The organism is Hymenobacter cellulosivorans (genome assembly GCF_022919135.1).
GTDB classification, from domain to species: domain Bacteria; phylum Bacteroidota; class Bacteroidia; order Cytophagales; family Hymenobacteraceae; genus Hymenobacter; species Hymenobacter cellulosivorans.
The window spans coordinates 2,608,947-2,666,052 of the sequence record NZ_CP095049.1 but is presented as its reverse complement, the minus strand read 5'-3'; the positions used below and the strand labels follow the sequence as shown (position 1 = coordinate 2,666,052).

Annotated in this window: 53 protein-coding genes and 2 tRNA genes (2 of these 55 only partly in view); 39 read left to right on the top strand and 16 right to left on the bottom strand. The window is 57.0% G+C overall.

Annotated features, from left to right (window positions below; translation table 11 throughout):
• The 13 genes from MUN80_RS11260 to MUN80_RS11200 form a co-directional block, all read left to right on the top strand.
• Window positions 1–415: the 3' portion of a TetR/AcrR family transcriptional regulator gene (locus MUN80_RS11260; protein ID WP_244723812.1), read on the top strand. It extends 167 nt beyond the left edge of the window; only the last 415 of its 582 coding nucleotides appear in the window; its start codon lies beyond the left edge, outside the window; it ends in the stop codon at window positions 413–415.
• 144 nt (window positions 416–559) lie between these two features.
• Window positions 560–1,639: a 1,2-phenylacetyl-CoA epoxidase subunit PaaE gene (gene paaE, locus MUN80_RS11255; RefSeq protein ID WP_244723811.1), complete on the top strand. Its 1,080-nt coding sequence runs from the start codon at window positions 560–562 to the stop codon at window positions 1,637–1,639.
• A 329-nt stretch (window positions 1,640–1,968) separates the two neighbouring features.
• Window positions 1,969–2,922: a 1,2-phenylacetyl-CoA epoxidase subunit PaaA gene (paaA, locus tag MUN80_RS11250; RefSeq protein ID WP_244723810.1), complete on the top strand. Its 954-nt coding sequence runs from the start codon at window positions 1,969–1,971 to the stop codon at window positions 2,920–2,922.
• A gap of 115 nt (window positions 2,923–3,037) precedes the next feature.
• Complete coding sequence (gene paaB, locus MUN80_RS11245) at window positions 3,038–3,325, top strand: 1,2-phenylacetyl-CoA epoxidase subunit PaaB (protein WP_244723795.1); 288 nt, start codon at window positions 3,038–3,040, stop codon at window positions 3,323–3,325.
• A 50-nt stretch (window positions 3,326–3,375) separates the two neighbouring features.
• Window positions 3,376–4,179: a 1,2-phenylacetyl-CoA epoxidase subunit PaaC gene (gene paaC / locus MUN80_RS11240; RefSeq protein WP_244723790.1), complete on the top strand. Its 804-nt coding sequence runs from the start codon at window positions 3,376–3,378 to the stop codon at window positions 4,177–4,179.
• Window positions 4,173–4,679, top strand: a complete 507-nt coding sequence (gene paaD / locus MUN80_RS11235; RefSeq protein ID WP_244723787.1) for a 1,2-phenylacetyl-CoA epoxidase subunit PaaD — start codon at window positions 4,173–4,175, stop codon at window positions 4,677–4,679. The genes paaC and paaD overlap by 7 nt, the downstream gene beginning before the upstream one ends.
• 104 nt (window positions 4,680–4,783) lie before the next feature.
• Window positions 4,784–5,962, top strand: a complete 1,179-nt coding sequence (locus tag MUN80_RS11230) for a 3-hydroxyacyl-CoA dehydrogenase NAD-binding domain-containing protein (protein WP_244723785.1) — start codon at window positions 4,784–4,786, stop codon at window positions 5,960–5,962.
• Entirely contained in the window at window positions 5,940–6,383 is a 444-nt protein-coding gene (gene paaI / locus MUN80_RS11225; protein ID WP_244723782.1) for a hydroxyphenylacetyl-CoA thioesterase PaaI, read from the top strand. The genes MUN80_RS11230 and paaI overlap by 23 nt, the downstream gene beginning before the upstream one ends.
• Before the next feature lie 5 nt (window positions 6,384–6,388).
• Entirely contained in the window at window positions 6,389–7,594 is a 1,206-nt protein-coding gene (gene pcaF, locus MUN80_RS11220; protein ID WP_244723779.1) for a 3-oxoadipyl-CoA thiolase, read from the top strand.
• Window positions 7,591–8,190, top strand: coding sequence for an acyltransferase (locus tag MUN80_RS11215; RefSeq protein ID WP_244723777.1), 600 nt, complete (start codon window positions 7,591–7,593; stop codon window positions 8,188–8,190). Before pcaF ends, MUN80_RS11215 begins: the two co-directional genes overlap by 4 nt.
• A gap of 102 nt (window positions 8,191–8,292) precedes the next feature.
• Entirely contained in the window at window positions 8,293–8,868 is a 576-nt protein-coding gene (locus MUN80_RS11210) for an SMI1/KNR4 family protein (protein ID WP_244723774.1), read from the top strand.
• Between the two features lie 77 nt (window positions 8,869–8,945).
• The gene (gene paaZ, locus MUN80_RS11205) at window positions 8,946–10,997 is read left to right on the top strand and encodes a phenylacetic acid degradation bifunctional protein PaaZ (protein WP_244723771.1); all 2,052 of its coding nucleotides are present in this window, start codon (window positions 8,946–8,948) and stop codon (window positions 10,995–10,997) included.
• 121 nt (window positions 10,998–11,118) lie between these two features.
• Entirely contained in the window at window positions 11,119–11,898 is a 780-nt protein-coding gene (locus tag MUN80_RS11200; RefSeq protein WP_244723768.1) for an enoyl-CoA hydratase/isomerase family protein, read from the top strand.
• 81 nt (window positions 11,899–11,979) lie between these two features.
• Here MUN80_RS11200 and MUN80_RS11195 read toward each other — a convergent pair whose 3' ends face one another.
• The 6 genes from MUN80_RS11195 to mltG form a co-directional block, all read right to left on the bottom strand.
• Window positions 11,980–13,323 carry a DUF6138 family protein gene (locus tag MUN80_RS11195; RefSeq protein WP_244723765.1) on the bottom strand — a complete coding sequence of 448 codons (1,344 nt, stop codon included), beginning with the start codon at window positions 13,321–13,323 and terminating at the stop codon, window positions 11,980–11,982.
• Between the two features lie 97 nt (window positions 13,324–13,420).
• Window positions 13,421–13,505: transfer RNA gene (locus MUN80_RS11190), tRNA-Ser, on the bottom strand.
• A gap of 66 nt (window positions 13,506–13,571) precedes the next feature.
• A tRNA-Ser gene (locus tag MUN80_RS11185) sits at window positions 13,572–13,658 on the bottom strand.
• A 148-nt stretch (window positions 13,659–13,806) separates the two neighbouring features.
• Window positions 13,807–14,748 (bottom strand): YihY/virulence factor BrkB family protein, encoded by a 942-nt coding sequence (locus MUN80_RS11180; RefSeq protein ID WP_244723763.1) that lies wholly within the window; start codon window positions 14,746–14,748, stop codon window positions 13,807–13,809.
• Window positions 14,749–14,756: 8 nt separating this feature from the next.
• Window positions 14,757–15,272, bottom strand: a complete 516-nt coding sequence (locus MUN80_RS11175; protein ID WP_244723760.1) for an acyl-CoA thioesterase — start codon at window positions 15,270–15,272, stop codon at window positions 14,757–14,759.
• A 100-nt stretch (window positions 15,273–15,372) separates the two neighbouring features.
• Window positions 15,373–16,446, bottom strand: a complete 1,074-nt coding sequence (gene mltG / locus MUN80_RS11170) for an endolytic transglycosylase MltG (protein ID WP_244723757.1) — start codon at window positions 16,444–16,446, stop codon at window positions 15,373–15,375.
• Window positions 16,447–17,429: 983 nt separating this feature from the next.
• On the opposite strand from mltG, the gene MUN80_RS11165 reads away from it, so the two are divergent.
• Both MUN80_RS11165 and MUN80_RS11160 read left to right on the top strand, forming a co-directional pair.
• Window positions 17,430–17,831 carry a T9SS type A sorting domain-containing protein gene (locus MUN80_RS11165; RefSeq protein WP_244723754.1) on the top strand — a complete coding sequence of 134 codons (402 nt, stop codon included), beginning with the start codon at window positions 17,430–17,432 and terminating at the stop codon, window positions 17,829–17,831.
• A gap of 193 nt (window positions 17,832–18,024) precedes the next feature.
• Window positions 18,025–18,657 (top strand): L-threonylcarbamoyladenylate synthase, encoded by a 633-nt coding sequence (locus tag MUN80_RS11160; protein WP_244723751.1) that lies wholly within the window; start codon window positions 18,025–18,027, stop codon window positions 18,655–18,657.
• A gap of 236 nt (window positions 18,658–18,893) precedes the next feature.
• On the opposite strand, the gene MUN80_RS11155 is transcribed toward MUN80_RS11160, so the two are convergent.
• Together MUN80_RS11155 and MUN80_RS11150 are read right to left on the bottom strand one after the other, a co-directional pair.
• Window positions 18,894–19,820 (bottom strand): lysophospholipid acyltransferase family protein, encoded by a 927-nt coding sequence (locus MUN80_RS11155; RefSeq protein ID WP_244723749.1) that lies wholly within the window; start codon window positions 19,818–19,820, stop codon window positions 18,894–18,896.
• A complete protein-coding gene (locus tag MUN80_RS11150) occupies window positions 19,801–20,661 on the bottom strand; it encodes a hypothetical protein (RefSeq protein WP_244723747.1) in 861 nt (286 codons plus the stop codon). The genes MUN80_RS11155 and MUN80_RS11150 overlap by 20 nt, the downstream gene beginning before the upstream one ends.
• A 152-nt stretch (window positions 20,662–20,813) precedes the next feature.
• Between MUN80_RS11150 and MUN80_RS11145 the strand changes: the two genes are divergently transcribed.
• The 6 genes from MUN80_RS11145 (at window position 20,814) to MUN80_RS11120 (ending at window position 28,930) form a co-directional block, all read left to right on the top strand.
• Window positions 20,814–21,476, top strand: a complete 663-nt coding sequence (locus MUN80_RS11145; RefSeq protein WP_244723745.1) for a WbqC family protein — start codon at window positions 20,814–20,816, stop codon at window positions 21,474–21,476.
• 122 nt (window positions 21,477–21,598) lie between these two features.
• A complete protein-coding gene (locus MUN80_RS11140) occupies window positions 21,599–24,199 on the top strand; it encodes an ATP-dependent Clp protease ATP-binding subunit (protein WP_244723743.1) in 2,601 nt (866 codons plus the stop codon).
• Window positions 24,200–24,365: 166 nt separating this feature from the next.
• On the top strand, window positions 24,366–25,934 hold the full coding sequence (locus MUN80_RS11135; RefSeq protein WP_244723741.1) for an acyl-CoA carboxylase subunit beta: 1,569 nt from the start codon (window positions 24,366–24,368) through the stop codon (window positions 25,932–25,934).
• Window positions 25,935–26,067: 133 nt separating this feature from the next.
• Entirely contained in the window at window positions 26,068–27,138 is a 1,071-nt protein-coding gene (locus MUN80_RS11130) for a M42 family metallopeptidase (RefSeq protein WP_244723739.1), read from the top strand.
• 31 nt (window positions 27,139–27,169) lie between these two features.
• The gene (locus MUN80_RS11125; RefSeq protein WP_311136288.1) at window positions 27,170–28,114 is read left to right on the top strand and encodes a glycosyltransferase family protein; all 945 of its coding nucleotides are present in this window, start codon (window positions 27,170–27,172) and stop codon (window positions 28,112–28,114) included.
• 15 nt (window positions 28,115–28,129) lie between these two features.
• Entirely contained in the window at window positions 28,130–28,930 is an 801-nt protein-coding gene (locus MUN80_RS11120) for an ABC transporter substrate-binding protein (protein ID WP_311136287.1), read from the top strand.
• Window position 28,931: 1 nt separating this feature from the next.
• On the opposite strand, the gene MUN80_RS11115 is transcribed toward MUN80_RS11120, so the two are convergent.
• Window positions 28,932–30,194, bottom strand: a complete 1,263-nt coding sequence (locus MUN80_RS11115; protein ID WP_244723737.1) for a 3-phosphoshikimate 1-carboxyvinyltransferase — start codon at window positions 30,192–30,194, stop codon at window positions 28,932–28,934.
• Between the two features lie 42 nt (window positions 30,195–30,236).
• Window positions 30,237–31,283: a 3-dehydroquinate synthase gene (aroB, locus tag MUN80_RS11110; protein ID WP_244723734.1), complete on the bottom strand. Its 1,047-nt coding sequence runs from the start codon at window positions 31,281–31,283 to the stop codon at window positions 30,237–30,239.
• Between the two features lie 119 nt (window positions 31,284–31,402).
• Between aroB and MUN80_RS11105 the strand changes: the two genes are divergently transcribed.
• A complete protein-coding gene (locus MUN80_RS11105; protein WP_244723731.1) occupies window positions 31,403–31,840 on the top strand; it encodes a hypothetical protein in 438 nt (145 codons plus the stop codon).
• Between the two features lie 8 nt (window positions 31,841–31,848).
• Here MUN80_RS11105 and MUN80_RS11100 read toward each other — a convergent pair whose 3' ends face one another.
• The gene (locus MUN80_RS11100; protein WP_244723729.1) at window positions 31,849–32,946 is read right to left on the bottom strand and encodes a bifunctional 3-deoxy-7-phosphoheptulonate synthase/chorismate mutase type II; all 1,098 of its coding nucleotides are present in this window, start codon (window positions 32,944–32,946) and stop codon (window positions 31,849–31,851) included.
• 175 nt (window positions 32,947–33,121) lie between these two features.
• Between MUN80_RS11100 and MUN80_RS11095 the strand changes: the two genes are divergently transcribed.
• From MUN80_RS11095 to lysS, 6 genes are all read left to right on the top strand, one after another.
• Window positions 33,122–34,312, top strand: coding sequence for a proline dehydrogenase family protein (locus MUN80_RS11095; protein WP_244723726.1), 1,191 nt, complete (start codon window positions 33,122–33,124; stop codon window positions 34,310–34,312).
• A gap of 114 nt (window positions 34,313–34,426) precedes the next feature.
• Window positions 34,427–34,795, top strand: a complete 369-nt coding sequence (locus MUN80_RS11090; protein WP_244723723.1) for a hypothetical protein — start codon at window positions 34,427–34,429, stop codon at window positions 34,793–34,795.
• A gap of 196 nt (window positions 34,796–34,991) precedes the next feature.
• Window positions 34,992–35,813 carry a hypothetical protein gene (locus tag MUN80_RS26105; protein ID WP_311136286.1) on the top strand — a complete coding sequence of 274 codons (822 nt, stop codon included), beginning with the start codon at window positions 34,992–34,994 and terminating at the stop codon, window positions 35,811–35,813.
• Between the two features lie 354 nt (window positions 35,814–36,167).
• Window positions 36,168–38,309 (top strand): carboxy terminal-processing peptidase, encoded by a 2,142-nt coding sequence (locus MUN80_RS11080; protein WP_244723720.1) that lies wholly within the window; start codon window positions 36,168–36,170, stop codon window positions 38,307–38,309.
• Between the two features lie 244 nt (window positions 38,310–38,553).
• Window positions 38,554–39,594: a hypothetical protein gene (locus MUN80_RS11075; RefSeq protein ID WP_244723717.1), complete on the top strand. Its 1,041-nt coding sequence runs from the start codon at window positions 38,554–38,556 to the stop codon at window positions 39,592–39,594.
• Between the two features lie 278 nt (window positions 39,595–39,872).
• Entirely contained in the window at window positions 39,873–41,435 is a 1,563-nt protein-coding gene (gene lysS, locus MUN80_RS11070) for a lysine--tRNA ligase (RefSeq protein ID WP_244723714.1), read from the top strand.
• A 980-nt stretch (window positions 41,436–42,415) separates the two neighbouring features.
• Here the strand turns inward: lysS and MUN80_RS11065 are convergent.
• Window positions 42,416–42,799, bottom strand: a complete 384-nt coding sequence (locus tag MUN80_RS11065; RefSeq protein WP_244723712.1) for a YtxH domain-containing protein — start codon at window positions 42,797–42,799, stop codon at window positions 42,416–42,418.
• Window positions 42,800–42,967: 168 nt separating this feature from the next.
• A complete protein-coding gene (locus MUN80_RS26100; RefSeq protein ID WP_311136285.1) occupies window positions 42,968–43,402 on the bottom strand; it encodes a YtxH domain-containing protein in 435 nt (144 codons plus the stop codon).
• A gap of 253 nt (window positions 43,403–43,655) precedes the next feature.
• On the opposite strand from MUN80_RS26100, the gene MUN80_RS11050 reads away from it, so the two are divergent.
• The 4 genes from MUN80_RS11050 (at window position 43,656) to MUN80_RS11035 (ending at window position 45,636) form a co-directional block, all read left to right on the top strand.
• Window positions 43,656–43,901, top strand: coding sequence for a Kazal-type serine protease inhibitor domain-containing protein (locus tag MUN80_RS11050; RefSeq protein WP_244723709.1), 246 nt, complete (start codon window positions 43,656–43,658; stop codon window positions 43,899–43,901).
• Window positions 43,902–43,915: 14 nt separating this feature from the next.
• A complete protein-coding gene (locus MUN80_RS11045) occupies window positions 43,916–44,284 on the top strand; it encodes a cupin domain-containing protein (RefSeq protein WP_244723707.1) in 369 nt (122 codons plus the stop codon).
• An 82-nt stretch (window positions 44,285–44,366) separates the two neighbouring features.
• Window positions 44,367–44,636: a Kazal-type serine protease inhibitor family protein gene (locus MUN80_RS11040; RefSeq protein WP_244723704.1), complete on the top strand. Its 270-nt coding sequence runs from the start codon at window positions 44,367–44,369 to the stop codon at window positions 44,634–44,636.
• A gap of 142 nt (window positions 44,637–44,778) precedes the next feature.
• Window positions 44,779–45,636, top strand: coding sequence for a dienelactone hydrolase family protein (locus MUN80_RS11035; protein WP_244723701.1), 858 nt, complete (start codon window positions 44,779–44,781; stop codon window positions 45,634–45,636).
• 63 nt (window positions 45,637–45,699) lie between these two features.
• On the opposite strand, the gene MUN80_RS11030 is transcribed toward MUN80_RS11035, so the two are convergent.
• From MUN80_RS11030 to MUN80_RS11020, 3 genes are all read right to left on the bottom strand, one after another.
• Window positions 45,700–48,378, bottom strand: a complete 2,679-nt coding sequence (locus MUN80_RS11030; RefSeq protein ID WP_244723698.1) for an alpha-L-rhamnosidase-related protein — start codon at window positions 48,376–48,378, stop codon at window positions 45,700–45,702.
• 178 nt (window positions 48,379–48,556) lie between these two features.
• Window positions 48,557–50,110, bottom strand: coding sequence for a M28 family metallopeptidase (locus tag MUN80_RS11025; RefSeq protein WP_244723695.1), 1,554 nt, complete (start codon window positions 50,108–50,110; stop codon window positions 48,557–48,559).
• Between the two features lie 138 nt (window positions 50,111–50,248).
• Window positions 50,249–50,665, bottom strand: coding sequence for a response regulator (locus MUN80_RS11020; RefSeq protein ID WP_244723692.1), 417 nt, complete (start codon window positions 50,663–50,665; stop codon window positions 50,249–50,251).
• 319 nt (window positions 50,666–50,984) lie between these two features.
• On the opposite strand from MUN80_RS11020, the gene MUN80_RS11015 reads away from it, so the two are divergent.
• The 7 genes from MUN80_RS11015 to MUN80_RS10985 form a co-directional block, all read left to right on the top strand.
• Window positions 50,985–51,929: a DUF4279 domain-containing protein gene (locus MUN80_RS11015; protein ID WP_244723690.1), complete on the top strand. Its 945-nt coding sequence runs from the start codon at window positions 50,985–50,987 to the stop codon at window positions 51,927–51,929.
• A 150-nt stretch (window positions 51,930–52,079) separates the two neighbouring features.
• Complete coding sequence (locus MUN80_RS11010) at window positions 52,080–52,655, top strand: hypothetical protein (protein ID WP_244723688.1); 576 nt, start codon at window positions 52,080–52,082, stop codon at window positions 52,653–52,655.
• A 93-nt stretch (window positions 52,656–52,748) separates the two neighbouring features.
• On the top strand, window positions 52,749–53,039 hold the full coding sequence (locus MUN80_RS11005) for a putative quinol monooxygenase (protein ID WP_244723686.1): 291 nt from the start codon (window positions 52,749–52,751) through the stop codon (window positions 53,037–53,039).
• A 946-nt stretch (window positions 53,040–53,985) separates the two neighbouring features.
• Window positions 53,986–55,797, top strand: a complete 1,812-nt coding sequence (locus tag MUN80_RS11000; RefSeq protein ID WP_244723684.1) for an ABC transporter ATP-binding protein — start codon at window positions 53,986–53,988, stop codon at window positions 55,795–55,797.
• A 70-nt stretch (window positions 55,798–55,867) separates the two neighbouring features.
• Window positions 55,868–56,494 (top strand): hypothetical protein, encoded by a 627-nt coding sequence (locus MUN80_RS10995; RefSeq protein WP_244723681.1) that lies wholly within the window; start codon window positions 55,868–55,870, stop codon window positions 56,492–56,494.
• 213 nt (window positions 56,495–56,707) lie between these two features.
• The gene (locus tag MUN80_RS10990) at window positions 56,708–56,938 is read left to right on the top strand and encodes a DUF6364 family protein (protein WP_244723678.1); all 231 of its coding nucleotides are present in this window, start codon (window positions 56,708–56,710) and stop codon (window positions 56,936–56,938) included.
• A gap of 76 nt (window positions 56,939–57,014) precedes the next feature.
• Window positions 57,015–57,106 carry the 5' end (the start) of a PIN domain-containing protein gene (locus MUN80_RS10985; protein ID WP_244723675.1) on the top strand. Its footprint extends 334 nt past the window's final position, so 92 of the gene's 426 nt are visible here — the first part of the coding sequence; the start codon lies at window positions 57,015–57,017; the stop codon falls past the right edge of the window.

Below are 57,106 nucleotides of genomic sequence, written 5' to 3'. Positions count from 1 at the left end.
GGAAAGCATCTGCTTTCACGTCTCCAACACGTATATCTCCCAGCTTCACGAAATCGAGCAGCTGCCGGTGTCCTACGTGGGCAAGCTTCAGGCCCTGATCCGGCTCCACATCCGCCTCATGATTGAGGACGGCGCGGCTGTATCGGTAGCCAATAACGACTGGAAATACCTCAGCGACGATAAGCTGCAGCAGTTCAAGGACGCCCGCAAAAGCTACGAAAAGGGCTTCGCCGCGCTAATTGAGCAGGGTATTGAAGCCGGGGAGTTTCAGCCCATGAACGTGTCGGTGGCCTTGTTCACGATTCTGTCGGCTGTGCGCTGGGTAGAGCTCTGGTACCGCCCCGGCCGCGGCATTACGGCCGAAGAGCTCGAAGAAAACATCATGACCATCCTGCTCAACGGCCTGGCCAAGTAAAGGAGTTGTTGGTTGTCAGTTGGTAGAAGTTCGACGATAGTTGCAATTGGTCGTAGTGCGACCTTGACTGACAACTACCAACGAACAACTGACAACTACCAGAACCAACAACTGACAACGAGCAACTAACAACTAAAAACTCGAATGAGTCGATTTCACAAAGTCCGCATCAAGCGCATCGAAAAGGAAACGCCCGACAGCGTGGTGGTATCGTTGGACGTGCCCGAGGACCTGCGCGACACCTTCCGCTTTACCCAGGGCCAGTACCTGACTTTCCGGCGGGAGCACAACGGTGAAGAGCTGCGCCGCTCCTACTCGATTTGCAGCAGCCCCCTGGAAAATGAGTGGCAGGTGGCCATTAAGAAGGTGCCCGAGGGTCGGTTTTCCTCCTCGGCCGTGGACACGTTCAAGGTCGGCGAAGAGCTGGACGTAATGCCACCGGCGGGCCACTTCTACACCGAGCTCCACCCCGAGCAGGCCAAGCACTACGTCATGTTTGCGGCCGGCAGCGGCATTACCCCCGTCTTCAGCATCATCAAAACTGTGCTCCTGACCGAGCCCCAAAGCCGGGTCACGCTCATTTACGGCAACCGGGGCCGCAACTCCATCATCTTCAAGGAGGGCATCGAGGCGCTCAAAAACAAGTTTCTCAAGCGCCTGAGCGTGTACCACATCCTGAGCCGGGAGCAGGGCGACACCGACCTGCTCTTCGGCCGCATCGACCAGCCGAAAACCGAGCTGTTCCTGCAGAAAATTCTAACCCCGAGCCAGATTGACGAGTGCTTTATCTGTGGCCCTGAAGAAATGATTCTGGGCGTAAAAGCTGCCCTGACCAGTGCCGGCGTGGCCCCCGAGAAGATTCACTTCGAAATGTTCGGCACCACGGGCGGCGGCAAAACCCAGGCCGGCCCGGCCAAAGTGCGCCCCGCCGGCGAAGACGACAAGCACAGCCAGGTCACCGTGCAACTCGACGGCAACACCCGCATCCTGGAAATGTCGTACTACGGCAACACCATCCTGGATGCCCTGCTCGAAACCGGCGTAGACGCGCCCTACTCCTGCAAAAACGGCATGTGCAGCACCTGCCGCTGCCGGGTGGTGGAAGGCCAGGTGGAAATGGACGTCAACTACTCTCTCTCCGACACTGAAGTGGCCAAAGGCTACGTCCTCTCCTGCCAGGCTCGTCCGACGTCGGAAAAAGTGTTGGTGGATTTCGACCAGTAGCGGCTGTCGATATGACTACAAGTAAATTATGGACTGTTAAAAGTCTTGAAAATGGTATCCGCAGGGAGGATTATATCTTCTTTCAGAGCCGCTTAATTATGAAACGTTGGTATGTTAACGGTCAACGGATTCAAAGCCGCTTGTTTCATGAAAACGAAGGGCTAAGCCAGTTTACTCAGGATGTAAGAACCAGTTCAATAAACTCTTACACCCTCTTTAAGTCCTGATCATATCATAATTCGCTTGGACACAAGCAAAGCTTTGTATAGCAACCCGATATTTTTCTTACTTTTAACTAACGAATGTTAGTTAAACTTTGTTGAAAGCGCATGGAAACGGTAGAAATCAACCTCGAAGAGCAGTTTCAGGCCCGCATTGACGCGGACGTTCGTATTGAGCCTAAGGACTGGATGCCCGATGCGTACCGCAAGACGCTGATTCGGCAAATTTCCCAGCACGCCCACTCCGAGCTGGTCGGTATGCTGCCCGAAGGCAACTGGATTACCCGCGCCCCTTCGCTGAAGCGCAAATCCATTCTGCTGAGCAAAGTGCAGGACGAAGCCGGCCACGGCCTCTACCTCTACAGCGCGGCCGAAACCCTAGGTGCCTCCCGCGACCAGATGCTGGCCGACCTGCACTCGGGCAAAGCCAAGTATTCCAGCATTTTCAACTACCCCACCCTCTCCTGGGCCGATATGGGCACCGTGGGCTGGCTCGTAGATGGCGCCGCCATTCTAAACCAGGTGCCGCTCTGCCGCACGTCGTACGGTCCCTACGCCCGGGCCATGGTGCGGGTGTGCAAGGAGGAAAGCTTCCACCAGCGTCAGGGATTTGAAATCATGCAGACCCTGTGCGAAGGCGCGCCCGAGCAGAAAGCCATGGCTCAGGAAGCCCTAAACCGCTGGTGGTGGCCCACGCTGATGATGTTCGGCCCCAAAGACGCCGATTCGCCCAACACCGAGCAGAGCATGAAGTGGCGCATCAAGCGCTTCACCAACGACGAGCTGCGCCAGAAATTCGTGGACATGATGGTGCCCCAGGCCGAATTCCTGGGCCTGACCGTGCCCGACCCCGCGCTGAAGTGGAACGAGACCAAAAAGGGCTACGACTTCGGCGACGTAAACTGGGAGGAATTCTGGAACGTGGTAAAAGGCAACGGCATGTGCAACAAGGACCGCCTCGGGGCCCGGGTAAAAGCCCACGAGGAAGGTGCCTGGGTGCGCGAAGCCGCCTTGGCCCACGCCAAGAAACGAGCCGAGCGCGCCGAAATCCAAGCCGCATAAGCTGAACGATGTAGAGACGCATACTTGCGTCTCAGTGTTGAACGTCTTGATTTCAACGACGCCTAGTAAACAACGATTGAGACGCAAGTATGCGTCTCTACATTCCAGACCGAAGATGACACAATCCGAATGGCCGCTGTGGGAAGTTTTCATCCGCAGCAAGCAGGGCCTCGACCATAAGCACGTGGGCAGCCTGCACGCCGCCGACGCCACCATGGCCATCCAGAACGCCCGCGACGTGTACACCCGCCGCCTCGAAGGCATCAGCATCTGGGTCGTGGAAAGCCAGCACGTACACGCCTCCAACCCCGACGACGCCGAGGCCTTCTACGACCCGGCCAACGACAAAGTGTACCGGCACCCGACCTTCTACCAGGTTCCGGATTCCATCAAGCACATGTAAGCTGTCGGCTCCCTCAGCACCGACCTTTCCCGTCTTAACCCTCCGCCGCTATGCAAGTTGTCCCTTCCGAAACCTCGTCCCTGAACGCCTACGCGCCCGAGCTGCGCCAGCAGCTGTTTCAGTACGTGCTGCAGCTGGCCGATACCAGCCTGATTCTGGGCCACCGCCTCTCGGAATGGTGCGGGCACGGCCCGGTGCTGGAGCAGGATCTGGCTATGGCCAACATTGCCCTCGATTTGCTGGGGGAAACCCGCAGCCTCTACCAGTACGCCGCCGAGCTGGAAGGCCAGGGCCGCACCGAAGACGACCTCGCTTTTTTGCGCTTGGCCGTGGAGTACAAGAATCCGCTGCTGGTGGAACAGCCCAACGGCGACTTCGCCGACACCGTGACCCGGCAATTCCTGTTCGACAATTTCCACTACCACTTCCTGCGGGAGCTCAAAAACAGCCCCGATGAGCGCCTGGCCGCCGTTGCCGAAAAGGCCGTGAAGGAAGCCGCGTATCATTTGAAGTGGAGCTCGGAGTGGATGATTCGCCTGGGCGACGGTACGGAGGAAAGCCGCAAACGCCTCGACAAAGCCCTGGACAACCTCTGGCGCTACTCGGGTGAGCTGACCAAGGCTACGGCCACCGAACAGGCCTTGCAAGCTTCCGGTGTTATCCCCGACTACGCCGCTCTGCTGCCCGCTATGGAAGCCCACCTCAGCCATGTGTTCCAGGAAGCCACCGTGCCAGTGCCCCAGGGCGTGTTCATGATGACCGGCGGCAAAGAAGGCCGCCACACCGAGCACCTGGGTTATATTCTGGCCGAGCTGCAGTACATGCAACGCACTTATCCGGGCTTGCAATGGTAAGCACGGTGCCGACCGAGGAACGCATCTGGCAGCTACTGGAAGAAGTATCGGACCCCGAGGTGCCCGTGCTCAGCATTCTGGACCTGGGCATCGTGCGGGGCGTGACAATTCAAGGCGAGCAGGTTACGGTGAGCATCACGCCGACGTATTCCGGCTGCCCGGCCATGAACACCATTGCCACCGAAATCCGGCTGCGCCTGCTGGCCGAGGGCATCACCCAGGTAACCATTCACAACCAGCTCAGCCCGGCCTGGACCACCGACTGGATGAGCCAGGCCGGGCGTGAAAAGCTCGAAGCCTACGGCATTGCCCCGCCCGTGGATGGTACGGCCACCGGACACATGCTCAATCTTTTTGGTAAGGACACGGCCGTGCGCTGCCCGCTCTGCAAGTCCGAGCACACCCACCTCATCAGTCAGTTCGGCTCCACGGCTTGCAAAGCCCACTACCAGTGCGACGATTGCCACGAGCCCTTCGACTACTTCAAATGCCACGCATAGCGGTGAAATAGTGAGTTGTCGTACAATTTGCGCCTTATGCGCAATTGGCACCACCAGAACATCAAACTCACTAGTTCACCATTTCACCACCTCACTATTTCCCCATGATCATCGGAATTATCGGCAGCGGCGCCATGGGCGCGGGAATTGCGCAGGTGGTAGCCACCGCCGGCCACACGGTGCGGCTGCTTGACCAGAACCGCCAGGCCCTCGACCGCGCCGGTAAGTCGATTCAAGGCAGCCTGGATAAGCTGACTGAGAAAGGCAAGCTGACCGCCGAAAAGTCCGCCGACATCTTCGGCCGCCTCCACCTGACCCAGGACATTGGCGCCTTCAACGACTGCGAACTGGTGCTCGAAGCCATTGTGGAAGATTTGGCCGTAAAGCAGCAGCTGTTCCGGGAGGTGGAAATGCTGGTGCCCGACACCTGCATTCTGGCCTCCAACACGTCTTCGCTGTCTATTGCTTCCATTGCCGCTGCCTGCCAGAAGCCTGAGCGGTTTATCGGCATTCACTTCTTCAACCCCGCGCCCGTTATGCAGCTGGTGGAAGTTATTCCGGCGGTGCAGACGCGCGTCGGATTGGCGGAGGAGGTGCGGGATTTGGTCCAAAGCTGGGGCAAGCAGCCGGTCCTGACCAAGGATACCCCGGGCTTTATCGTCAACCGCGTGGCCCGGCCTTTCTACGGCGAGGCCATCCGCATCCTGGAAGAAGGTATTGCCGACATGGCCACCATTGACTGGGCCCTGACCGAGCTGGGCGGCTTCCGCATGGGCCCGTTCACCCTCATGGATTTCATCGGCCACGACGTGAATTACCGGGTCACCGAGTCGGTTTTCACCGCCTTTTTCTTCGACCCGCGCTTTAAGCCGTCTTTCACCCAGAAGCGTCTGTTCGAGGCCGGCTACTACGGCCGCAAGTCGGGCCGCGGCTTCTATAACTACGCCGAAGGCGCCGTGCCGCCCGAACCTACCCGCGACGAAACCCTGGGCCGCAGTATCGTGAACCGGGTGCTGGCCATGCTCATCAACGAAGCCGTGGATGCGCTGCACCTAAACGTAGCCTCCAAAGAAGACCTGGAGCTGGCCATGACCAAGGGTGTGAACTACCCCAAGGGCCTGCTCGCCTGGGCCGATGAGCTGGGCGTAGAAAACGTGCTCAAAACGCTTGACGAGCTCTACGACGAATACCACGAGGACCGGTACCGCGCCAGCACCCTGCTGCGCCGCATGGTCCGCCAGAACCAGACGTTTTTCCAGCATGAGTCAGCCCTCAGCCGCTAGCAATGCGCTGGCCGAAGCCGTGAAGGAGCGCATGCTCCGGCACGACGCTTTCAGCAAGCTGCTCGGTCTGGAAGTCGACGAAGTAGGCCCCGGCTACTGCCGCCTGCACTTCACCGTGCGGCCCGACATGCTCAATGGCTTCCAGGCCCTGCACGGCGGCGTCACGTTTTCGGCGGCCGACTCAGCCTTTGCCTTCGCCTGCAACAGCCACGGCCGCCAAAGCGTGGGCCTCACCGTCACCATCGACTACCTCGAAGCCGGCAAGCTCGGCGACGTGATTACCGTGGAGGCCCGGGAAGAAGGCCTCAAGCACAAAGTCGGCGTCTATAATATTCGCCTGACCAACCAGCACGGTACGCTGCTGGCCTTGTTCAAAGGCACGGCTTACCGCACCAGCAACCAGATTTTAGACAGCGAATAACCCATATGAAGCAGGCTTATTTAGTAGACGGAATCCGCACGCCCATCGGCAACTTCGGCGGCAGCCTAGCCGCCGTCCGCCCCGACGACATGGCGGCCCTGGTCATTGAGGAGCTCTTAAAGCGTAACCCCGGCGTGGACCCGGCCGGCATTGCCGACGTCATTCTGGGCTGTGCCAACCAGGCCGGGGAAGACAACCGCAATGTGGCCCGCATGGCCCTGCTGCTGGCCGGCCTGCCTACCTCTGTACCCGGCGAAACCGTGAACCGCCTCTGCGCCTCGGGTTTGTCGGCTAGCATTGCCGCCGCGCGCGCCATTCAGAGCGGCGACGGGGACCTGTTCATTTCCGGCGGCGTGGAAAGCATGACCCGCGCGCCCTACGTCATGTCCAAGCCCAGCAAAGCCTTCGGCACCGACTCGAAGATGTACGATTCGAGCTTCGGGTGGCGCTTTGTCAACGAAAAGCTGGAGGCTATGTACGGCATCGACGCCATGGGCGAAACGGCCGAAAACCTTGTGGACCAGTACCACATCAACCGCGAAGACCAGGACCAGTTTGCCTACGAGTCGCACCAGCGGGCCGGCCGGGCCCGGGACTCGGGCCGCTTCGCCGAGGAAATCGTGGGCGTACCCATTCCCCAGCGCAAGGGTGAACCGGTGCTGTTTACGAAGGACGAGTTCATCAAATCGGAAACGACCCTGGACGTGCTGGCCAAGCTGCGGCCCGCCTTCCGTAAAAACGGCTCGGTTACAGCCGGCAACTCGTCGGGTTTGAACGACGGCGCCGCGGCTCTGTTACTGGCCTCGGAGGATGGTATCAAGCAACACAACCTCACGCCCCGGGCCCGTCTGGTTTCGATGGGCGTGGCGGGCGTGGAGCCCCGCACGATGGGCATCGGGCCGGTGCCGGCATCCCAGCTGGCGCTGAAGAAAGCCGGCCTCACGCTCGACCAGATAGATTTGATTGAATTCAACGAAGCGTTTGCCGCCCAAACCCTGGCCTGCGTGCGGGGTCTGGGCCTGGAAGGCAACGACCCGCGCATTAACCCCAACGGCGGGGCCATTGCCCTAGGTCACCCGCTGGGCATGAGCGGGGCCCGCATCCTGAACACGGCCGCCCTGGAGCTGCACAAGCAAAACAAGCGCTACGCCCTCGTGACCATGTGTGTGGGCGTGGGCCAAGGCTACGCAGCCATCATCGAAAAGGTATGATCTACTCGTTCAACGGCATTGTTCCGGTCGTGCACGAGTCGGCCTTCGTGCACCCGCAGGCGGCCGTGACGGGCAACGTCATTATCGGCCGCAATGTCTACATCGGGCCCGGCGCGGCCATTCGTGGCGACTGGGGCCAGATTATCATCGAGGACAACTGCAACGTGCAGGAAAACTGCACCGTCCACATGTTTCCCGGCACGACTACCCGGCTCAAGGAAATGGCCCACATCGGCCACGGCGCCATCATCCACGGCGCCACCGTGGGCCGTAACGTCCTGGTCGGCATGAACGCCGTACTCATGGACCGGGTGGAAATTGGCGACGAGTGCATCATCGGGGCCCTGAGCTTTATCAAGGCCGATGAAGTTATTCCGCCCCGCAGCTTAGTAGTAGGCAATCCGCACAAAATTATCCGGCAGGTGAGCGACGAGATGCTGCAGTGGAAAACCGAAGGCACGCACGTTTACATGCAGCTACCCGCCGATTTGCACGCCACGTTGCAGGCCTGTGAGCCTTTGCGTGAAGTTCCTGCCGACCGCGCGGTGCAGCAGGCCAGCTACCAGACCTGGGCTGAGCGCAAAGCCGGAGAGTAATTCCGAGCGGAAAAAGCGCCCTGCTCTAACGTCTGCGGATGGAAGCATTTCTGCCGCTTCGTTAGCTTGCCCCGGCCAGCTAACTTTCCAAGCAATACCAATATGACTTCTGCCGATATCAACCTAGTTCATCAGTTTGTAGACACTGCGCTGGAAAAGTGGCGCCAAGCTGATTTAATGCATTTCCCAGACGCTGATATGCCCTTGGAAATGCGGGACGAGGCCCGAGTTGCAGACGAAGATTGGACACCCTGGAAGCCGATACCGAGCACAGTTACCAATTCTGACCTACAGGAGTTAGAAGCCCAAATACACCTGCCGTACCCCGCCCTGTACAAGGAGTTTTTGCGCTACAAACACTTCTACGAGCTATGGACCGAGCAGGAAATCAACTTCTTTCGCCATGGCATTCACGAATGGAAAGAGGAGCTTATCCGCCACTACTTCCAATCGGGGGTGCCCGCTAAGCTGATCGGCCAAGGCTACATCTATTTCGCCGATTACTCCGATTGGGGCATCGTCTGCTTTGATACCCGCCACCAGAATCCGGAGGACCAAGACTGCCCAATCGTCATGATTGACCATGAGCTGCTATTGGACGACCCGGTTCCCATGAAAACGCTCTATCCTTCTTTCGCTGCCATGATGCGGAGCTTAGTCGCAGAACAGAAAACCTGACCCGGCTGGAAGAGTAGCTTCAACCCCGTGCAGCGTAGCAGGCTGCTTACTCTAAACTTCTCCCCTTTCCCATACTCATGACTCCCACCCTCGAAAACTACGTACTGGGCCGCTGGACGGCCGGCTCGGGCGAGCAGCACGAGCTCTACGACGCCTCCACCGGCGAAGTCATTGCCATTGCCAACGGCGAAGGCCTCGACTACGCCTCGATGTTTGACTATGCGCGCCGCACCGGCAACAAGGCCCTGCGCAAGATGACCTTCCACGAGCGGGGCCGCATGCTCAAGGCCCTGGCCCTGCACCTCGACAGTAAAAAGGAAGACTTCTACACCCTGAGCTACCGCAGCGGGGCCACCCGCGCCGACTCCTGGATTGACATCGAAGGCGGTATCGGCAACCTGTTTGCCAACGCCTCGCTGCGCCGTAAGTTTCCCGACAAACCCTTCTACGTCGAGTCCGAGCCCATTGCGCTGTCGAAAGCCGGCAACTTTATGGGCCACCACATCCTGGTGCCCAAGGAAGGCGTGGCCGTGCATATCAACGCCTATAACTTCCCTATCTGGGGAATGCTGGAGAAAATTGCGGTCAACCTGCTGGCTGGCATGCCCGCCATTGTGAAGCCCGCCGTGCCTTCAGCCTACCTCACCGAGGCCGTCGTGCGCGAAATCATAGCCTCCAAAATCCTGCCCGAAGGTGCTTTGCAGTTGGTGGTAGGCAGCGGCCACGGCATTCTGGACCACGTCAACTACCAGGACGTCGTCACCTTCACCGGCTCGGCCGAAACCGGCCGCAAGCTCAAGGGCCACCCGCGCATCTTGGCTGAAGCCGTGCCCTTCACCATGGAAGCCGACTCACTCAACGCCGCCGTACTGGGTCAGGACGCCGTGCCCGGCACCGTAGAATTTGATTTGTTTATCAAGGAAGTTCGCAAGGAAATGACCTCGAAAGCAGGTCAGAAGTGCACCGCCATCCGCCGCATCATCGTGCCCGAGAACTTGGTCGAGGACGTGCAGATTGCTCTGGGCAAGGCCCTGGCACAAACGACCATTGGTCACCCGCTGGCCGAAGGAGTGCGCATGGGCGCCCTGGCCGGTCGGGAGCAAATGCAGCGCGTGCGGGAGCGGGTAGAGCACCTGGCTAAGAACACGCCCATCGTGTATGGCAACCTGGACGACGTGCAGGTTATCGGCGGCGACTGTAAGGTAGGCGCGTTTATGTCGCCCATCGTGCTGCTCAACCCCGAGCCGTTCAAGTTCACCGACACCCACGAAATCGAGGCGTTTGGGCCGGTAAGCACCATCATGCCCTACAAGGACGTGGATGAGGCCATTACCTTAGCCAACATGGGTAAAGGCTCGTTGGTGTGCTCGGTAGCTACCAATGACCCGCACACGGCTCAGGAGTTTGTGCTCGGTTCGGCCACCCACCACGGCCGGATTCTGGTTCTCAATGGCGAAGTGGCCAAGGAAAGCACCGGCCACGGCTCTCCCCTACCCCTGCTCATTCACGGCGGCCCCGGCCGGGCCGGTGGCGGGCAGGAAATGGGCGGCATCCGCGGCGTAGAGCACTTCATGCAGCGCGTGGCCATTCAGGGCTCTCCCACGATGATTACCGCCATTACGGAGGTGTATCAGCCCAAGGCTAAGCAGATTGAGAAAGACAAGCACCCCTTCCAGCACTACTTCGAGGAGCTGGAAATCGGGCAGACCTACACCACCCACCGCCACACCGTAACGGAGGCCGACATCACCAACTTCGCCCAGGTGTCGGGCGACAATTTCTACGCCCACGTCGACGCTACTTCTCTGGAAGGCACGCTCTTTACGGGCCGCGTGGCCCACGGCTACTACATCCTGAGCAAGGCTGCCGGCATGTTCGTGGATCCGCGCAAGGGGCCGGTATTGCTCAACTACGGCCTCGACGAGTGCCGCTTCACCAAGCCTGTTTACCCCGGCATGACCATCGGCGTGCAGCTGACGGTAAAGGAGAAAATCGGCCAAGAAAAGCGCGACGCTGAGGACGTAGCCAAGGGCATCGTCCGCTGGCTGGTGGACGTAACCGACGAAACCGGCGAAACCGTAGCTGTAGCCACCATTTTGACTATGGTGAAGAAGAAAAACCAGGAGTAAAACTGAGTGTCATGCTGAGCTTGCCGAAGCATCTCTACCGCGCTGGTAATCACACCACTTTAGCAGTAGAGATGCTTCGACAAGCTCAGCATGACGTTCTTATACCAAAGCCACTTCTTTCATGAGCACCACCGATACCCTTTCTGCCGGCCAAGTCCAGGTAACCACCGACACTTACGGCATCAGCACCGTTTCCTTTTTTCACCCCAGCCACAACTCCCTGCCCGGCGCCCTGCTCACCCAGCTGGCCGCTACCATTACCGCTGCCGGCCAGGACGCGGCTACCAAAGTCATCATCCTGTGCAGCGAGGGCGAAAAAACGTTCTGCGCCGGGGCCAGTTTCGACGAGCTCATAGCCATTGCCGACGAAGCCCAGGGCCTGGAGTTCTTCTCGGGCTTTGCCAAAGTCATCAACGCCTGCCGCACCTGCCCCAAAATCATCATCGGCCGGGTGCAGGGCAAGGCCATCGGCGGCGGCGTGGGCGTGGCCGCAGCTACCGACTATTGCTTTGCCACGGCCCAGGCCTCAGTGAAGCTTAGTGAGCTGGTCGTGGGCATTGGTCCGTTTGTCGTGGGACCAGCTGTTGAGCGCAAAATCGGGCAGTCGGCCTACGCCCAGCTGGCCCTCGACGCGGGTGAGTTCCGCTCGGCCGAGTGGGCCCGGGACCGGGGCCTCTACGCCGAAGTACTGCCCACCGCCGCCGAGCTGGACCAGGCCGTGCAGGCGTTTGCTGAGAAGCTGGCCCGCTACAACCCCGAAGCCCTGACTGAGCTGAAACAGGTGTTCTGGCAGGGCACCGAGCACTGGGATACGCTGCTGCCCCAGCGCGCCGCCATCAGTGGCCGCCTCGTGCTGTCAGACTTCACCCGCTCGGCCATCAGCCAGTTTAAAAGCCGGTAAGACTATAACTCCCAGCCACGTAAAAGCCCGTTTCCAAGGTTGGAAACGGGCTTTATTTTTACCGCTAAAGGCAAGTGCAGCTTACTCGTCGGCGTCTTCCTTGTGAAAAAGCTCCTCGTACAGCGGCTGCAAGTCGGCCGGGGCGGTACGTATTACCTGCTGGTGCTTGTGCTCGGGCCCGAAAATGGCATGCAGCACCATATCCCATGCGTAGTCTGCCACTTCCTCTGCATCCTCGTCGTGGAGCTCATCGAGGAGAAATTTCGCGAAATCCTTCTTGAAGTTCAGCAACATGGTCAGGGCGGCAGCATCCTGAAACTGGGCTCTGAACACGGGGTAAGGCCGGTGCCACTGGGTCGAGAGCACGCAGCTGATAAAGATGGGCAAGCTCTTTTCGGTGATGCCGAACTTCTCCACAAACGCGGCGGTGAACTTCTCCTGCAACGACTGGTGCTCCTCGTCCACGTTGCGCATGTAGTGCTTGACCAGCTCGAAATACGCCTCGCTCTGCAAGCCCAGGGCAAACACGGCAAAGCTGCCGGGCATAGCACCCGCCTCATCGTCTAGGTTGGTATACTCGTCATGGGTACTCATGGCCAGATTGGCATACTCTACCAGCAGCGGATGCAGGCTTTCGTAGGCCGCGGCATTGGCAAACAATGCGTGCACGCCTTTTCTAGGCAGGCCTTTGATGGGCAGCCAACTTTTGTGCTTGCTCGAAAAATCAATCGAGTAGCTCCGCGGAAAGTTGGTTTGCAGCAGCCGGTTGAGAAACTGGAAAATCCGCAGGTAGCTTTCGACGCTTTCCTGCTTCACGGTGAGCCGAATGGTTCCAAAAGCATCATTAGCCGTGCAGCTCACCAGCTCGTCTTTGTACTCGGTAACCTCCTTGGGTAATTCGCCGCTGCCAAACTTTTTAAGCCGTTCTACCTCGTTTGAACCCAGGTCGGTAGCCATGCCAAAGTACTCATTCGCCGTTACGCTGGCGAAGCTTGGTCCGTACTTGAGGTGGCCGATGGCCAGGTAGCACATAAACTTTATGTAGTCGGGCGGCACGGTGGCCGCATCCATTTCCGGCCTGCGTACCAACTCAACGTGCCATCTGTCCCCCACGTTTTCAAAGTACGGCGTCTTGATGGTGGCCTCTACCCATTTGTCAAATGAGTAGCGTATTCCCTTGTAGCCCTCCCTGTCAACCTTCATCAGCTTTTCGAAAAACGCAACCACCCTGTCCAGTTCGAAGGGTTGCCGCATAAAGTATTCGATTAGCGTGTCGCTCAGGCAGTTTTCGTAGCCCGGCAACTGGTAGGGAAACGGGTAAATCTTGGCGGGAGTGCAACGCTGCTCAAACACGGCGGCCACGTAGGCGTCCAGCGTAGCCTCATTGCCTTCAATCTGCACTAGGTAGTCGATTTTCCTTGACATGGATGCAGTATAAACAGTAACGATTTAGGTGAGCCCGTGGCTGATGCTGAAAAAGCAAAAAGCCCCATTTGCACAAGGCAAACGGGGCTTTTCAATGCAGAGGAGGAGGGATTCGAACCCCCGGACCTTTAACAGTCAACGGTTTTCAAGACCGCCGCAATCGACCACTCTGCCACTCCTCTAACTGTGGTAACTACGGGTATTGCGCTAAAAAGAACGGCTTCACACTTGAAGCCGTTGCAAAAAAGCAGAGAGGGGGGGATTCGAACCCCCGATACCGTTGCCGGTATAACGGATTTCGAATCCGTCGCATTCGACCACTCTGCCACCTCTCTGTAGGTATTCGGTGAATGGTTTGGGATGGCAAAAGTAATAGGCGTTTGCTTGTTTGCAATACCTGCAGCGCATTTTTTTCGCGCTTTCTACCCTCTTCTCCCACGACTGTATTCCCTGAAACCTGCTACCAGATTCGTTCTGAACGCCTTACCGACTTTTCAGCCGCCCGGTCACGGCGTCGATACTGACGTTGATTTCGAAGCCCAGAATCAGGGTCATGCACACAAAGTCCAGCCAGACCATGAACCCCACCAGCGTGCCGATAGAGCCGTAGAAGTGGTTGTAGCTGTCGAAAATCTTGACGTAGAGAATAAACAGGAAAGAAACCAGGAAGATCAGCAGCGTAGCTACCACAGCCCCGGCCGAGAGAAAAGGCCACTTGTCGTGAATGGGCGGCACGTAGTAGTACACCAAGCAGGTCGTGAGCAAAAACAGGCCGACTACCGAGCCATACTTCAGGATGGAAATCAGCTGGTTGGTGAACTGCTCGGGCACGATTTCGTGGAACACCAGCGCATCGATGATATAGGTACCGAAGAAGATACCCACAATGGCCAGCAGCAGCACCGCCGACAGCACTACCGTGAGCAAGGTGGCAATGACGCGCTTGCGCAGGTAGGTGCGGCGCTTAAACGAGGGGTACTTCTTTTCAAACGCGTCGAGCAGGGCCATGATGCCGTTGGAGCTCAGCACCAAAGCCGCCGCAAAACCGAAGGACAGCAAGCCTCCGTGCGGGATGTTCACGATATCCTCGATGGTGCCCGACACGGCCACGTACATTTCCCGGGGGATAATGTCGCCCAGGAATTGCAGGATGTCCACATTCAGGTTGGGTACCGGAATGTAGGGAATCAGCGTGAAAAGGAAGATGATAGTCGGAAACAGGGCCACCGTCAGGTTGAAAGCCATGTAGGAAGCCCGCTTGCTAATGCTGTCAAGCTTGAGCTCCTGAATCATGCGGTCCACCACGTCGTAGACCGAGGCCCGGCCGTGGGCAATGTGCAACTGCTTCAGCCACACAATAAACTTGCGGTAGGAACGCCGGCGGCGCACGTCGGGCAGGTGGTAGCGGCGAACGGGCAGGCGCATGGCCATGGTTACTCGGTTGGTTTAGCAGACTTGTTGGGCACAAAGGCCGCCGCAGCCGGCGCTTCAGCGGGCAATTTCTGCGCGGCTGGGGTGATGGGGCCGGTCAGCTCGTCATCCGAAAAGTACGGAGCCAGCTTGTTTTGGATTTCAGTCGGAATCGGGACGGGACGGCCGGTAGCCGTGCTTACAAACACCATCAACGTGTGGCCCTCGGTCAGCAGTTCCTGGGCCTCATTGTAGATTTCGTACTCGAACATGACCCGGGAACCTTCGGCCGGCTGCTTGAGCAGCAGGCGCACCGTGAGCAAATCATCGTAGCGGGCGGGTCGGCGGAACCGGGTGCGTATCTCCCCTACCGGCATTCCTACCCCATCGGCCTCCAGGTCTTTGTAGCGGATGCCCAGCTGCCGGAACGCCTCGGTGCGGGCCACTTCGAAGTAAGCCGCGTAGTTGCCATGATAGACGTAGCCCATCTGGTCGGTTTCGGCGTAACGCACGCGGATCTGGGTGTCGGAAGAGTACATCTTGCGTGAGGGGGCTATGGTGCTAATCGTTAATGTGGAAAAAGCGGAGCGAGTTGTACCTAGGGAAGCTATATTACTTTCACTTTACCCACCAGCTCATTTACTTCATAATGCCGGCGCGGCTCAAAGCAGCCTGGTAGCGGCGGGCGTTGACCAAGTGGCCGGCCTCGTTGGTGGCAAAGGCGTGGTAGCCGCTGAAGTCTTCCTTGGCGCAGAAATACAGGTAGTCGTGCTCCTCGGGGTTCAGCACGGCGTCGATGCTGGCAATGCTGGGCAGGTTGATGGGGCCGGGCGGCAGGCCAGCATACTTGTAGGTATTGTAGGGCGAGTCTTTCTGCAAATGCACATTCAGTACCCGCTTGATGCCGAAGTCGCCATTGGCGTACACCACGGTGGGGTCGGCTTGCAGCTTCATGTCGCGCTTAAGACGGTTGAGGTATACGCCCGCTACGCGGGGCCGCTCGTCGGCGTGCTGCTGCTGCTCGGCCTCCACGATACTGGCCAGGGTGCTGACCTGCTCCCGGGTTAGACCCAGCTTTTTGCGCTTGGCGTCCCGGGCCGGGGTCCAGAACTTCTCGTATTCCTTCTTCATGCGCTGCATGAGGTTATCGGCCGAGGAATTCCAGTATAACTCGTAGGTATTCGGAATGAACATGCCAATGATGCTGGTCGTGTCGAAACCCAGGCTCTTGGTGTATGTCGGGCTGCTGAGCAGGGAGTCGAACTGATGGGGCCGGGCATCAATGGCGGTGCTCAGCTTCTGGGCCAAATCCTGACGCAGACGAATGTTCTGAAACGTGAGCTTCAGCGGCGACTGGCGGCCGGCCCGCAGATCCGAAATGAGCTGGCGGTTGGTGTAGCCATCCTTGATTTCGTAGCGGCCGGGCTTCACCAGCTCGTCGTACTTCATGAGCCGGGCCACGAAGTGCAGCGAGAGTTTATCGACGATGGCGCCGGTCCGGTCAATGGAGTCAAGTACGGCTTTAGCCGTTTGGCCACGGCGCACCAGCACGTACGTAGGCCGCCCTTTGGTCTCGACGTTGGGCGTGAAGAAGACCTGGTAGAAGTAGTAGAAGAACGTAATAAAGATGATGCCCAGCACTCCTACCGTGTAGGCGAAGCGGTTGCGGCGGCGGAGCGCGTTGGCTTTGTAATCAATGCGGGGCTTGGTCATTACAAACGAAAGACGAAATCAGAGTACCGGAAGAAAGAAGGACCTCTAGCCGGCCGCTTCGAAAGGCCAAGCCAGAGTTTTCCCATCAAAAGTACGCCATCTTGACTGTTTCCCCATTCTCGGCAGCTGAAGTAGCTAACTCAGCCTGTGTGTAGCCGGTTGCCAAGCACCAGAGCTCAACCCTAACTGGTAACGTAATGGTAACACAAGGGCAAAACACACAAAATTTGGGGGTTGAATCGTATTGGGCTAGCTTTAGCCTCTGCCCTACGTGTACCTGGTTTTCAGTGCGCTTTTCCTTTTGTTACCTTGGTAGCACATTTCACGTACACGCTCCTCCAACTGCTTCCTCTTTTTTCACTTCTTCTCAACGTTTCACCTTTTTTCATCTGACTATCGTGGCACTTTTTACACCTTCTATTTTCCGCCTGCGCAGCCTACCCGTTGCCGCTATGCTGCTGGGGCTTTCTGTGTCGGCTCAGGCCCAGACTCCAATCAGCATCACGGGTGGTACCGCGGTTTACACCCAGAACTTTGATGGCATGGGCGCTACGGGTACCGAGTACCCAGCTGGCTGGGGTGGCGCCCGTTTGACAGGTACTGGTACTACGCCAGTAGTACTTGTGGTATCTGACGGCAGTGGCGCTACTGTATCAGGCTCTACTTACAATGCAGGAACCGCAGCAGCAAATGACCGGGCTCTAGGCAGCGTTGCTTCTAACAGCACCACCCCTACTTTCGGTGCCGTGTTTACCAACGGAACAGGGGCAGCTGTTACTCGGCTAAATATGGCTTTTTATGGGGAGCAATGGCGTTCAGGCTCGTCGGCAGACTTCACTGAAGCACTGACCTTTGAATATAGCTTAGATGCTACTAGCCTTCTGACCGGTACTTGGGTAGCAGCAACCGCTCTTAACGTTACGGAAGTGGTGAACGCCAACACAACAAACGGTGCCCTAAATGGCAACGATGCAGCTAACCGTGTGGCAGTTTCCAGCTCAATTACTTCCATCAACTGGCCGGCGGGTGGCACTATGTGGATCCGCTGGAGGGACAACAATGAGTCTGGTAATGATGCCCTTTTAGCCATTGATGATTTTGCCCTTTCTACCGGCAATACTACGCTGGCTACCCAGAACAAGGCTTTGCAAAATGCCCTGAGCGTATTTCCCAACCCTGCTACCAACCGCGTTACATTGCGCATGGGCAAGGAAGGCGTAGGCGCTTCGGTAGAAGTATTCAACGCCCTGGGCCAGCGCGTACAGCAGGCTCAGGCTACTCAGGAAGACCTCACCCTGGACGTTTCTGCCCTGCGGACCGGCGTCTACACCATCCGTTTCACGACCAAAGGTGGCACGGCTACCCGCTCGTTCATGAAGCAGTAAGGCTGGTTAGTAAAGCCCAAAAAAGCCCCGAACCACATGGTTCGGGGCTTTTTTTATGCTCTCTCCGGGCTCTACCAGGTAACCCTACGCACAAAATGTGCGAATGAGTGGTAGTTGTGTAACGCAGCTACTACCTTGGCGCTGCCCGCCACTCGGGGCACTTTGCCTTTGTTTCACTCCTTAATTCCTCCCAATGGCTGCTACGTTGCTCCGTATTCATCCCGACAACCCGCCCCAAAACCGTATTCAGCAAGTTGTGGACGTACTCCGCAAAGGTGGCCTTATCATTTACCCGACCGATACCGTCTACGGAATTGGCTGCGACATTCACAATGCCAAGGCCGTTGACAAGCTGTGCCGTATCAAAGGGCTGAATCCGGACAAGGCTAACCTCAGCTTTATTTGCTCGGACCTTTCCCATATTGCCGACTATGCTCACGGCATCACAACGCCCACCTACAAGGTTATCAAGAAAGCGTTGCCAGGACCGTTCACCTTCATCTTTGAGGCCAGTGCCAAAGCACCACGCCAAGGCGGCAACAAGCGCAAGACGGTCGGCATCCGGGTACCCGACAGCACGATCATCATTCAGCTGGTAAAGGAGCTGGGCAATCCTATCATCAGTACCTCAGTGCGGGAAGACGAAAACACACTCGACGAGTATGTGACCGACCCCGACCTGATTTTCGAGAAATACCGCCTGCTCGTAGATCTGGTAATCGACGGCGGCTTCGGCGGCAACGTTCCCAGTACCATTATCGACTGCACCAACGACGACTTCGAGCTAGTACGCCAAGGCGCCGGCGACATTGAGCAGTATCTCTGATACTCTGGGGAATGTGAGTAGTATGAATGAATGTGTCCTTGCGAGGCATCAGCCGAAGCAACACGTCCGCTGCTGGTGACAAACCTCCTTTTACCAGAAAGCCCTTTCTTGTTAGCTACGAGAAAGGGCTTTTCAGTTAAGAAAACTCAGCACAGTGCAGCGGACGGATGGCCCCGGCTACGCCTCGCAAAGACTGAATATCGTTTCTCAAATCTCCCCATTAGCACATCAGTACATTAAGACACTCGTTTGTGCTTCCAGCGGCGGTGGGTCCAGAGGTAGTCAGCGGGGGCAGCCTGAATGTCACGCTCCAGGTGGCGGGCAAAGGCTTCGGTTACTACGTAGCCATCTTTGTCGAGGGGCGTGTTGCCGTCGTGCAGGGGCAGAATCACTAGCTCGTAATAGCCTCGTTTCACCCGCTTGATATTCACGTACACCACCGGGCAGTTGAATTGGCTGGCCAGTCGGTCGGCGCTGCTGTAAAAGCTGGTTTCCTGATTCAAAAACTGGGTCCAGTAGGGCCGGTCCTCGGGGCCGGCGGCTTGGTCGGTGAGCATGCTCATGGCCCGGCCCTCCGTGCGCCGCTTGATTAGGTCCCGCAGCGTATCGCGCATCGGAATCAGGTGGGCCCCGCTACGGGTACGCAGCCGGAACAGAAAATCTTCGAAAAACGGGTTGCTCAACGGCTTGTACACGCCATAGGCCCGTCCGGGAAACTCCAGGGCGCCCGAGGGAAGAATCCACTCCCAGTTGCCGGCGTGCGAACCCAAAGCCAGTACCGTGCGCCCCTGCGCAAATGGGCCTGACAATAATTCCGGATTCCGGATGACCACGCGCCGGCGCAGCTCAGCGTCCGACATAGCCGCCAGCTTTAGCATCTCGACCATCACCTGGGAAAAGTGCCGGTAAAAGCCCTTCCGAATCTGCTGAATCTCTGCATCCGACTTCTCGGGAAACGAGTTGCGCAGGTTTTCGAGCACCACCCGTTTACGGTAGCCAATCACGTAGTGCATCAGCCCGTACAGGCCGCCGGCCAACACGTGTAGCACTGGTAGGGGCAGTCGGGCCAAGCCCATCAGGAACCATTCCAGCGGGAGATAGGTCCAGGGATATTTGCGAGTAGTTGGTTGAGTCATCAGGGAGCTACCACGCCAGAGGGGCATAATCAGCCACGTTGCGGTGCAGAAGGGTATTTTGGGTAAAAAGAACTTTGTTTTTGGCGTCGCGGCCTTCTATCGTCAGCGTAAAGTCGCCGGCAGGCAGCTTGCTCATATCCAGCTCCCCTACCACCGGTGTGCTCTGGCCTAATGCTCCTTTGACAGTGGCGTTGGCAGTCAGCACATCTTTGGCAGCGCCAGCCAGCCGCAACCGATACCGCAGCTGCACCGTTTGCTCGGGCTTGGCATTGTACAACTCACTATAGAAAAAGGCCCGGTCGGCCCCCCGGCCGTACAACCCACCCGGCGCCCGGGTCAGGTTGAAGCCGCCGCGGACAAAGTTACTGGCCTGCGGCGATTTTGCCGCCGGGCGGGCTAGCAGCACGATATCACTCAAGGTCAACCCTTTGGCACCCGACGCAATGAGCAAAGGCTGCTCTATCACGTTGTTCTGTCCGGCACGGTACTGGTCGCGCACCTGCCCACGGATGGTATACTTGCCATCGGCCAGCAAAATGCGCTTCTGAAAACTCACCGGATTTTTCAGGCTTACCGACGTGTCGCTCAGTACTGGAGGCTTTAGCGTAATAGTTTCCTGATAGGCCGCCGAGCCATCTTCCCGGATAATTTCGAGCGTTACGCTCGCCGCCGCCTGAAATACTTTCGGAGCCCGCCGCTTGTAGGTCAGCGACTGGCCGGGCACGGTAGCGTACATTTCTATTACGGCCCCCTTCACGGCAATGTCATCGTTGCGAAAACGAACCACATCTAGCAAGAGCTGCGGGGGCACAGCTGCCTGCAGAGAACCAGTGAGTAATAGGGCGAACAGCAAAAGCCAGGAGCGCATAGTGTCAGTTTGACGGATGGGAAGGTAGTCAGGGTATTCTAAAGCTCCGAAAGCAGTTTTGGTAAGGTAATGGTTCAGCGGTAAAGGGCGCAAATGCCTATTTAAATGAGGATTTACATTCCATATAAGTCGAATGCTATCCTCGCCTCCCTTTGCTGCCTGTTTTTGCCCTTCCGCCCCTGACCTTCGCCGCCGTGCCCATTCTCTTTGAGTCCCAGTATAATCCGCCTGCTCAGTTCTTTGCCGAACTAGCCGGCCACGATGCGCTCTGGCTGGAACGCCACGACAATTACCGCAAGCAAACCTACCGCAACCGCTGCTTGATCCTGACTAACCAGGGCCCAAAGCCCTTGACTGTGCCGGTAATAGATGGCAACCGCAGCCAAAAGGTGCTAACCTCAGCCATTGAAATCGACTACCGGCAGAACTGGGTGCACCAGCACTGGCGCAGCCTGCAAACCGCGTACGGCGGTACTCCGTACTTTGAATACTACGCCGACTATCTGCACGACATTTACTTGCAGAAGCCGACTCTACTTTTCGAACTGAATCTGGCCTTTTTGCAGTTCTATCTGCGCTGCCTGCGGTTGCGCACTCCCGTGGAGTTCACTACCGAATATCACCCCCAGTACGCCCCTTCCCTCGTGCTCGACCGGCGCGATTGTCTGACACCAAAGGCTACGTTTGGCACAGAACCTGACAGGAAGTCGGTTCAGCCCTACCCGCAGACGTTTGGTAAAGATTTTGTACCGGGACTCAGCATCTTAGACCTGCTTTTTATGCAGGGTCCGGCCGCCGGCAGTTTTCTTGCGTAGTGCAATTACTGCCTCCGAACCTTCGCCCGTATTTACCTGTTTTCAGGTTACTTCGGCCCAACCCGCTCATCGTTCAGTAACCTTGGCTTGCGGGGCACCGTTTTTCTTCATTACTTATCTGCATGGAAGCTAAATTCTCAAATCGAGTCAAGGAGGTCATCTCCCTGAGCCGGGAAGAGGCCATCCGGCTCGGTCACGACTATATCGGTACCGAACACCTATTACTAGGAATGATTCGCGAAGGGGAAGGCACTGCTATCGGCTTGCTCAAGAAATTGGGCGTGTCGGTAGAAGAGCTGAAATACGCCCTTGAGCAAGCAACTCGTAATACGGCCACGCAGGGCACGAGCATCACCGGCTCGATTCCCCTGACCAAACAAACCGAGAAAGTTCTCAAGATCACCTACCTGGAGGCCAAAATCTTCAAGAGTGAAATCATCGGCACGGAACACCTGTTGCTTTCGATTTTGCGCGACGAAGACAACATTTCTTCCCAAATCCTGAGCAAATTCAACGTGAACTACGAAGCCGTTCGCGACTCGCTGGACTACCACGGCAACACTGCCCCCACCGACCGCGCCCCCGACACTGACGACGACGATAACGACAAGCTCTTTGGTGGCAGCGCCGGCCGCGGTGGTGCCGGCAGCAGCGCCGCCCCGCGCAAGCAAGGTGAGAAGTCGCGTACTCCCGTTCTCGATAACTTTGGTCGTGACCTGACCAAGCTGGCCGAGGAAGATAAGCTCGACCCCATCGTGGGCCGGGAAAAGGAAATTGAGCGCGTTGCTCAGATCCTGTCGCGTCGCAAAAAGAATAACCCCATTCTCATTGGCGAGCCTGGTGTAGGTAAAACGGCCATCGCCGAAGGCCTCGCCTTGCGCATTATCCAGAAGAAGGTGTCGCGCGTGCTCTTCGGTAAGCGCGTAGTAACCCTCGACTTGGCTTCGCTGGTAGCTGGTACCAAGTACCGCGGTCAGTTTGAAGAGCGCATGAAGGCCGTAATGAACGAGCTGGAGAAGTCGCCCGACGTTATCCTGTTCATCGACGAGCTCCACACCATCGTGGGTGCCGGCGGTGCTTCCGGTTCGCTGGATGCTTCGAACATGTTCAAACCAGCCCTGGCCCGCGGCGAAATTCAATGCATCGGCGCTACCACGCTGGATGAATACCGTCAGTATATCGAGAAGGATGGCGCTTTGGCCCGTCGTTTCCAGATGGTAATGGTAGATCCTACCACGCCCGAGGAAACCATCGAAATCCTGCACAACATCAAAGACAAGTATCAGGATCACCACCATGTAGTATACACCGACAAGGCTATTGAGGCCTGCGTAAAGCTGTCGGACCGCTACATGAGTGACCGGTTCCTGCCCGACAAAGCCATTGACATTCTCGATGAGGCTGGTGCGCGCGTGCACATCAACAACATTGTGGTGCCCGAGGATATTCTGAAGCTCGAGGAGAGCATCGAGAATATCAAGACGGAGAAAAACCGGGTGGTAAAATCGCAGAAATACGAAGAAGCCGCCCAGCTTCGCGACAAGGAAAAGAAACTTCTGGAGCAGCTCGACCAGGCCAAAAAGAACTGGGAAGACGAGACCAAGAAGAAGCGCTACACGGTGAAGGAGGAAAATGTGGCCGAGGTAATCGCCATGATGACCGGTATTCCCGTGAGCCGCGTGGCCCAGAACGAAAGCCAGAAGCTGCTCAATATGGGCGAAGAGCTGCAAGGCAAAGTGATTGGCCAGGACAAAGCCATCAAGCAACTGGTGAAAGCCATTCAGCGCACCCGCGTGGGCCTGAAGGACCCCAAGAAGCCGATTGGTTCGTTCGTATTCCTTGGCCCGACGGGTGTTGGTAAGACGGAGTTGGCCAAAGTTTTGGCTACCTACCTCTTCGACAAGGAAGACGCTCTGGTGCGCGTTGACATGAGCGAATACATGGAGAAATTCAGCGTATCGCGCTTGGTAGGGGCACCTCCCGGCTACGTGGGTTACGAAGAAGGCGGTCAGCTGACGGAGAAAATCCGCCGCAAGCCATACTCGGTAATCCTGCTCGACGAAATTGAAAAGGCGCACCCCGACGTCTATAACCTGCTTCTGCAGGTACTCGACGATGGTATCCTGACCGATGGTCTGGGCCGCAAGGTTGACTTCCGCAACACCATCATTATCATGACCTCGAACATCGGGGCCCGTGATTTGGCCGACTTCGGCGCTGGTATCGGTTTCGGTACAAAAGCCCGGACGGAAAACCTGGACGAGATTACCAAAGGCACCATCACCAATGCCCTGCGGAAAACCTTCTCGCCCGAGTTCCTCAACCGTTTGGATGACGTTATCGTCTTCAACTCGCTCGAGAAAAAAGACATTCACCGCATCATCGACATTTCGCTGTCGAAGCTGCTCTCGCGCATTCAGACGCTCGGCTACAAAGTAGAGCTGACTGAGGCCGCCAAGGACTTCGTAGCCGACAAAGGCTATGATCCGAAGTACGGTGCTCGTCCGCTGAACCGGGCTATCCAGAAGTATATCGAAGACCCGATTGCCGAGGAAATCCTGAAAGCCGAAATCGCGCAAGGTGACGTTATTACCGCTGACTTCGTGGAAGGCGCGGAAGAACTGACCTTCGCCGTGAGCAAGAGCGGGGAGCAAACCAACCTCGCCAGCGACGAGCGGCCCGAAGAGGCCCCCGAGTCGCCGGATACTGAGAAAGGCAAGTAATCTGCTTTAAGTAAACAAAAAAGCCAGCTCTTCACAGAGCTGGCTTTTTTGTTTTATACCCTAAAAAAATGAACCCTTCCATAAAAAAGCCGCCCAAATATGGTGCGGCTTTTTTTGCGCTCGTACGTTACCTTTGATCCTATTACTCATCCCACCGCTTTCCTCAATGTCCGATCCGCACGCTGAAGCCCAACTAAGCAAATTCGAAATCCTCGACCGCAAAAACCAGGAGGCCCTGCTCGGCGGTGGCCAGGCCCGCATCGACGCCCAACATGCCAAAGGTAAGCTCACCGCTCGCGAACGGGTGGACCTCTTGCTAGATGAAGGCTCGTTTGAGGAAATTGGCAAGTTCGTCATGCACCGTTCCAAGGACTTCGGCCTAGACAAGGAGTACTACCTCGGCGACGGGGTTATTACGGGCTACGGCACCGTGAACGGCCGGCTGGTGTACGTCTTCTCCCAAGACTTCACGGTGTTTGGCGGCTCGCTGAGCGAAACCCACGCCGAGAAAATCGTGAAGATTATGGACTTGGCCATGAAGAACGGCGCGCCCGTTATCGGTCTGAATGACTCGGGTGGAGCCCGGATTCAGGAAGGCGTGGTAAGCCTGGGTGGCTACGCCGACATTTTCTACAAGAATACTCTGGCTTCGGGCGTCGTGCCCCAACTGTCAGCCATTATGGGCCCCTGCGCGGGCGGCGCGGTGTATTCGCCGGCCATTACGGACTTCATCCTGATGGTGGAAAACACGAGCTATATGTTCGTGACCGGTCCCAACGTGGTGAAGACGGTGACCCACGAGAACGTGACCAGCGAAGAGTTGGGTGGGGCCAGCACCCACTCGGCCAAGAGTGGCGTGACGCATTTTAGCTGCGCCAACGAGGTAGCCTGCATCAACCACCTCAAGGCCCTGCTGAGCTACATGCCCCAGAACTGCGAGGAAACGGCTCCGGCTCTGCCCTACGAAGCGCAAGGCGACGAGTCGCGCCCGGCCCTGGACAACATCATTCCCGAAAACCCCAACCAGCCTTACGACATCCGCGAGGTAATTGAGGGCATCATTGACGCCGACTCTTTCCTGGAAGTACACCAGAACTTTGCCGAGAACATCGTGGTGGGCTTTGCCCGCCTCGGCGGCCGTAGCATCGGCATTGTGGGCAACCAGCCCGCCGTGCTGGCCGGGGTACTCGACATCAACGCTTCGACCAAGGCCGCGCGGTTCGTGCGGTTTTGCGACTCGTTCAACATCCCGCTGCTGGTGCTGGAAGACGTGCCCGGCTTCTTGCCCGGCACCGACCAGGAGTGGCGCGGTATCATCACTAACGGAGCCAAGCTGCTGTACGCCTTCTGCGAAGCCACCGTGCCGCGCATCACCGTTATTACCCGCAAAGCTTACGGTGGGGCTTACGACGTGATGAACTCCAAGCACATCGGGGCCGATATGAACTACGCCTGGCCCACGGCCGAAATTGCGGTGATGGGAGCCAAGGGCGCGGCCGAAATCATTTTCAAGCGCGAAATTGCCCAGGCTGCCGACCCAGAGGCCAAGCTGCAGGAGAAGGTAGACGAGTATCAGCAGAAGTTTGCTACCCCCTACCGGGCGGCCCACCGCGGTTTTGTCGACGAAGTTATCCTGCCTTCGCAGACGCGCCAGAAGTTAATTCGGGCGTTTAAGATGCTGGAAAACAAGGTGGATGTGTTGCCCCGCAAGAAACATGGCAATATTCCCCTGTAGATTAAACCAATTTTAATCATAATATCGTAACTGCCCTGCCTGATACGTTTTAGCAAACGATGCTACGGCGGCTTCGGGCAGGTGCGGTTTTTATCTTCTCATCCGCTTACAACGCGGTTTGCCTTCACTGCTTATGCGTCAAGAAAGCTTTGATTTCCTTCAGCGCTACCTGAATAACGCCTCTCCTACCGGCTTCGAGAAAGAAGGCCAGAAACTGTGGCTCGACTACATTAAGCCCTACATCGACGAGTATTTCGTGGATACCTACGGTACCGTGGTGGGCGTCATCAATCCGGAAGCCCAGTACAAAGTCGTTATTGAGGCCCACGCCGACGAAATCAGCTATTTCGTTAACTACATCACCAAGGAAGGCTACTTGTATCTGCGCCGCAATGGAGGCTCGGATGCACTGGTTGCTCCGTCCAAGCGCGTGAACATCCACACCGACAAAGGCGTGGTGAAGGCAGTATTCGGCTGGCCGGCCATTCACGTGCGCAAAACCGACCAGGATAAAGCCCCGACTATCGAAACCATTTTCCTGGACTGCGGCGCCTCGTCGCAGAAGGAAGTAGAGGAAATGGGCATCCACGTCGGTTCAGTCGTGACCTTCGAGGACGAGTTCATGGTGATGAACGAAAAGTTCTACGTGGGCCGGGCCTTGGATAACCGCGTGGGTGGTTTCATGATTGCCGAAGTGGCCCGCATGCTCAAGGAAAACGGCAAAACCCTGCCTTTTGGCCTGTATATCGTGAATGCGGTGCAGGAGGAAATCGGGCTGCGCGGGGCCGAAATGGTAGCTCACCGCATCAATCCCAACGTGGCCATCATCACCGACGTGACCCACGATACTCAGTCGCCGATGTATGAGAAAAAGACGGCCGGCGACCTGCACTGCGGCAAAGGCCCCGTTATTACTTACGGCCCGGCGGTGCAGAACAACCTGCGGGACTTGATTATCAAAACGGCCCAGGAAACTGAAATTCCCTTCCAGCGCGCCGCCGCTACCCGCGCCACCGGCACCGACACCGATGCCTTTGCCTACTCCGGCGCCGGCGTGGCCTCAGCCCTGATTTCGCTGCCCCTAAAGTACATGCACACCACGGTGGAAACCGTGCACGCCGACGACGTGGACAACGTGACCAAGCTGATCTACGAGACGCTGCTGCGCATCGAGGACGGCCACGACTTCCGTTATTTCAGCTAGGCCTATCTTTGCACTTGTGCTGTGAAAACGCATGGCTGGCTTGCTTTCGGGCAACGCCGGCCATGCGTTTCTGTATCCTGCTTCTCTCCCCGATTTCTGCGCCATGAAAATTGCCGGCTTCACCATCGTCCGAAATGCGGTGCTCAACGACTACCCCGTAGTGGAGGCCATTGAGTCGATTCTGCCGGTGGTAGATGAAATGCTGGTCAGTATCGGCGACAGTGACGACGGCACCGAAGAACTTATTCGCTCGATAAACTCCCCTAAGCTGCGCATTGTGCACTCTACCTGGGACCCGGCCCTGCGCAAGGGTGGCGAGGTGCTGGCCGTGGAAACCAACAAGGCCTTCCGGCAGATTTCGCCCGACGCCGACTGGGCCTTCTACATTCAGGCCGACGAAGTGGTGCCCGAGCAGTACCACGCCGCCATCCGGGCCGCGGCCGAGCGGCACGTGGCCAATAAGCGCGTGGAGGGTTTGCTGTTCAAATACCTGCACTTCTACGGCACCTTCGACTACGTGGGCGACTCCCGTCGCTGGTACGGCCACGAGGTGCGCATTATCCGCAACGACCCTACTATTACCTCTTATAAGGATGCCCAGGGCTTCCGGCGCAACGGTGAAAAGCTGCGTGTAAAGCCCGCTGACGGCTTCGTGTACCACTACGGCTGGGTGAAAAATCCCAAGCAGATGCTGCAGAAGATGAAGCACATCAACCAGTTCTGGCACGGCGACAAACCGGCTGAAGAGCAGCCCCTGGCCACGGCCGACGTGTTCAACTTCGATGATTTCGACTCCCTGGAGAAGTTTACCGGCACCCACCCGAGCGTCATGCAGCGCCGCATTACCCGCTTGAACTGGCAAGTCGATATTGACGTGACCCAGAAGCGCTTTTCGTTGAAGAATAAGGTCCTATACTGGATTGAGAAAACGACCGGCAAGCGCCTGTTCGAGTTCAAGAACTATCAGCTGCTTTAACCCGCCGTACCACCCGTGGATCTTCCCTTCGTTCAGCCGCCGCTTACCGTCACCGACCAGATGAACCGGCGGGTGGCCGTACCATTTCCGCCCCAGCGCATTGTATCCTTGGTGCCCTCCCAAACGGAATTGCTGTTTGATCTAGGCCTCGGGAGCCGGGTCGTCGGCGTTACGAAGTTCTGCATCCATCCGGCCGAAGCCCGGCAGCGGACTACGGTCATTGGGGGTACTAAGAACTTCGACTTTGAGAAAATCGAGGCCCTGCAGCCCGACCTGATTATCGGCAACAAGGAGGAAAATTACCAGGCCGGCATCGAGCAGCTAGCTCAGAAATACCCGGTGTGGCTCAGTGACATCAGCAACCTGGACGAAGCCCTGGACATGATTCGTCGCGTGGGTCTGATTACGGGCCGGAAGTCGGCAGCCGACGCAATGGCCGATGAAATAGCTGGTTCTTTTGCTGCGCGGACCGTTTCGGACCCTCTTATTCCGGCTGCCTATTTTATTTGGCGCAAGCCTTATATGGTAGCAGCCAGCAATACTTTTATTGACACGATGCTGCCCCGGGCCGGTTTTCGCAACGTGTTTGCCGGCCTAAACCGCTACCCCGAAATAACGGCTGAGCAGTTGGCCGTGGCAGCTCCGGCGGTTATTCTGCTTTCGTCGGAGCCTTATCCTTTCGCCGAAAAGCACGTGGCCGAGTTCCAGACGATCTGTCCCTCGGCCACGGTGCGGATTGTTGATGGGGAGCTCTTCAGCTGGCACGGCAGCCGGCTGCGGCACTCCGCGGCGTATTTCGCCTCGTTGCGGGCCTAGCTTATTCCGCCGCCACTACCTCAAAGCCGGCTTTCTGCAGCTCTGACCAGAACTGCGGATACGACTTGCGCACGACGGATGGAGCCAGCACCGTGAGCGGTCCGCGCAGAGCCAGCGGGGCAAAAGCCATGGCCATACGGTGGTCATGGTAGGTTTCAATAGTCTGGCCTTCCACCCGGAACTTGGCTACCGGCACCCGGAACCGCTCGTTGCCTTCATCCACGAGGGAGCCGCCGAATTTGGCCAGCTCCGCTTGCAAGGCCGCAATCCGGTCGGTTTCCTTGATGCGCAAACTCTCCAGGCCCGTCAGCACCAGCGGCACGCCCAGGGCAGCGGCTACTACGGCCACGGTCTGGGCTAGGTCGGGGCAGTCGGTAAAATCCTGCTCCACACCTGCACTCACTGGCTGCTGGGTGAGCGTTACGCCGGTTTCGCCGAACGCTGTGGCTACGCCCAGTTGGTCCATGATGCCAACAATGGCTTGGTCGCCCTGCCAGGAATGGCGCCGCAAGCCTGGTAGCGTAATGCTGGAACCCTTCGGGCCCAGGGCCACCATAGCGTACCAGTAACTGGCTGCCGACCAGTCCGACTCGATGGTATAATCAGCGGTGTGGTAGGCCTGCGGGCGGACTTCAATTACCTCACCCAAATCCCGGCACTGGCCGCCGAAATGCTGCATCAACGACTGCGTCATGCGGATGTAGGGCCGGGAGCCGACCTTGCCGGTCAGGCGCAAGCGCAAGCCGGCGGGCAGTTGGTTACCGACCATCATCAAGGCCGAAATATACTGGCTGCTGATGTCGCCGCGGACACTCAGCTCGGCGGGTTCGTCGGCATTGAGCTCAGGGTTCCAGCCTTGCAGCTGCAGCGGCGGGTAGCCATCCTGCTCGGTGTAGCTGATGCTGGCTCCGAGTTGGCGCAAGGCCTCTACCAGTACCCCGATAGGCCGCTGCCGCATCCGGGCCGTGCCGGTGAGCAGCACCTGCCGCCCAGTGACGGCCAGATAAGCCGTCAGAAAGCGCATCACGGTGCCGGCGTCTTCGGCATTCAGCGTATCGGCGCTCAGCGGAGTGGCCAGCAGGCGCTGCATAAGCTCCGTGTCATTGGCGTCGGAGAGGTTGTCGAGCTGCCCGCCGCCGGCCAGGGCCCGGATAATCAGGGCGCGGTTGCTTTCACTTTTGGAAGCTGGGAGCTGGGCACTGCCGCTAAGTAGCCCGCCGGCCCACTGCAGCTGTACGGAAGAAGAAGTATCGATGAGTGACAAGAGTTTTAAGCCAAAAAAGAAACGAAGCCGCAAATTAGTCCACTACAGCCGATGATAATACCGCAGCGACTCGGCTATTTCCGCCAGCGTCACGGGCTGGTCGTACACGGCCTTGCCGATGCCCTGCAACAACGTGCAGTTGATAGTGGAGCCGCTGTTCTTCTTGTCTTGCAAAGCTAGTTGGGCAATGGCATCAGTTTCGAGGGTCACAAACTGGACTTTCTCGAACACGGAGAACAAGAAGGTTTCGATGCGGTCCAGTTCCGTTTCACTCAGTAGGCCTTTTTGCACCGACAACCAACTTTCGCAAATCATGCCGGCAGCTACGGCCTCGCCGTGCAGAATCTCGCGGCCCGACTGCAACAGCAGGTAGCTTTCCAGGGCGTGGCCCACCGTATGGCCGAAATTAAGCACCTTGCGTAGCCCCGATTCCAGGGGGTCGGCCTCGACAATCTGCTGCTTAGTAGCCACCGAATCCTGGATAATCGGGCTCCAATCCGTCACGAGCACGCCTTCCTGACGCTGGGTGGCAAAGGCCTCTGCATCGGCAATAAGCCAGTGCTTGACAACCTCGGCATAACCGGATTTGAGCTGCCGGTCATCCAGCGTGTGCAGAAACTGCGGGGCAATAAAAACGGCGGCAGGCTCCTGAAATACGCCAATCTGGTTTTTAAAGCCCTGAAAGTCGACACCGGTTTTACCACCCACGCTAGCGTCTACCTGGGCCAGCAGCGTAGTCGGGACTTGGATAAAGCGAATGCCGCGCTTGTACGTAGCAGCACAGAAACCGCCCAAATCGGTAACTACTCCCCCACCGAGGTTGACGACCACAGCATACCGGTCGGCCGATTTTTCCGTGAGCTGACTCCAAACCATGTCGCAGCTTGCCAAGGTCTTGTACTCCTCCCCCGCCGGAATTTCAATCAGGGTGTGTGCGGGCAGCACAGGCTCCAGTATGGGGTAGCAATGGCGCACCGTGTTGCTGTCTACTACCACAAAAACCTGGCTTACAGCCTTGCTTTGCAGCATTTGGGCTAGCTCAGTCAGGGACTGCGGACCAATCACAACCGCACTGTTCAAATTTTTCATTGTTAAGCAAAAATTAATCCGAGCAAATCCGCGGATTAAGCCAAAATAAAATTAATTTGGTGCAAATATTAGTTAGTATTTGCATTAGAGGGGGAAGGTAACAACAACTTTACTACCGCATGAAAACACGCTACTCTACTTGGCTTTATTCTTTTGCCTTGCTGGCCTTCGGCTCAGCTTGCAGCCGCGACTCGGTGCCTACCATGGAAGATCAACTGGTGGGGCGCTGGGAGTGGGTGCAGACGGCCAGCCCTACACTGGCCACTCCTGCCTCTACCGGCCATACTGTGGAAGTGGAATTTGACCGGCGGGGCCGGGCGCGGTTCTTCCAGGATGGGGCTATGATTGGCGCAGCGCGGTTCCGCTTGAAAGCGGTGGGCAATGGCTTGCGCAAAAGCAAGAACATGATTATCTACCGCGGCTACCGCAGCCAGCAGTTTTACACCGTCAGTGGCAACAGGCTCATTCTCCAGGATTCCGAAAACAGCCGGGGCGGCAACGTCTATTATAAAGGCAAGCGCGGTACCCATTACGCGGAAGTGGCCGGCAAGCCCTAAATAGCGGCCTAGTCCGGGCGTTGCAGGATTTGGGTTTGCTTGCGGATGCTTTCCAGGTGAATCAGCTTGTAGAGCTCGGCCACAAACTTATCATTGACGTGCAGCTTATCGGCCCACTGCAGCCGGGACGTAAAGATTTCATTCCAGCGGTCCAGCTGCAGAATCTTGACGTTATTCTCCTTCTTGTATTCGGCTAACTCCTCCACCAGCGACATACGCCGGGCCAGGGCTTCAATAATCTCGCGGTCGGCCACGTCCATTTTTTGGCGTAGCTCCTCGGCCTTATTGAGGTAGTCGGCATTGTCGCTGGAGCGGTAGCGGTATTTAAGCTCCGAGAGAATCTCACCCAGGCGCTGAGGCGTCACCTGTTGCTCAGCGTCGCTCCAGGCGTGGTCCGGGTCGGGGTGGGTTTCAATCATCAACCCATCGTAATCCAGATCCAGGGCTTTCTGGGCGATGGGCAACAGCAAGTCGCGCTTGCCCCCGATGTGGCTGGGGTCACAGATCAGCGGCAGGTGCGGAAAGCGGGTTTTGAGCTCAATGGCCAGCTGCCAGGTCGGGGCGTTACGGTAGCGTGAGGGTGAAAACGTGCTGAAGCCGCGGTGAATGGCCGCCAGTTGGGTAATACCCGCCCGCTCCAGGCGCTCCAGTGCCCCGGCCCAGAGCGCTACATCCGGATTAACCGGATTTTTTACCATCACCGGTACCTGGGTACCGGTCAGTGCGTCGGCTAGCTCCTGTACGGCAAATGGATTGACCGTCGTGCGGGCCCCAATCCAGAGCACGTCTACGCCGTAGGCCAGGGCGTCTTCCACGTGCCGGGGTGTAGCAACCTCTACTGTTACGGGCAGGCCTACCTCTTCTTTTACCCGGCGCAACCAGTTCAGCCCGCCTACTCCGACTCCCTCAAACGAGCCCGGCCGGGTACGGGGCTTCCAAATTCCAGCCCGAAACAAGTCGATTTTACCTAGCGCCTTCAGGTCACGGGCGGTAGTCAGCACCTGTTCTTCGGTTTCGGCGCTGCAGGGCCCCGCTATTAGCAGCGGCTGCTCTTTGGCGGCCAGTAACCGGGTGAAAAAGGTCTGGGAAGTAGTTGCGCTTTCCATAGATGGAGTAAAAGAGAAAAAAGAAGCGGAACCGCTCCGCTTGAGCCCGCCGTGGCAATGGCCGGAAAAAGGCTGGGCAATAGGGTAACTATGCGGCCCGAAACGATGTTTAACGGCTATCTTCGTCCCGCCAAACCGGCCTCTCCTATTAGCCCGCCCAAAGCTAGCCACCTGCATGCCAGTAACCCAATCTCCGCCCATTTCCTTTACCGACACGGCCGTAGCCTTCGCTTCCAAATCGGACCTTGAGCTGCGCAAGATGTACGCCCTGTTCGCCGCCATGAACAATAATACCCTGGTCAAGACCGGGGGTGGGCTGATGAAAACGGCCCTAAAATGGAATCTGCCGGTAAAGTTTCTGATCAAGAAAACCATCTTCGAGCAGTTCTGCGGCGGCGAAACCATCCGGGAATGCCTGCCGGTTATTGAGGAGCTGGGCCGCTACAACATCGGCACTATCCTCGACTACTCCGTGGAAGGTGAAGGCAACGACAAGAGCTTCGACCAAACCCGGGACGAAATTCTGGCTACTATTGACTTGGCCCACCGCTCTACCCACATTCCTTTTTCAGTTTTTAAAGTGACGGGCGTAGCTGATAGTGCCCTGCTGGAAAAGGTGCAGAGTGGCAAAACCCTCACCGCCGCCGAGCAAGCAAACTACGACCGGGCCAAAGCCCGCGTAGACGCCATCTGCGCCCGCGCCCACCAGTATGGCGTCCGCGTTTTTGTTGATGCTGAGGAAAGCTGGTTCCAGGATACCATTGATAATTTGGCCTACGAGATGATGGCCAAGTACAACCGCGAGTCGGCCATCGTCTGGAACACCTACCAGCTGTATCGCCACGACCGGCTGGAGGCCATTCAGCACGCTTACACCGCGGCGGTGCAGGGTAATTACTACCTGGGCGGCAAGCTGGTGCGCGGGGCCTATATGGAGAAGGAAGGCCGCGTGGCCAACCAGCGGGGCTACCGGAACCCGATTAACCCCACCAAAGAAGCTACCGACCAGCTGTATGATGATGCTCTGCGCTACTGCGTAACCCACGCCGACCGGATCAGCATCTGCGCTGGCACGCACAATGAGGCCAGCTCTCTGCTGCTGACCGAGCTTATGCATGAGGCCAATCTGCGCCCCGGCGACCCGCGCATTTGGTTTGCCCAGCTCTATGGCATGAGCGACAACCTCACCTACAATCTAGCCAATGCCGGCTACAATACGGCCAAATATGTACCCTACGGTCCTGTTGAGTCGGTGATGCCCTACTTGCTGCGGCGCGCCGATGAGAACACAGCTATTGCGGGCCAGAGCAGCCGCGAGTTTCTGCTAATTCAAAAAGAAATAACCCGCCGCAAGGCTCAGAAATAGGATTTTCCCTTCGCGGCACAGTTTTGGCTAGCGGCGGCCCACACTTCAGAAATGTTAATTCTGGGGTGTGGGCCTTTTTTGTTACTTTCAACACCCATTTCGCTCCCTACCCAAATGATCGGCCGAGTTCGTAGCCATTTAATCCGTTTTGCCCGCCATCAGGTAGGCACCACCAGCTACCTCAATCTGGTACAAGAAGCCGAGCTAGGCTTCAATCTGGATATTTCCCATGAGAAAGCCCGCTTGAACGAGCTACTGGCCGAGATTTCGGAAAATGAATACCAAGCCGGCCGACCTATTTTGAGTTGCCTGGTAAAAGTAGAGGGCTCCAAAGGCCAAGGCGACAACTTTTATAAGCTCTGCGAACGACTTGGCCTGGGCGAATGGCGCACGCTAAAGCAAGACCCGGAATTCCTCAAGACGATGCGGCGGGAATGCCGCGCCTTCTGGCTGGAGCCGGCTAATTACGAGCAATTTGCCTAGAAACGCTGTTATAGCGCCCTAGAGTAGCGTTTGATAAAAAAATGGGTGAGGGTACTTGACTGATAACAGTTTTTTTGTAACCCCTCGTGGAAGGCTCACGTTAAGAACCCCGAAGCTGAAGCACATGCTACTTTCCGGTAGCGTTTCATGCAACGACTTCTTTCCTATTCCTTTCCCCACTCAACAACCTACTCTAATGAACACCAACGATTCGAACAACCCGCAGAATACCGGTACTGGCTCAGGCGCTAACTATGGTACTACCAACACGGGTACCGGTTTTGGCAATAGCTCTAGCTCGAGCAACGAAGGCACGAGCTATAACGCTGGTACGGGTGCAAGCTCCTCTAACGTTGGCGGCGACGACTATAGCGCAACGGCCAAAGGTGCCGCAATTGCTGGCACGCCTGGTGCCGTAGTAGGTCGTGGCATTGATGCCGTACAAAATGCTGGCGATGAAGCAGCCCACGCTGTAACTGGCCAGCCTTATCAGAATACCTCGGGCCCCAGCATGCTGACGAGCTCGTTCCGTGACCGTGACAGCGCCGAGCGTGCTTACCAGTCGCTTTCCTCGCGTGGCTACGGCAAAGACGATGTAAACGTGCTGATGTCGGACGAAACCCGCAAGACGCACTTCGGTGACAACACCGCTCATACCGACCTCGGCGATAAAGCTATGGAAGGTGCCGGCGTTGGTTCGGCCATCGGTGGCACGGCTGGTGCTATCATTGGCGCTATTGCTGCCATTGGTACTTCAGTAGCTCTGCCCGGCCTGGGCCTTGTAATTGCTGGTCCTATTGCCGCTGCTCTGGCTGGCGCTGGTGCCGGTGGTCTGACGGGTGGCCTGGTAGGTGCACTGGTAGGCTCGGGCATTCCCGAAGAGCATGCTGCTGAATACGAAAGCGACATCAAAAACGGTGGTATCGTGATGGGCGTGAAGCCCCGTAACGCCGAAGATGCTCAGTACTTCGAAGACGAATTCCGTCGCAGCAACGGCGACCGGGTACGTCGCTACTAAGCTTCTGGGTACGCCCTCAAGCCTGTTTTAAAAAAGGCCTCCTACCTCGGTAGGGGGCCTTTTTATTTTACTCTTACGCCAACTTTTTCTTGGCATGCCTTCGTATATCTTAAGGCCAACAAACCAAACAAGTGCATTGCTACGCTGGTTGAAATCCTGGGATATTGGTACACACAATAGGCAGGCGAGTAGTGCAACCCTCGGGGTAAAATCTCACCCTTAGCGATGAAAGTATAGCGTGGGCACTTATTATAGTTGTCCCTGCGTTTTGAGTTAAAGCCGCCGGTTTGACGGGTTCGTATGTTCGGAACGGCTTTTGTTTACATTTGATTTTTCCATCTCATTCTGATTTCCATGTCTTCCCCCCGACTGAAAATAGGCCTGTATGCCTCGTTGGTGCTGGCAGTCTTCGTGCTGGCTTCCTATAAGCTATATCGGCGTAATGATGCTAGCCCGCCCCAAAAGGATGAGGTGCTGATCAAAGCTATGCTCCAGGGGCTTAGTGCTGCCCACTACCAGCCCGAAAAGGTTGACGACAACTTTTCCAAACGGGTATTTGACCTGTACCTGAAGCGCCTCGACTACAACAAGAAGTTTCTCTTGCAGTCGGATGTCGCTCAGCTGCGCAAATACCAGAACGATATTGATGACCAGGTACGCCGGGGCACCCACGAGTTTCTGGACCTGAGCACCAAGCTCATGGAACAGCGCACCAAGGATATTCAAGCCCTCTACCGCGACATCCTGGCTAAGCCGTTCGACTTCACGAAGGAGGAGTCGTTTGAGACGGAAGCCGATAAAATGGTTTTTGCGGCCGACGCGGCTGCTCAGCGCGAAGAATGGCGCAAATATCTGAAGTACCAGACCCTGATTCGGGTGTCGGAAATGATGGACGAGCAAAAAAAGAAGAAGGATAAGCCATTGGCTTCCACTTCCGTGCAGCCCTCGGCCGCCACTACCTCGGAGCCCACGCGTACTCCCGCCGAAATGGAGGCTGAAGCCCGCAAGCGGGTGCTTAAGTACTTCGACGAGCAGTTCAAGGACATGGCCCAGACCGATGCCAATGAGCGGCTGGCCGTGTATGCTAATACCATTGCCAATACTTACGACCCTCATACCGAGTACTTTGCTCCCCGCGACAAAGAAAGCTTCGACGTAGCCATGACCGGCCGCTTCGAAGGTATTGGGGCCTCGCTGCAGGAAAAAGACGGTCAGATCAAAGTGTCGGACGTTATTCCGGGTTCGGCCTCGTACCGCCAGGGTGAGCTGAAGGCTGGTGACATTATCCTGCGTGTGGCGCAGGGTGCGGCCGAGCCGGTTTCGGTAGAAGGCTTGCGCCTAGACAAAGCCGTAGCGCTGATTAAAGGCAAGAAGGGCACAGAAGTACGTCTGACGGTGAAAAAGCCTGATGCCAGCACCAAGATTATTTCCATCATCCGCGACGTGGTGGTGCTGAAAGAAACCTACGCTCAGTCGGCTACCATTCAGGAGAATGGCAAAAAAATCGGCTATCTCCGCCTGCCTACATTCTACGCCGACTTCAATGACAACGGTGGCCGTAGCTCGGCTGAGGACGTGAAGAAGGAACTGGAAAAGCTGCGTCAGGAAAATGTGGACGGCATCGTGTTTGATCTGCGCTCCAACGGCGGCGGCTCCTTGCAAGACGCTGTGGAAATGGCTGGTCTTTTCGTAGAGAGCGGCCCCGTAGTGCAGGTTCGTTCGCCCCAGGGAGCCCCTAGTATCCTTAACGACCGGGACCCACGCGTACAGTATAGCGGCCCTCTAGTAGTGCTTGTAAACAAGTTTAGTGCTTCGGCTTCTGAGATTTTGGCCGCTGCGATGCAAGACTACAAGCGCGGCGTGATTATGGGTGCCAGCACGTATGGCAAAGGCACGGTGCAGCGCATCTTCGACCTCGATGATATGCTGGGTGACTTCAGCAGTCTGAAGCCCTTCGGCTCGCTGAAGCTAACGACCCAGAAGTTTTACCGCATTAATGGTGGCTCAACGCAGTTCAAGGGGGTAGTACCCGATATTGCGCTGCCAGATGCGTACAGCTACCTCGACCAGGGCGAAAAGGAATCGGATTACCCGCTGAAGTGGGATGAAATCACGCCGGCTCGCTACAAGGCCTGGAATGCAGCTCCGGCTGTTGACAAGCTGCGCACGGCTAGCCAAGCCCGCGTAGCTAGTAGCCCGAGCTTCAAGCTGATGAATGAAATGGTGCAGCGCATGCGCAAGCGTAAGGACGACACGATGGTGTCGCTGAAGCTCACCGCGTTCCGCGCTGAACAGGAGCAGGCCAAAGCTGAGTCAGAAAAGTACGAAGCCGTACAGAAAGCCGCTCAGCCCCTGGCCATTGCTCCCTTAGCTGTGGACATGCGGCAACTGGGCTCTGATACGGTAGAAGTAAACCGTGCTGGCCGCTTCACCAAGAACCTGAAGAACGATATTACCCTACGCGAAGCCGTAGCAGTAATCAAAGACCAGCTGTAAGTTTCAGCTTATCTGCCCGAAGAAGCCTCTGCGTCAGTGACGTGGAGGCTTCTTTTTTTGCTCATTTTTAGCAAGCCAATATATTTAGTAAATAGACTCTAAAAACGATGACCATTAATTCCATAGAGACACATATTTATTTAGACACAAGTTATTGATTACCAACGAAATTAACACTCATTGCAAATTGCGAAAAAAATTAGTAAATATGCAACTCATACGAGCCCCTAGCTGTTTACTTAGCATGACAACGACAACTGAGAACAACATCCTTCCGCTCATCACCGATGAGCAAAAGCAAGCCGAAGAAACCTGGCGCAAGTCTATTCCGGCCCAGGTGTTTCTCAACTACTTCTTTGCCATCAACTATCATATTCAGGAGAATGATGACGCAACGGGTGGCTTGCAGCACCTCCCCTTCTTCCGGGCTCACCAAGCGGAGCTGACGGAAGCCGATATCCAAGCTGTCGGGAAGCTGTTGCAGGCTTGCTGGAGCACGGAATATGCCCTGCGCGCCACGGCCGAGTTGGGTGACGAAGAGTATCTGCGCAATGCCCTGCACTGGACGTTCCCCCAGGCGTATCATACCATCCTGTCGGGTTTGCAAGCTTTCCTGTACACGGCCGGCGTACGGTCCAACAATCCTTCGCTGATTCGGCGCGAGGTGGGCCGCTTGGTAGTGCGTAATGCTTACCCACGTCCGGTGTCGTTCTATGCCGCCGGTGCTTATGGCGACTTTAGCATTCACCGCCTGCCACTGGCGGGCTACAAGCCTGGCTTGCACATTGCAGGCAAGGAAATCGAGGCGCAAGCCCAGATTGGGCAGTTCCTGCGTACGACCCGTAAGATGAAGGCCCAGATTACCCGCCAGCAGGTGCAAGCCAACCCTAACACGGCCATTCGCAGCCAGAAGACCGGCAAGGTGCTCGACAAGTGGACGGCTTCGCACTGGCAGCAGATTACCTGGCGCCTGGGCTATACCACCATCTTCGACCTACTGGGCCGCCTGCGTATTTCGCAGACCAGCCGCGAGATTGAGCGCTACGTGGAAGCCGAGATTGACTTTAAGCTTTTCCACCAGTCGCTGCTCAACATCGTGAGTTACCTCAACGGCATTCACGAGAGCTACATTGCCAAAGCCATGGGCTTGGAGCGCTACCAGCAGTTGGTTAAGGAGTTGCCCAAGCACTTGCAGAACAACTTCGTCGTAGAGCGTCTGCACACCCGCATCGAGCCCCTGCTCACGGGTCAGGAGCCGCAGCAGCCGATGGGCATTGCGGCCTAAGCGACAATTCCTCGCCATTGTGCCTTACTACATATAGACCTAAGCGCCATTCCCCTGGGATGGCGCTTTTTGTTTGTGTCTACCCCTCTTAAAAAAAGAACGCCATTCTGAGCCCGCGAGGAACCTTGCGTGCCGATGTTGTAATGGCATTTAGATTACCATGGTATGGGAGATGTCTCCTGCTGGTCGCCATGACGTTCTTTTGGACAGGCTGATGTAACAAACTGTTATAATCTAGGTTTCAGACTACCTTTGCAGGCTTATAAACGACCATTCTCATGCAGCACCTCAGCGAACAGGAACAGATACGCCGCCAGAAGCTGGAGGAACTCCAAAAGCTCGGCATTGAGCCGTATCCGTCCGAGCTATTCGATGTCAACTTCTATGCCCAGGAAATCCTCGACAACTACCACCCCGAGCTTAATAACTTCCAGGAAGTAAGCCTGGCGGGCCGGCTGATGTCGGTGCGGGTGAAGGGCAAGGCCTCGTTTGCCGAGCTGCAGGACGCCTCGGGCCGCATTCAGCTCTACATCAACCGGGACGAAATCTGCCCCGGCGAAGACAAGGAGCTGTACAACACCGTGTTCAAGAAACTGCTCGACTTGGGTGACTTTATCGGGGTGAAAGGCCACGTGTTTAAGACCATGGTGGGTGAAACCTCCGTGCACGTAACGGGCCTGACGGTGCTCAGCAAAAGCCTGCGCCCCCTTCCCGTGGTACGTCGGGTGGTAGATGAAGCTACTGGCAAAGAAACTATTTACGACGCCTTTACCGACCCCGAGGCCCGCTACCGGCAGCGCTACGTGGATTTGGTGGTGAACCCGCACGTGCGCGACGCTTTCATTAAGCGGACCCAGCTGGTGCAGGCCATGCGCAACTACCTCAACGACAAAGGCTACCTCGAAGTCGAAACCCCGATCCTGCAGCCCCTCTACGGTGGTGCCGCCGCCCGCCCCTTCAAGACCCACCACAACACGCTGGACATGACGCTGTATCTGCGCATTGCCAACGAGCTGTACCTCAAGCGTCTCATCGTGGGCGGCTTCGATGGGGTCTATGAATTCTCGAAGGATTTTCGCAACGAGGGCATGAGCCGCTTCCACAACCCGGAGTTCACCCAGATGGAGCTCTACGTAGCCTACAAGGACTACTACTGGATGATGGACCTGGTGGAGGAAATGGTGGAGCGCGTAGCCTTAGCCTTGCACGGCAAAACCGAAGTGAAAGTGGGCGAGAACCTCATCAACTTTCAGCGTCCCTGGAAACGCTTCACCATGGCTGAGTCCATTGAGCACTTCACTGGCTTTAACATCGATGGCAAGAGCGAGGACGAGCTGCGGGCCGCGGCCAAGGAGCTCAAAGTGGGCCTCGACCCGAGCATGGGTAAAGCCAAAATCATCGACGAAATTTTCGGGGAGCACGTGGAGCCCAAGCTGATTCAGCCCACGTTTATCACCGACTACCCCGTGGAAATGTCGCCGCTGGCCAAGAAGCACCGCTCGAAGCCGGGTTTGGTGGAGCGTTTCGAGGCTATTTGCAACGGCAAGGAAATCTGCAACGCCTTCTCGGAGCTGAACGACCCCATCGACCAGCGGCAGCGCTTCGAAGACCAGCTGGAGCTGGGTAAGCGTGGCGACACCGAGGCTATGGTGCTCGACGAGGACTTCCTGCGGGCCCTGGAGTATGGCATGCCACCCACGGCCGGCCTGGGCATCGGCATCGACCGCCTCTCGATGATTATGACCAACTCCAACTCGATTCAGGACGTGTTGTTCTTTCCCCAGATGAAGCCCGAGTATAGCAAGTCGGAAAACGCGCCCAAGCCGGAAGGCGGCGAGTAACGCGCCAGACCTTTTGTGGGCCACCCGAGAAACTTCGGAAGGCTTACGACACTTGTCCCGGACTACCCGAGAAACCTCGGATGGTCCGGGACACTTGTTTTTGGCCACCCAAGAAACCTCGGGTGCTCCGCGACAACCTCCGCGGAGCACCCGAAAAACCTAGGATGGCCCGCGACAATTGTAGTAGGCCAGTCGAGAAAATTAGGATGCCCCACGACAAGTGTAGTGGGCCACCAGAGAAACTTCGGGTGGTCCAGAACGCCTGGGGCAGCCTAACGAAGAATCCTGCGGAGTTCCCACTGGCTGGGTACCTGGGTGGGGCCTAAACGTCGAAAAGCCTCCTGCGTAATGTCGCAGGAGGCTTTTCTTTTGATAACTAACCTATTGATGTCTTAACGGGATTCCTAAAAGAAGCTTACCGACAGTTCTGTACGATTTTGCTACCGGAGGTTTTGAATTTCTAGTAGAAGCTCTACAGCGGGCAATTTTGCTTTCAAGACATCCCAACTTCGTATAAGTCGGTTATGTTAGCTTTAACGGGAGCAGGGAAGTAAGGTTACGGACGGACCGAAAAAATATTTCAAATCGGCCCGTCCGCCTACTCTAGGCCGTTTTTTTCTAAACACAAGGATATCCTACCCCGAAAGCCGCCGGTACCTAACGCCGGAATTGGTGGTAGCTCCTGCCGCAGCCCGAGGGCGGGGCACCAGCCTGCGCAAACCTCCTGAAAATCGAAAAGCCTCCCGCGTAAAATCGCGGGAGGCTTTTCTTTGATACAACTTACTTACCCTTCCAATCGGGGCACGATAAAGAAATGTGCGATAGGCTAGTCTGATTTTGCTAGGGGTACTTAAACCGTTACCACTAGAAGCTCCTACTGCCGGCAATTTTGCTTTATCAGCTTCTCCGACCTTCTTTCAAGCTCGTTGTATTGTCTTTAACGGGGCCGCTACCACAAGGTTACAAACCGCCGAAAAAAATTACAGCGACTTGCCGTACTCGCTCGTCCCTGAGGCTTCCGGGTTGATAGTTTCCTCGGTAGCGCCAGGCGTGTTGGCGGCCGTCGTGGCGTGGGAGCTGGCCCCCGTGCCGGTGTCCTGGCTCATGGAGCTAAGCACGTCGTCGGCAGCACTGCGGCTTTCCTGGGTAGCATCGGTGGCAGCATCAGCGGGCTTGGCGAGCTGGATGTTGGCCAAGGTATCTTTGAGCAGCTTGCCCAGGTCGTCGGTCCACTTGGAAGCCGACTTCTTCAGGCCGGTGCGGGTTTCCTCGCCGGTTTCGGGGGCCAGCAGCAAGCCGGCTACTACTCCCGCGGTGGCGCCGGCCAGCAGGGAGAGAATTACTTTACCATTGTTGTCTTTCATACAAAACTGATACTAGGCAGTGAAAAGGTAGGGTCTGAGGTGTGGTACGGCGCCTAGCGGGCAGCCGTGAAAATCTAAACGCGGATATATACCGAAGGTTTTACGAAAAACGGCCTTGCTCCGCAGTTGGAGCAAGGCCGTTTCGAGGGAGCGAAAGCCGCAAGTGGCTTACAGGTCGTTCAGCAGTTTCGTGATTTCACGCTTGCCTTTGCCCAGCTTGCTCTGCAGACGGCCTACGAGCTCGTCGCCTTTGCCTTCGGTGTACTCCAGGTCTTCGTCGGTCAGCTGAGCGTACTGCTGCTTCAGCTTACCTTTCGACTCGTTCCAGTCACCTTTCAGGTTCAGGCTGCTGCCTACGCCGGTGATGCCCAGATCTTCGAGCTTTTCTACGTAGCCTTTGAATTTGGAATCCAGCTCTTCACCATATTTCGAGAGCTGCTCGCCCAGCGTGCCGCTGTATTTGGTAGCTGCGCTACGCAGGTTTTCGCGGGTTGCTTTGCCTTTATCGGGAGCCATCAGCAAACCAGCAATGATACCGGCGCCAGCGCCAGCCAGAGCAGCCAAAAGGATTTTACCCGAGTTGTCTTCTTCGTGATACGACATGGTGTTAGGGAGAATGGGGTGAACAATTGAACAGTGGTTGGTCGGACTAGTTCGTGCGGGTTAGGCAGTCGGGCAGGGGCGGCATACGGAAAGTAAGCTCAGCCGCTCTGGGGCCAGTCTGCCTGCCTATACGAAGGCCGGCCACCGGGGTTATAGGCGCAAGCTAAAAATAGTCAAAGTAAAATATCTACTCTCCTACCCCATATTTGCAGCTTCCTCGTTTCAGGTACTGTTCTCATCTTATTTTTTCGTCATGTTCCGATTTGCCGCAGCCACAGGGCTGTTTTTCTCTTTGCTAGCCTGCAACCGCACCACGCCCACGGCCAGCACGCCGGCCTGTATTGATCCGGCCAAAGTGCGCACTGATGCCGTGTGTACCATGCAGTACGACCCCGTGTGCGGCTGCGACGGCAAAACCTACTCTAATGCCTGCGTGGCCACCAATGCCGGCGTTACGTCCTTTACCAAGGGCGAGTGCCCGGCCGCTACCACCAAATAACCTTTCTCCTGACTATGGCTGAAAAACGGTATTTCCGGCAGCAAAACCCCTTCCGGGTTCCCACCACCGACGGCAAGCTCATCGAAGAACACATTGGGCTAGCCAGCACCCAAACGGGCACCTACAGCGTGGCCCACATGGTGGCCCCGCCCCAGTGGAGTGAGCCCCACCAGAACCCGCAGTTCGATGAAATTACCATCGTGGTGCGGGGCCGCAAGCGGTTCGAAGTGGATGGCGACACAATAGAGCTGGGCGCCGGCGAGTCGTTGCTGATTAAGGCTGGGGCCCGGGTGCGCTACTCTAACCCCTTCGAGGCCGAGTGCGAATACTGGTCGATTTGCGTGCCGGCCTTTTCGATGGACACGGTGCACCGGGAGGAATAGTGGGCTATCAGGAGCGGTGGAATGCAACCTATAAGCTGGCTATAGGCTCCGGCTTATACACCATCTATTTTAGCTTCAGCCGATGAAACGTTCTTTACTGCTTTTAAGCCTGGTGGCCAGCTTGGTTAGCGCTTGTCAACCGACGGAAGTGTCGCCCAAAATGCCTGAGCCCACCATTTGCCTGATTGGACCCGACTGTGTTGATTCAACCAAGATAAAAGCCCGGCCCTGCACCAAGGAGTACGAGCCTTTGTGTGGCTGCAACGGCAAGACCTACTCCAACAAGTGCGAGGCAGAAAACGCGGGAGTACAATTATATACGAAAGGCCCCTGCCCCACTACGAACAACTAGCCCGAGCTCAGGTAGCCTCACTAGGAAGCTCAACTGCCAGCGGCAGTTGAGCTTCCTGCTGTTAATGCCGCCTTTCACTGCGACAACAAACTCCTGCTTCTGCCTATATTACAGGTAAATCATCCGCCCCACTATTCTCCTTATGGACCAGCGCATTATCAACCTTTTTGACGAGTATACCCATAAACCCCTGACCCGCAAGGAATTTATGGAGCAGCTGATCAAGCTGACTGGTGGACTGGCGCTGGCTATGACGGCCCTCTCGGTGCTGGATCCGGGCTACGCGGAGGCCGCTACGGTGGAAGAATCCGACAAAGACCTGGTGATTGAGGACGTAACCTGGCCAGGGGATGCTTCGACCATGAAAGGCTACCTGGCGCGCCCCAAAGGCCGCAAAAAGCGCGGGGCGGTGGTGGTGATTCACGAAAACCGCGGCCTGACGCCCCACATCAAGGACGTGACGCGCCGCGTGGCCAAGGCGGGCTACCTGGCTTTGGGCGTGGATGCCTTATCGCCGTTTGGGGGCACCCCGGCCAACGAGGACGAGGGCCGTACCCTGATTGGCAAGCTCGACGCGCAGCAGAACCTAGGCAACTACCTGCGGGCCCTGAACTACCTGCGCAGCCGCCCCGACAGCAACGGTAAAACCGGCTGCGTGGGCTTCTGCTGGGGCGGGGCCCTGGCCAATCAGCTCGCCGTACATGATTCCCAGCTCAACGCGGCCGTGGCCTACTACGGCATGCAGCCCAAGGCCGAAGACGTGCCGATGATTAAAGCCGCCGTGATGCTGCACTACGGCGGCCTCGATGAGCGGGTAAATGCCGGGGCCGCTGCCTACGAAGCTGCACTGAAGGCTGCCCACGTTTCCTACGAGCAGTTTATATACGAAGGCGCCAACCACGCCTTCAACAACGACTCCTCCCCGGCCCGCTACAACGCCGAAGCCGCCAAGCTGGCCTGGGACCGGACCTTGCGCCTGTTCAAGGAGAAGCTTTCCTAACGGATAAAGCAACAAAAAGGCCTGGCAGCTACCTGTCGGGCCTTTTTGTTGCTTTATCGGGCCTTAGTCAATTCTGGTCAGGCGCAGGTAGTCGAGTAGGGCCTGGTTAACTTCCCCGTTCATATTCTCGTTGGCCGCCTCGAAGGTGAGCGTGAGCGGGTGCACCCCTTTTTCCAGGCGCACCAGGATAGGATTGGAAAAACCCCAGTCGGACCACTCGTCTATCCCCCGCTGCGGTAGTACTACGGTGCCCAGCAGCTGCCGGCCGCGGCGTAGGGTCCGGATAGCGCACTTGTTGCTGGTGTTAATGGGTCCATTACCGTTGGCGTAGCGAAAATCAACGGCGTAGAGGCCCGCCTCGGTCACTATGACGGGTACAGCCAGCGTCTTGTTCCGGCTCTTGCTGATTTCCACGAAACCCTGGCCAGTATAGCCTTGGTAAGGCTTGCTGGACTTTGAGCGGCCGTTGCCCAGGTCGTAGATACGCTGAAATTTCCCGACCGGCACGGCCAACGGCTCACTGGCGAAGGACTCATGGTTTTGGGCGTCGATGGCGAAAACCTGATACTCGGCGTAATTAGCAGCGGCTGGCACGGCAAATTCGGGGGTAGTGGTGCGGGCCGCAAACTGGCCGTTGCGCAGCACCTGGTAGGCCCGGGCACCGTCCACTGGAGCCCAGGTCAACTGACCGTTGGCGTAGCGCACGGCCGGGGTCATAGGGGCTACATGATGGGTTACTTTATGCTGCGTAGAGGCCGGTAGGGCAACATTGGGCAACTCGATACGGACGTCGTGGAAGCCGGTGAGCGTGGCCGGCAGCGTGGCGTCCGGCAGAGGCTGCCCGTCGAGAGTAATACTTGTAATACCCTGGCCGAAACCTACCAGTTCAATGTTGAGCACCGCGCCCCGGTAGTGGAAGCCGGTGAGCCGGCGCGTGCCCTGCAAGGCTTGGGGCACAAACGGCTGAAACCGGAGGCCATTGGGCTGAAAGTCCAGGCCGAACAGGCCCTTATACACCAGACCCAGTGCGCCGGAAAGGCTCCAGAGCATGTTGCTGCTGTTGATTTGGGTGCCGGCAAAGTCGCCGTTGCTGGCCACAAAGTTTTCCTTGTTGGTCAAGAACAACGCCGCCGGCCGGCTCACGGCCATCAGGCTTTCCAGGAAGGAGGCTTCATTACCGACTTTGGCTGCCGCCAGCCCCCAGTAGCTTTGCACGAAGGGCCACACGGCATTGTTATGGTAAGGCGGAATGCCCGAAATCTGCGGGTAAATGCAGGGGATGCCGTAGTCCATGACGGGTGCGCGGGTTATTACCGTCTGGGGACGGCTGCCTTCGGCCACACCAAAAAGCACCGTCAGAGCTTCCCCCAGCGCCTCGGCTTTGGGCGAGAGGTGCTGGTAGACGCGGCCGTAGCGAAACTGCCCGTAGTAGCCTTGGTCTTCCAGCCACAGGTGCTGGTTGAGGCCGTTTTTTATCCGTGTGGCCCGCTCCTGGGCCGCGCGGGCCACGGTAGCTTCGCCCAGCCTTTCCGCCATCTGCGCCAGCACCTGGTTGGCCTGAAAATGCACGGCGTTGGTGCCTAATGTTTCCGACTGATAAATATCCACCGGCTGCATCCACTTGGGGTAGGTTTGCTCCCGCCAGTCCAGAAACGACGACTCGCCGCGCACCAGGCCGGTTTGCGGGTTGTAGGCATTCACCACATCGTCTTCGATGGAGTTCTTGATAATCGGGTAAACTTGCTTGAGCCAGGCTTCGTCGCCGGTAGTCAGGTAGATTTCCCAGGCGGCTACGGCCCAAATCATCCGGTCGGTGGAGCATGGGTAGGCACCGCCGGTGCCGGTGTCCTGCACGATACGGCCCTGGGGCGTGACTTTGCGCAGCAGGCTGATTTTGGCTACCTCGGGTTGCAGAGCAGCCTGGGCCAGGATGATGGAGTAGCTAATGTCGCGCGTCCAGACGCCGGCCCACTCCTTCCCGGTGCGGAACGTGCCGTCAGGCTCCACAGCGCGCTTGGCTTCTTCCAGGGCCAGGTTATACAGCGCGTCGAGCAAGGGGTAGGCAGACGTGAGCTGAGGGAAGGCCGTCACGTCGAGCGAGGCTTGCCAGTGGCTGGCGGTGGCCTCTTGCTCGGAATGGGCGTTGAGCACCACCGTGGTTTCGTAAATACCGTTGCCGTCGGGGTCGGTTAGCTCCAGGCCGGGCTTGTTGATTAGGTTGTCAAAGTCCCAACTGAGCGGGGCAGTATTGCCGGCCACAAAGACGTGTTTGAAATCGTCTTTATACAGCTTCTGCCCATTGTAGAGCTCATAAAAGCCCTGCCGCTGAAACGCCGCCCGCATGGGCCGCAGATCCAACCGAATCTTGAGCGGCGTGTTGGGCGCCAGGTAGGTTTCGGTGGGCACTGCAGCCTGATCCACATACTGCTGACCAAAGACGATAACCGGCGTTTCGAGGGGCTGCCCAGCCTTGGGCAGCGCCACAATGACGTGGTCCTGGCCGGGCGGCATTTCGTTGTCCTTGCCGTTGAGGCTGAACTTGAAGCTAATGCGCGGGCTCTGAAACGCGTTGGCCGGACTCCGGTAGTTCGAAGTCAGTTCCCGGCGCGACCCGGCCCGAGCCACGTGCGCCCCCTGCACCACCGAGTCGGGGTACACGGTGTACGCCGCCGACTGCCATACCGGCACCGCACTGGCAGCGGCGGTGGTGGTTGAAGAAGTAGAAGATGTATTCTTATGCACCTGGCACGATCCTAAAGCAAGCAGTGAAAGGAAAAGAGGGGCGGGAAATTTCATACAAAGCGGAGGTGGCGGGCCCCTAAGCTACGCGACGAACGGCAAAGAGTAGGCTCCACTAAACGCACAACGCCCCGCCAGACGAGCTGACGGGGCGTTGGCAAAGCCGTTAGCAACAGAGGCTTTATTGGGCCTTGCTGGCGGCGGGCAAGGGCTTGCGGGGCAACTTCTGGTCCCGCATGGCCGCGTTGTAGACGAACGTAGCTACTACCACGGCTGCCTGCTTAAGGTCGTTGGGCGGGAGCCGCTCGTAGGTGTCCATGTTGGTGTGGTGGGTGCGGGTGCCGTAGTCGAGCGGGTCCTGAATGAACTGAAAACCCGGCAGCCCCACCGCGTCGAACGAGAGGTGGTCGGTGCCGCCAGTGTTGCGCTTGGTGATGGTGGTAGCACCCAGTTCGGCCAGGGGCTTGAGCCACTCAGTGAAAATGGGCATCACCGCTTCGTTGCCCTGGGTGTAGATGCCGCGAATCTTGCCCGCGCCGTTGTCCAGATTGAAGTAGGCGGCCAACTTGGCGTGGTCGGGCAGCAGCTGCATGGTGGCCGGGTCGGCAAAGTGGTTTTTCACGTAGTTTTTCGAGCCGTGCAGGCCCTGCTCCTCCTCACCCCACAGGGCAATGCGGATGGTGCGGCGGGGCTGCACGCCGGCGGCTTTCAGAATCCGGACGGCCTCCATCATGATGGCGCAGCCGGCAGCATTGTCGGTGGCCCCGCTGGCGGCGTGCCAGGAGTCGAGGTGGCCACCGAGCATGACGACCTCACTTTTCAGCTTCCGGTCGGTGCCCGGAATTTCGGCCACTACGTTGTAGCCTTTCAGGTCCTGGGTTTGAAAGCGGGTGCGGGTTTCGAGCTCGAGCTCCACTGGAATACCGGCTTCCGCCAGCCGAATCAAGCGGAGCTGGTCTTCGGGGGCCATTTCCATTTCGGGCAGCACGGGTTTGGCATCGGGGGCATAAGGGGCGCCGTTGCTGGTAAAGAACGTGCCTTCGGAGCCCCCGCGGCTGCTAAGCACGGCCACGGCCCCTTCGCTGAGGTAGAAGTCGGCCATCTTGGCGCGGAGGGTGGCTTGGGCGCGGCGGGCGGCCAGGCGCTCGGCATCGGCGGCGGAAGCTACCGGGGCGGTGGGCGCTTCGGTCATCTTTTGCAGCTCGGCGTCGGTGTAGCGGCGGGCATCGGGCTCGAAGCTGGTTTTGGGCGGCTGGGCTACTTCCGTCAGCACGATTTTGTCGCGCAGCCGGCCTTTGTAGGCATCCAGATCGGCTTCGGTAGCGGCTTTTACCACCACTACCTGCTTTTTCACGAGGCCCGCCGTGGATGGGGTCCAGGCTTTGGGCGCCCCAATCATGGCGTGGTAGTAGGGCGCCGTCATGGCCACGTACGACTTCTCGATGTCCCAGCCGCGCCCGAAGGTGCCCCAGGGCTCGATATTGGCGTTGACCAGACCCCAGCTCGTGAGCTGCTGCTTGGTCCAGGCATTGGCCCGCTGCAAGCCTTCGGAGTTGGCCAGGCGCGGACCGCTTACGTCGGTCAGGTAAAAGGCCGTTTCCATGACCTTGGAGCGGTTCAGGCCTTCATCCTTGATTTTTTCCAGGACGGCCACATCCACTTTTTCGGTTTGCTGGGCGTGGCCGGGCCGCAGCAGTAAGCCGCCGGCCAGCGTTAAGAGAAGAAGTTTGTTCATCGAGAAGCAGAAAAGCGGGCTGATATACTGTCAAAGAGGGGCTGGCCGGGCTGAACGTTGCAGCAACGCGGTACGACTACTCAAGATACAGCTCAGCTGGCGCAAGCTTCCCCCTGCCAAACCTGATGTTGCGCTTAGCTAATCGGCCAGCTGCTGCCCGAAATGCTGCGTTAGAATGTCGCTTACTTTTTCCTTGGTCAGGGGCTTGTTCAGAAATCCGCCGATGTGCAGTTGCTCGACTCGCTGCACGTCACGCGGGTGCAGGGAGGTAGTCAGCATAATAACCACGCTGGGGCTCTGCTGGGCTACAGGTAACTGTGCGTAGGCGTCCAGAAAATCGAACCCATTCATGACGGGCATGTTTACGTCCAGCAGAATCAAAACCGGGCAGCTTTTCCGTTCTATGCAGTGCTCTTCAAGCAGACTAATAGCCTCTTTTCCGTTCAGTGCAATCAGTAGCTTGTCGGTCAACTCTAATTCGTCAAGCAGGCGCTGATTGAGAAAGTTGGTAATAGGATCATCGTCGACCAGCAGAATACAGGAGAGCTTTGGCATGCGCAAGGTACTAAGGGTACTACCGGCGGTGGTTGACAACCGGTTAATCTGGCAGCTTACGTAAAGCGGCGGCTTACGTTGGCCTCTAAGCGGCAAAGGTGCCTCCCACCCGCCGCCTTCGGAGCCGTTACGCCACTGAGGCCAGCAGCTTGCCGGGGGTATGAGCAGCTCCCGAATCCGGCGTCCGGTGGCGTGGCACTCAGCCAGCGGCGGATTTATGTAGCGGCCCTGGGAACCAGACTTGCTCAAGGATAGAGGTGTGACTGGCGTTTTCCGGGCTATATTACCGCTACCCCTTCTACTGCTGTTACCCTAGCCCATGTTGGATGTAAATTCTCAGTTGCAAGTCTTGTTCGAGCAGCACGGCGTCAGCACCGTTACGACAGACGACAAGGTTCTGCTGCTGACCAAACAGCCAGCCTTGCTCCAGGCCCGGGTAACCTCCCGGCAGTACCCTACTGGCGCTACCTCTCAGCTCGACGTGCGGTTGTTCATCCAAAACCAGATGGTGGTGGAATGCTTCGGCGACCCATCGGATTATTGCCTATATCGTCTTAGCCGTCAGCTTCTGGGGCAGCTGTCCGCATTACCACTTCTCCCTGATTTATCCGCGTTAATTGTGCTTACCATCCCCGAGGTAGTTGCCCAGGAATTGGCCGCCCCACGCTTTGGCGTGACCCAGCAGTTTCTGGCTATTCACCGTATCCGTTACGAGGCGGGCCAGCCCCTCATCCTGCATAATACGACCACGCCCGACGGCAGGCACATGGCCTGGCTAGCGGTAGAAAATGAGCGGTTTTACTTCGTCATGTACCTTGATCCGACGGGCGCCGAGGTTCTATGGGTAGATACCGAGGAATTCCACGACGTTTGGTTGCGGGCCACCTCCGCAACGCGGCCCTTAGCCGAGCTAGCGGCCCTGACCAAGCTGCGGCCCTCGGCCCAGTGGAACATGGGCGACCCGCGGCGGGTGGGTGGGGCCCGGCACCAGGAAAGTGGCCTCGACTTCACGCTGGATACCCCGCCCGACACGTTCGAAAACAAGCTCGGCCTATTCCTTGATTTTCTGGAGCAGGATGCTGCCGGCATTCGGGCTCTGGCGTCCCGGGCGGACTGCACCTTGCGGGTTGCCTCCTACTTTCACAACGGCAATAGCATGCTCGGCGGGTTTCACCTCAACGCCCCGCTACTAAAGCGCCTCAACAACCTCGATTTGTCTATCGACTTCGACCTGTATGCAACCGGCGAAAAATGGGGCGACTGATGGTTAGAGCCACTGCGTCTTTTACCGAGCTCACCGTTCGGCTACGCAGCAATCCGACTGAGCAGCAGGGAGCTCAACACGAAATTATGCACCGGTCTTTCGTCCCATGTTTCTGGTAATTGCTGCCCAACGGCCGTATTTTCAGAGACGATGAAGCGACTACAGCGACTACTCTACTGCGGCATAGCCGTTTTTGCCGGCAGTTGCGCCCAGCATACGCCAGCCCTGGGGCCCACCCGGTTCTACGACTTCAACATTGAAGTCACCCTGCTGCACTCCACGGGTAGCCTGCAGCAGCGCTTTATTCTGGCTAACCTACGTCCCGACTACGCCGCCCAGCCGGTTGGCTGGCACCCGGGCCGGCTCCAGCCCCACACCTTGCACGTAGTGAAATACGTGGCCTCCAATGATTCACACCGCCGGTTGCGCAAGCTGGCTGACCCGCGCGACACGATGCGTATTGCGCTCCGTCGCGGGCAGATGGACACGCTCTACGCCCTGACCACAGCCCTATTCGCCCAGCCCGGCCCTCACAACCTGACGCCCGACCACCTCCCCGCCCCACCCGAACCCGATGCCATTTCAGCTACGGTCGACTTCAACCTGGGCCCGGGCGGCAACCGCTATAAAGTACATTTGCCCGCCGCTGGGCAGAACTTTGCCCTGCACACTTACCTGAAGCGCGTGCTGGCCCAGTATAAGCGCAGTCACCCGCCTATTACCTAAGCACCAAGCATGTAATCAGTTCAATATCAGCGGCAACAGGGCCTAAATTCCGGCAAAAAACTTATCTTCCGGGCCTACCTTCCTATCCCTGTCATGACCGTCGAATACATTCGCTACCGCATTGCCGCCGAGCAGCAGCCGGCCTTCATCGAGGCCCTGCGCAAGGCCAACGAGTTGCTCACCCAGGCCCCCGACTGCCTGCACTACGAGCTGACCCACTGCGAGGAAGACCCCGAACTCTTTATCTGGCGCATCGAGTGGACCTCGGTAGACCGCCACCTCAACGGCTTCCGCAAAAGCCCGGCCTTTGGCGCATTCTTTCAGCTGGTGAAGCCGTTTTACCAGAGTATTCAGGAAATGAACCACTACGCGGTGGTGGGATAACAATTCGACGTTACCTCTCAATAGGCGCACATTTGCTAAACTTACGCCTTTGCTTTTTTCTATTATTCCCTAGAACCTCATGCCCCGATTACATTGGCCCGCCTGGCAAACTCCATCTGAAACCGTCCTACTGGAACTAGCTAAGTCGCTATTACCCCATATTCAGCTTTTGCATCCTGATATAGTTACCAGGATCGTTGATGACAACAACAGAAGATATACTGAATTGAAACAAGCTTTCGAGGAACTAGGCATCAGCACTAACCCATATTTATGGCCCAATTCGCCCGTCGCCTTTCCTGGTATTAGACGACCACTCGGCAGGGACGAAGTTCGAGCTTTCGATAACAGGCAGCCAAGCAAAAGTCATACACATTTCTGTCTAGACGACAATACCTACCCTAAATGGGTATGGTCTTTCATGCTTAGAAATCGCAAGCCAGACAACATCAATCCAAAGGGATACGCACTAGCTCACGTACTTGACCACAAAGATTACAAGACACGTAACACGGTGGAATTAAAAGGAAATTTCCCTGTGATAAACGACAATAATAATAACGTATTCGCAGGACTATATACAAGTTGCGTAAATACTATTTGGACGCCCACAGCACTATTCAAACCAACAGATCATAGTCCTAAGATTAGATTTCTAATTAACCAAATTATTCACAAGTCGTATAATGAAGTTTGTGCCATTCTGCCCTATAACCTTGAATTCAATTTTGATAATACAGACTCAGAATGGCACGTATCAAATTTCGATTACAAGCCCAACTTTGTTGGCAACATTAGTTTTATTAATGGATTTCTTACCTCCCGAAATGCGGTGCTTGATGAGCTAATCGAACGAGCGCAATCATTAACTTGCTAATTACCCAATAACCCCACCGCCCTCCCGCGCGTCTAATCGGACACTACCATACCGTCCGCGCTACCGCTCATGAGTCTTTGGGAAATAATCCGCCGCCTTTACCCCTATGTGCTGCCCTACCGCCGCCTGGTCATCAGCACCCTGCTGCTGACCCTGGTGGGCTCCTTGGCGGCCCAGGTCAACCCCTTCGTGCTGCGCTACACCGTGGATACGGTACAGGGCTTGCTCAACCGCAACCTTGGCTTGGCTCAGGGCCTGGACATGCTGCTGTGGGTGAGCGGGCTGCTGCTGGGCAAGGAGGTTATCAACACCTTCATCCAGTTCGGGCAGAAGTTTTACGGGGAGAAAATCCGCATCAGCGTGTCGAGCACCCTCTCGCAGGATGCCATTCACAAGCTGCTGAGCTACGAGCTGGGCTTTTACTCTGACAGCGGCAACCAGGCTGGCAAGCTCCAGACCCGCATCGACCGGGGCGTGGAGAGCTTGATGAAGCTGGTGCAGAACTTCTTTATCGATATCCTGCCTTTGTTTGCCAACGCCCTGGTGGCCCTGGTAGTCATGTTTATGGCCAACGTGTACGTGGGCCTGGTAGCCGTCTGTATTTTGCCCATCTACTTCTGGATCAGCTACCGGCAGGCCGACAAGCTCAATGGTACCCGCCGGGCCCTGCGCGGACTGCGGGAGGCCAAAAGCCAGGGCCTGGTAAATCTGATTGACTCGGCCGTGGTCATCAAGAGCTTCGTGCGCGAAGACTACGAGGAGCAGAAACAGGCCCAGGTGCAGCAGAATCTGCAGGAAGCCCAGCTGGCGACGCGCAAAACCAACTTCCTCTACGACGGGCTTAAAACCTTTATCGAGCAGGTCGGCGTGGTACTCATCATCATCCTGACGGCCTACCTCGTGCTCGACCGGCAAATCAGCATTGGGGCCATTATGTTCCACATTTTGCTGTTTAACAACGTGTCGGCCCCGATCCGGCAATTGCACCGCATCTACGACGAGATGAACGAGGCCCTGACCTACTCCGAGGGCTTCTTCGACATCCTGGACGCCGACGATGCCCGCGAGAAAACCGGCTCTATCCAACCCGATCAGCTGCGCGGCACCTTCGAGATTTGCAACGTGGACTTCACCTACCCCAGCGGCACCCAGGCCCTGCACGACGTGTGCCTGACCATTGAGGAAGGCAAAACCACGGCCCTGGTGGGCCTCAGCGGGGCCGGTAAAAGCACGATTATCAACCTGCTCTGCAAATTCTACGAGCCGGATCATGGCAAAATGCTGCTCGACGGCCACCCCCTGGCCGACTACGACACCCACGCCCTGCGCCAGCGCATCGGGCTGGTGCTTCAGAAAAACCACATCTTCAAGGGTACCATCGAGGAAAACATCCGCTACGGGGTGATGGACGCCACGCTGGAGCAAATCCAGGCCGCGGCCAAGCAGGCCTACCTCCACGAGCAGATTCTGGAGCTGCCCAAGGGCTACCAGAGCGACGCCCAGCAGCTCAGCGGGGGCCAGCAGCAGCGCATTGCCATTGCCCGGCTGTTCCTAAAAAATCCGCCCATCATCTTCCTCGACGAGCCCACCGCCTCCCTCGACGCCATTGCCACCGAGCAAATCAAAAACTCCCTCGACGCCATCAAGAAAGGCCGCACGGTGGTCATCATCTCCCATAGCCTGGCCCAAATCGTGGACTCCGACTGTATCTACGTCATGAAGCAGGGCCGCATGGTGGAAAGCGGCACCCACGAGCAACTCTACGACCTGCGCGGCACCTACCGCGAGATTTTCGACGCCTCGGCAAGAAGCTTGAATATCGAGAAGCTGGCGAGGGTGATGGTGGATGATGAGGATGAGGTGGGCGATACGGCGGCGTAGGCATTAAGCATTCATTTTCTATTACTTTCGGATTGCTCCAGCTAGTCCATCTTCTATACTATAGCCCGCTATGTTTTTACTGTATATCCTCGGTGCCCTGGTTGCCCTAGTTTGCTTGCTGATTTTGTTTATTCTTATCCTCAATCTCCTGGCAGAATTTCCGTTGCGCATCCCTGGCCCCGAATTTAAGTATGTCTATGTAGAGGAGAATGGGACCGTGCGCGAGCTGAACGCGGAAGAGCGGGAATATCTCTCTATTGACTTTGAGCCTAGCAACTCAGCCCGGCCCTATATCAAGTGGAGATATGGTTCCAGAGCTGGCGACGGACTCCTATCAGGTTTTATTGCGCGAAAAAGGCTTCCATTTTGGATTCCCATTGGCTCTCAGGCTCCATATTCGGGCGAGGAGCAGTCCTTAAAAGGTCAAACCGTACGCATTATGATTAGCGAACAACCCGAGAATCTGTTCGGAACCATTATCTCCGTGCATACCTCGAAATACATTGTCATTAAATTAACTAAGGTCATCGAGACGAATAGGATAACAAGTGACTTGATAGGTATTTCACCGCAAAGTATGCAGGATTCATTTATGCTTATGATGCAAGGTTATAGCATGGCAACACATGGCCATTGCCTCAATGAATACTTACTGCCAGTAGGTTTTATGGTTAGTGGAAATATTGTTATTGAATAATCAAGTCCCGCAGTCGCTCGGCTGTGCCGAGTGACGCCTACGTGTGAGCAGCTATGCTGCGAATTGAGCCGCGCAAACAGAATCACCGTACGGCGCGGGCCCCTCGGGGCACAGCCCCTCCGCATAATGGTCACTCGGCAGAGACGAGCGACGGCGCCCCGGGGCACTTCTCCCCGCCGTTCTGCGTATCTTCCGTAGCTAACTGCCACTGCCATGACCCAACTCACGCTTAACCTTCCCGACCACCTGGCCCAGCAGGCCGAAGATTATGCCAAGGCCCAGGGTAAGACTTTGGCAGCACTAGTCGAAGATACCTTGCTAAGCCTGACTGCTAAGCCGAAGATTACCGTGGAAGAGTCAAGACCCGAAGCAACTATCGTGTCATTAGGAAAGCAGGCTGGCACCACGCCAACGCTGGAAATATCCCCGAGATTCTGGCGCTGATGGGGTCGGTGACGCTACCGCAGGGCATGACCGTCGAAGAGGCCCGCGACGAATATCTGACCGCTAAGTATCTGAAATGAAACACTGGTTTCTGGATACAAACGTGCTGATTGATTTTCTGCTGGGTCGCCTTCCCTTCGCGCTCGATGCTGCTGCCCTGCTGGAGCT

Excerpts from the sequence above, each read along its gene's own strand:
- paaE (WP_244723811.1), top strand. The coding sequence starts at position 560 with ATGAGTCGATTTCACAAAGTCCGCATCAAGCGCATCGAAAAGGAAACG.
- paaA (WP_244723810.1), top strand. The coding sequence starts at position 1,969 with ATGGAAACGGTAGAAATCAACCTCGAAGAGCAGTTTCAGGCCCGCATT.
- paaB (WP_244723795.1), top strand. The coding sequence starts at position 3,038 with ATGACACAATCCGAATGGCCGCTGTGGGAAGTTTTCATCCGCAGCAAG.
- paaC (WP_244723790.1), top strand. The coding sequence starts at position 3,376 with ATGCAAGTTGTCCCTTCCGAAACCTCGTCCCTGAACGCCTACGCGCCC.
- paaD (WP_244723787.1), top strand. The coding sequence starts at position 4,173 with ATGGTAAGCACGGTGCCGACCGAGGAACGCATCTGGCAGCTACTGGAA.
- MUN80_RS11230 (WP_244723785.1), top strand. The coding sequence starts at position 4,784 with ATGATCATCGGAATTATCGGCAGCGGCGCCATGGGCGCGGGAATTGCG.
- paaI (WP_244723782.1), top strand. The coding sequence starts at position 5,940 with ATGAGTCAGCCCTCAGCCGCTAGCAATGCGCTGGCCGAAGCCGTGAAG.
- pcaF (WP_244723779.1), top strand. The coding sequence starts at position 6,389 with ATGAAGCAGGCTTATTTAGTAGACGGAATCCGCACGCCCATCGGCAAC.
- MUN80_RS11215 (WP_244723777.1), top strand. The coding sequence starts at position 7,591 with ATGATCTACTCGTTCAACGGCATTGTTCCGGTCGTGCACGAGTCGGCC.
- MUN80_RS11210 (WP_244723774.1), top strand. The coding sequence starts at position 8,293 with ATGACTTCTGCCGATATCAACCTAGTTCATCAGTTTGTAGACACTGCG.
- paaZ (WP_244723771.1), top strand. The coding sequence starts at position 8,946 with ATGACTCCCACCCTCGAAAACTACGTACTGGGCCGCTGGACGGCCGGC.
- MUN80_RS11200 (WP_244723768.1), top strand. The coding sequence starts at position 11,119 with ATGAGCACCACCGATACCCTTTCTGCCGGCCAAGTCCAGGTAACCACC.
- MUN80_RS11195 (WP_244723765.1), bottom strand. The coding sequence starts at position 13,323 with ATGTCAAGGAAAATCGACTACCTAGTGCAGATTGAAGGCAATGAGGCT.
- MUN80_RS11180 (WP_244723763.1), bottom strand. The coding sequence starts at position 14,748 with ATGCGCCTGCCCGTTCGCCGCTACCACCTGCCCGACGTGCGCCGCCGG.
- MUN80_RS11175 (WP_244723760.1), bottom strand. The coding sequence starts at position 15,272 with ATGTACTCTTCCGACACCCAGATCCGCGTGCGTTACGCCGAAACCGAC.
- mltG (WP_244723757.1), bottom strand. The coding sequence starts at position 16,446 with ATGACCAAGCCCCGCATTGATTACAAAGCCAACGCGCTCCGCCGCCGC.
- MUN80_RS11160 (WP_244723751.1), top strand. The coding sequence starts at position 18,025 with ATGGCTGCTACGTTGCTCCGTATTCATCCCGACAACCCGCCCCAAAAC.
- MUN80_RS11155 (WP_244723749.1), bottom strand. The coding sequence starts at position 19,820 with ATGCCCCTCTGGCGTGGTAGCTCCCTGATGACTCAACCAACTACTCGC.
- MUN80_RS11150 (WP_244723747.1), bottom strand. The coding sequence starts at position 20,661 with ATGCGCTCCTGGCTTTTGCTGTTCGCCCTATTACTCACTGGTTCTCTG.
- MUN80_RS11140 (WP_244723743.1), top strand. The coding sequence starts at position 21,599 with ATGGAAGCTAAATTCTCAAATCGAGTCAAGGAGGTCATCTCCCTGAGC.
- MUN80_RS11135 (WP_244723741.1), top strand. The coding sequence starts at position 24,366 with ATGTCCGATCCGCACGCTGAAGCCCAACTAAGCAAATTCGAAATCCTC.
- MUN80_RS11130 (WP_244723739.1), top strand. The coding sequence starts at position 26,068 with ATGCGTCAAGAAAGCTTTGATTTCCTTCAGCGCTACCTGAATAACGCC.
- MUN80_RS11125 (WP_311136288.1), top strand. The coding sequence starts at position 27,170 with ATGGCTGGCTTGCTTTCGGGCAACGCCGGCCATGCGTTTCTGTATCCT.
- aroB (WP_244723734.1), bottom strand. The coding sequence starts at position 31,283 with ATGAAAAATTTGAACAGTGCGGTTGTGATTGGTCCGCAGTCCCTGACT.
- MUN80_RS11105 (WP_244723731.1), top strand. The coding sequence starts at position 31,403 with ATGAAAACACGCTACTCTACTTGGCTTTATTCTTTTGCCTTGCTGGCC.
- MUN80_RS11100 (WP_244723729.1), bottom strand. The coding sequence starts at position 32,946 with ATGGAAAGCGCAACTACTTCCCAGACCTTTTTCACCCGGTTACTGGCC.
- MUN80_RS11095 (WP_244723726.1), top strand. The coding sequence starts at position 33,122 with ATGCCAGTAACCCAATCTCCGCCCATTTCCTTTACCGACACGGCCGTA.
- MUN80_RS11090 (WP_244723723.1), top strand. The coding sequence starts at position 34,427 with ATGATCGGCCGAGTTCGTAGCCATTTAATCCGTTTTGCCCGCCATCAG.
- MUN80_RS26105 (WP_311136286.1), top strand. The coding sequence starts at position 34,992 with ATGAACACCAACGATTCGAACAACCCGCAGAATACCGGTACTGGCTCA.
- MUN80_RS11080 (WP_244723720.1), top strand. The coding sequence starts at position 36,168 with ATGTCTTCCCCCCGACTGAAAATAGGCCTGTATGCCTCGTTGGTGCTG.
- MUN80_RS11075 (WP_244723717.1), top strand. The coding sequence starts at position 38,554 with ATGACAACGACAACTGAGAACAACATCCTTCCGCTCATCACCGATGAG.
- lysS (WP_244723714.1), top strand. The coding sequence starts at position 39,873 with ATGCAGCACCTCAGCGAACAGGAACAGATACGCCGCCAGAAGCTGGAG.
- MUN80_RS11065 (WP_244723712.1), bottom strand. The coding sequence starts at position 42,799 with ATGAAAGACAACAATGGTAAAGTAATTCTCTCCCTGCTGGCCGGCGCC.
- MUN80_RS26100 (WP_311136285.1), bottom strand. The coding sequence starts at position 43,402 with ATGTCGTATCACGAAGAAGACAACTCGGGTAAAATCCTTTTGGCTGCT.
- MUN80_RS11050 (WP_244723709.1), top strand. The coding sequence starts at position 43,656 with ATGTTCCGATTTGCCGCAGCCACAGGGCTGTTTTTCTCTTTGCTAGCC.
- MUN80_RS11045 (WP_244723707.1), top strand. The coding sequence starts at position 43,916 with ATGGCTGAAAAACGGTATTTCCGGCAGCAAAACCCCTTCCGGGTTCCC.
- MUN80_RS11040 (WP_244723704.1), top strand. The coding sequence starts at position 44,367 with ATGAAACGTTCTTTACTGCTTTTAAGCCTGGTGGCCAGCTTGGTTAGC.
- MUN80_RS11035 (WP_244723701.1), top strand. The coding sequence starts at position 44,779 with ATGGACCAGCGCATTATCAACCTTTTTGACGAGTATACCCATAAACCC.
- MUN80_RS11025 (WP_244723695.1), bottom strand. The coding sequence starts at position 50,110 with ATGAACAAACTTCTTCTCTTAACGCTGGCCGGCGGCTTACTGCTGCGG.
- MUN80_RS11020 (WP_244723692.1), bottom strand. The coding sequence starts at position 50,665 with ATGCCAAAGCTCTCCTGTATTCTGCTGGTCGACGATGATCCTATTACC.
- MUN80_RS11015 (WP_244723690.1), top strand. The coding sequence starts at position 50,985 with ATGTTGGATGTAAATTCTCAGTTGCAAGTCTTGTTCGAGCAGCACGGC.
- MUN80_RS11010 (WP_244723688.1), top strand. The coding sequence starts at position 52,080 with ATGAAGCGACTACAGCGACTACTCTACTGCGGCATAGCCGTTTTTGCC.
- MUN80_RS11005 (WP_244723686.1), top strand. The coding sequence starts at position 52,749 with ATGACCGTCGAATACATTCGCTACCGCATTGCCGCCGAGCAGCAGCCG.
- MUN80_RS11000 (WP_244723684.1), top strand. The coding sequence starts at position 53,986 with ATGAGTCTTTGGGAAATAATCCGCCGCCTTTACCCCTATGTGCTGCCC.
- MUN80_RS10995 (WP_244723681.1), top strand. The coding sequence starts at position 55,868 with ATGTTTTTACTGTATATCCTCGGTGCCCTGGTTGCCCTAGTTTGCTTG.
- MUN80_RS10990 (WP_244723678.1), top strand. The coding sequence starts at position 56,708 with ATGACCCAACTCACGCTTAACCTTCCCGACCACCTGGCCCAGCAGGCC.